Annotated in this window: 40 protein-coding genes, 2 rRNA genes and 4 pseudogenes (1 of these 46 running past the window's edge); 19 read left to right on the plus strand and 27 right to left on the minus strand. The window is 40.9% G+C overall.

All coding sequences use genetic code 11. From position 1 onward, the window contains the following. Positions 1–1,196 (minus strand): 23S ribosomal RNA (locus tag AAFX60_013825); it reaches 1,694 nt to the left of the window's first position. A 324-nt stretch (positions 1,197–1,520) separates the two neighbouring features. Continuing rightward, positions 1,521–3,071 (minus strand): 16S ribosomal RNA (locus AAFX60_013830). Together the 16S and 23S rRNA genes form the textbook arrangement of a ribosomal RNA operon. Positions 3,072–3,568: 497 nt before the next feature. On the opposite strand from AAFX60_013830, the gene AAFX60_013835 reads away from it, so the two are divergent. Next, positions 3,569–4,111 carry a gamma carbonic anhydrase family protein gene (locus AAFX60_013835; protein ID XDF78954.1) on the plus strand — a complete coding sequence of 181 codons (543 nt, stop codon included), beginning with the start codon at positions 3,569–3,571 and terminating at the stop codon, positions 4,109–4,111. Here the strand turns inward: AAFX60_013835 and AAFX60_013840 are convergent. From AAFX60_013840 to AAFX60_013850, 3 genes are all read right to left on the minus strand, one after another. Next, positions 4,104–4,367: a DUF1488 domain-containing protein gene (locus AAFX60_013840; protein XDF77634.1), complete on the minus strand. Its 264-nt coding sequence runs from the start codon at positions 4,365–4,367 to the stop codon at positions 4,104–4,106. The genes AAFX60_013835 and AAFX60_013840 overlap by 8 nt on opposite strands. Then, positions 4,367–5,188, minus strand: a complete 822-nt coding sequence (aroE, locus tag AAFX60_013845; protein ID XDF77635.1) for a shikimate dehydrogenase — start codon at positions 5,186–5,188, stop codon at positions 4,367–4,369. The genes AAFX60_013840 and aroE overlap by 1 nt, the downstream gene beginning before the upstream one ends. A 72-nt stretch (positions 5,189–5,260) precedes the next feature. Then, the gene (locus tag AAFX60_013850) at positions 5,261–5,818 is read right to left on the minus strand and encodes a Sua5/YciO/YrdC/YwlC family protein (GenBank protein XDF77636.1); all 558 of its coding nucleotides are present in this window, start codon (positions 5,816–5,818) and stop codon (positions 5,261–5,263) included. Between the two features lie 199 nt (positions 5,819–6,017). Between AAFX60_013850 and purE the strand changes: the two genes are divergently transcribed. Together purE and AAFX60_013860 are read left to right on the plus strand one after the other, a co-directional pair. Further along, positions 6,018–6,503: a 5-(carboxyamino)imidazole ribonucleotide mutase gene (gene purE, locus AAFX60_013855; GenBank protein ID XDF77637.1), complete on the plus strand. Its 486-nt coding sequence runs from the start codon at positions 6,018–6,020 to the stop codon at positions 6,501–6,503. Between the two features lie 2 nt (positions 6,504–6,505). Continuing rightward, positions 6,506–7,618 (plus strand): 5-(carboxyamino)imidazole ribonucleotide synthase, encoded by a 1,113-nt coding sequence (locus AAFX60_013860; GenBank protein ID XDF77638.1) that lies wholly within the window; start codon positions 6,506–6,508, stop codon positions 7,616–7,618. A 37-nt stretch (positions 7,619–7,655) separates the two neighbouring features. On the opposite strand, the gene AAFX60_013865 is transcribed toward AAFX60_013860, so the two are convergent. The 4 genes and pseudogenes from AAFX60_013865 to AAFX60_013880 all read right to left on the minus strand — a co-directional run bounded on the left by AAFX60_013865 (position 7,656) and on the right by AAFX60_013880 (position 10,899). Beyond that, positions 7,656–8,225 carry a topoisomerase DNA-binding C4 zinc finger domain-containing protein gene (locus tag AAFX60_013865; GenBank protein ID XDF77639.1) on the minus strand — a complete coding sequence of 190 codons (570 nt, stop codon included), beginning with the start codon at positions 8,223–8,225 and terminating at the stop codon, positions 7,656–7,658. Between the two features lie 10 nt (positions 8,226–8,235). Next, the gene (locus AAFX60_013870) at positions 8,236–8,709 is read right to left on the minus strand and encodes a DUF494 family protein (GenBank protein ID XDF77640.1); all 474 of its coding nucleotides are present in this window, start codon (positions 8,707–8,709) and stop codon (positions 8,236–8,238) included. 2 nt (positions 8,710–8,711) lie between these two features. Continuing rightward, a complete protein-coding gene (gene dprA / locus AAFX60_013875) occupies positions 8,712–9,815 on the minus strand; it encodes a DNA-processing protein DprA (protein ID XDF78955.1) in 1,104 nt (367 codons plus the stop codon). Between the two features lie 14 nt (positions 9,816–9,829). Then, a pseudogene (locus AAFX60_013880) lies at positions 9,830–10,899 on the minus strand (LysM peptidoglycan-binding domain-containing protein). Between the two features lie 117 nt (positions 10,900–11,016). Between AAFX60_013880 and def the strand changes: the two are divergent. From def to AAFX60_013905, 5 genes and pseudogenes are all read left to right on the plus strand, one after another. Beyond that, on the plus strand, positions 11,017–11,529 hold the full coding sequence (gene def / locus AAFX60_013885) for a peptide deformylase (GenBank protein XDF77641.1): 513 nt from the start codon (positions 11,017–11,019) through the stop codon (positions 11,527–11,529). Positions 11,530–11,546: 17 nt separating this feature from the next. After that, positions 11,547–12,493 (plus strand): annotated as a pseudogene (gene fmt, locus AAFX60_013890) (methionyl-tRNA formyltransferase). Between the two features lie 104 nt (positions 12,494–12,597). After that, entirely contained in the window at positions 12,598–13,878 is a 1,281-nt protein-coding gene (gene rsmB / locus AAFX60_013895; GenBank protein ID XDF78956.1) for a 16S rRNA (cytosine(967)-C(5))-methyltransferase RsmB, read from the plus strand. Between the two features lie 24 nt (positions 13,879–13,902). Further along, the gene (trkA, locus tag AAFX60_013900) at positions 13,903–15,279 is read left to right on the plus strand and encodes a Trk system potassium transporter TrkA (protein XDF77642.1); all 1,377 of its coding nucleotides are present in this window, start codon (positions 13,903–13,905) and stop codon (positions 15,277–15,279) included. Between the two features lie 2 nt (positions 15,280–15,281). Next, positions 15,282–16,727 (plus strand): TrkH family potassium uptake protein, encoded by a 1,446-nt coding sequence (locus tag AAFX60_013905; GenBank protein ID XDF77643.1) that lies wholly within the window; start codon positions 15,282–15,284, stop codon positions 16,725–16,727. A 62-nt stretch (positions 16,728–16,789) separates the two neighbouring features. Here AAFX60_013905 and AAFX60_013910 read toward each other — a convergent pair whose 3' ends face one another. Together AAFX60_013910 and AAFX60_013915 are read right to left on the minus strand one after the other, a co-directional pair. Further along, positions 16,790–17,437 (minus strand): hemolysin III family protein, encoded by a 648-nt coding sequence (locus AAFX60_013910; GenBank protein XDF77644.1) that lies wholly within the window; start codon positions 17,435–17,437, stop codon positions 16,790–16,792. Positions 17,438–17,536: 99 nt separating this feature from the next. Beyond that, positions 17,537–18,325 carry a sporulation protein gene (locus AAFX60_013915; GenBank protein XDF77645.1) on the minus strand — a complete coding sequence of 263 codons (789 nt, stop codon included), beginning with the start codon at positions 18,323–18,325 and terminating at the stop codon, positions 17,537–17,539. A gap of 240 nt (positions 18,326–18,565) precedes the next feature. Between AAFX60_013915 and AAFX60_013920 the strand changes: the two genes are divergently transcribed. The 5 genes from AAFX60_013920 (at position 18,566) to AAFX60_013940 (ending at position 22,460) form a co-directional block, all read left to right on the plus strand. Then, on the plus strand, positions 18,566–18,733 hold the full coding sequence (locus tag AAFX60_013920) for a hypothetical protein (protein XDF77646.1): 168 nt from the start codon (positions 18,566–18,568) through the stop codon (positions 18,731–18,733). Positions 18,734–18,883: 150 nt separating this feature from the next. Next, complete coding sequence (locus tag AAFX60_013925; protein XDF77647.1) at positions 18,884–19,147, plus strand: YihD family protein; 264 nt, start codon at positions 18,884–18,886, stop codon at positions 19,145–19,147. Positions 19,148–19,358: 211 nt separating this feature from the next. Beyond that, positions 19,359–20,777, plus strand: a complete 1,419-nt coding sequence (ccoG, locus tag AAFX60_013930; GenBank protein ID XDF77648.1) for a cytochrome c oxidase accessory protein CcoG — start codon at positions 19,359–19,361, stop codon at positions 20,775–20,777. A gap of 56 nt (positions 20,778–20,833) precedes the next feature. Continuing rightward, positions 20,834–21,817, plus strand: a complete 984-nt coding sequence (locus tag AAFX60_013935) for a serine/threonine protein kinase (GenBank protein ID XDF77649.1) — start codon at positions 20,834–20,836, stop codon at positions 21,815–21,817. Positions 21,818–21,860: 43 nt separating this feature from the next. After that, positions 21,861–22,460, plus strand: coding sequence for a thiol:disulfide interchange protein DsbA/DsbL (locus tag AAFX60_013940; protein ID XDF78957.1), 600 nt, complete (start codon positions 21,861–21,863; stop codon positions 22,458–22,460). A 44-nt stretch (positions 22,461–22,504) separates the two neighbouring features. On the opposite strand, the gene AAFX60_013945 is transcribed toward AAFX60_013940, so the two are convergent. Together AAFX60_013945 and AAFX60_013950 are read right to left on the minus strand one after the other, a co-directional pair. Beyond that, on the minus strand, positions 22,505–23,368 hold the full coding sequence (locus AAFX60_013945; protein ID XDF77650.1) for an acyltransferase: 864 nt from the start codon (positions 23,366–23,368) through the stop codon (positions 22,505–22,507). A 98-nt stretch (positions 23,369–23,466) separates the two neighbouring features. Then, entirely contained in the window at positions 23,467–24,993 is a 1,527-nt protein-coding gene (locus tag AAFX60_013950) for a YifB family Mg chelatase-like AAA ATPase (protein ID XDF77651.1), read from the minus strand. Between the two features lie 407 nt (positions 24,994–25,400). Between AAFX60_013950 and ilvG the strand changes: the two genes are divergently transcribed. From ilvG to AAFX60_013980, 6 genes are all read left to right on the plus strand, one after another. Beyond that, a complete protein-coding gene (gene ilvG, locus AAFX60_013955; protein XDF78958.1) occupies positions 25,401–27,047 on the plus strand; it encodes an acetolactate synthase 2 catalytic subunit in 1,647 nt (548 codons plus the stop codon). Beyond that, a complete protein-coding gene (gene ilvM, locus AAFX60_013960) occupies positions 27,047–27,292 on the plus strand; it encodes an acetolactate synthase 2 small subunit (protein XDF77652.1) in 246 nt (81 codons plus the stop codon). Before ilvG ends, ilvM begins: the two co-directional genes overlap by 1 nt. A 12-nt stretch (positions 27,293–27,304) precedes the next feature. Then, positions 27,305–28,252 (plus strand): branched-chain amino acid transaminase, encoded by a 948-nt coding sequence (locus AAFX60_013965; protein XDF77653.1) that lies wholly within the window; start codon positions 27,305–27,307, stop codon positions 28,250–28,252. A gap of 17 nt (positions 28,253–28,269) precedes the next feature. After that, on the plus strand, positions 28,270–30,111 hold the full coding sequence (ilvD, locus tag AAFX60_013970) for a dihydroxy-acid dehydratase (protein ID XDF77654.1): 1,842 nt from the start codon (positions 28,270–28,272) through the stop codon (positions 30,109–30,111). 4 nt (positions 30,112–30,115) lie between these two features. Further along, complete coding sequence (gene ilvA, locus AAFX60_013975; GenBank protein XDF77655.1) at positions 30,116–31,648, plus strand: threonine ammonia-lyase, biosynthetic; 1,533 nt, start codon at positions 30,116–30,118, stop codon at positions 31,646–31,648. 275 nt (positions 31,649–31,923) lie between these two features. Then, a complete protein-coding gene (locus tag AAFX60_013980; GenBank protein ID XDF77656.1) occupies positions 31,924–32,133 on the plus strand; it encodes a cold-shock protein in 210 nt (69 codons plus the stop codon). A gap of 140 nt (positions 32,134–32,273) precedes the next feature. Here AAFX60_013980 and glmU read toward each other — a convergent pair whose 3' ends face one another. From glmU to mnmG, 14 genes and pseudogenes are all read right to left on the minus strand, one after another. After that, positions 32,274–33,632 carry a bifunctional UDP-N-acetylglucosamine diphosphorylase/glucosamine-1-phosphate N-acetyltransferase GlmU gene (gene glmU / locus AAFX60_013985; protein XDF77657.1) on the minus strand — a complete coding sequence of 453 codons (1,359 nt, stop codon included), beginning with the start codon at positions 33,630–33,632 and terminating at the stop codon, positions 32,274–32,276. A 217-nt stretch (positions 33,633–33,849) separates the two neighbouring features. Further along, positions 33,850–34,272 carry a F0F1 ATP synthase subunit epsilon gene (locus AAFX60_013990; GenBank protein ID XDF77658.1) on the minus strand — a complete coding sequence of 141 codons (423 nt, stop codon included), beginning with the start codon at positions 34,270–34,272 and terminating at the stop codon, positions 33,850–33,852. An 18-nt stretch (positions 34,273–34,290) separates the two neighbouring features. Next, the gene (gene atpD / locus AAFX60_013995) at positions 34,291–35,694 is read right to left on the minus strand and encodes a F0F1 ATP synthase subunit beta (protein ID XDF77659.1); all 1,404 of its coding nucleotides are present in this window, start codon (positions 35,692–35,694) and stop codon (positions 34,291–34,293) included. A gap of 33 nt (positions 35,695–35,727) precedes the next feature. Then, a complete protein-coding gene (gene atpG, locus AAFX60_014000) occupies positions 35,728–36,594 on the minus strand; it encodes a F0F1 ATP synthase subunit gamma (protein XDF77660.1) in 867 nt (288 codons plus the stop codon). Positions 36,595–36,639: 45 nt separating this feature from the next. After that, positions 36,640–38,180 (minus strand): annotated as a pseudogene (atpA, locus tag AAFX60_014005) (F0F1 ATP synthase subunit alpha). Between the two features lie 13 nt (positions 38,181–38,193). Beyond that, positions 38,194–38,727, minus strand: coding sequence for a F0F1 ATP synthase subunit delta (gene atpH, locus AAFX60_014010; GenBank protein ID XDF77661.1), 534 nt, complete (start codon positions 38,725–38,727; stop codon positions 38,194–38,196). A gap of 17 nt (positions 38,728–38,744) precedes the next feature. Then, positions 38,745–39,215: a F0F1 ATP synthase subunit B gene (gene atpF, locus AAFX60_014015; protein ID XDF77662.1), complete on the minus strand. Its 471-nt coding sequence runs from the start codon at positions 39,213–39,215 to the stop codon at positions 38,745–38,747. Positions 39,216–39,270: 55 nt separating this feature from the next. Beyond that, a pseudogene (gene atpE, locus AAFX60_014020) lies at positions 39,271–39,527 on the minus strand (F0F1 ATP synthase subunit C). Between the two features lie 58 nt (positions 39,528–39,585). Next, entirely contained in the window at positions 39,586–40,398 is an 813-nt protein-coding gene (gene atpB, locus AAFX60_014025) for a F0F1 ATP synthase subunit A (protein XDF77663.1), read from the minus strand. A gap of 8 nt (positions 40,399–40,406) precedes the next feature. Beyond that, positions 40,407–40,796, minus strand: coding sequence for a F0F1 ATP synthase subunit I (locus tag AAFX60_014030; GenBank protein XDF77664.1), 390 nt, complete (start codon positions 40,794–40,796; stop codon positions 40,407–40,409). A gap of 188 nt (positions 40,797–40,984) precedes the next feature. Then, complete coding sequence (locus AAFX60_014035) at positions 40,985–41,869, minus strand: ParB/RepB/Spo0J family partition protein (GenBank protein ID XDF77665.1); 885 nt, start codon at positions 41,867–41,869, stop codon at positions 40,985–40,987. Further along, a complete protein-coding gene (locus AAFX60_014040) occupies positions 41,862–42,659 on the minus strand; it encodes a ParA family protein (GenBank protein ID XDF77666.1) in 798 nt (265 codons plus the stop codon). The genes AAFX60_014035 and AAFX60_014040 overlap by 8 nt, the downstream gene beginning before the upstream one ends. A gap of 15 nt (positions 42,660–42,674) precedes the next feature. Then, positions 42,675–43,307 (minus strand): 16S rRNA (guanine(527)-N(7))-methyltransferase RsmG, encoded by a 633-nt coding sequence (gene rsmG / locus AAFX60_014045; GenBank protein XDF77667.1) that lies wholly within the window; start codon positions 43,305–43,307, stop codon positions 42,675–42,677. 1 nt (position 43,308) lies between these two features. Further along, positions 43,309–45,198: a tRNA uridine-5-carboxymethylaminomethyl(34) synthesis enzyme MnmG gene (gene mnmG, locus AAFX60_014050; protein ID XDF77668.1), complete on the minus strand. Its 1,890-nt coding sequence runs from the start codon at positions 45,196–45,198 to the stop codon at positions 43,309–43,311. Positions 45,199–45,309: the final 111 nt, after the last annotated feature.

Here is a 45,309-nt window from a genome sequence, read left to right on the forward strand (position 1 = left end):
AACCGCTTACAGAACGCTCCCCTACCCAATACAGTAAACTGTATTGCCGCAGCTTCGGTGTATAGTTTAGCCCCGTTACATCTTCCGCGCAGGCCGACTCGACCAGTGAGCTATTACGCTTTCTTTAAATGATGGCTGCTTCTAAGCCAACATCCTGGCTGTCTGAGCCTTCCCACATCGTTTCCCACTTAACTATAACTTTGGGACCTTAGCTGGCGGTCTGGGTTGTTTCCCTCTCCACGACGGACGTTAGCACCCGCCGTGTGTCTCCCGGATAGTACTTACTGGTATTCGGAGTTTGCAAAGGGTTGGTAAGTCGGGATGACCCCCTAGCCTTAACAGTGCTCTACCCCCAGTAGTATTCGTCCGAGGCTCTACCTAAATAGATTTCGGGGAGAACCAGCTATCTCCAGGTTTGATTGGCCTTTCACCCCTAGCCACAAGTCATCCGCTAATTTTTCAACATTAGTCGGTTCGGTCCTCCAATTGATGTTACTCAATCTTCAACCTGCCCATGGCTAGATCACCTGGTTTCGGGTCTATATCCAGAGACTGAACGCCCAGTTAAGACTCGGTTTCCCTACGGCTCCCCTAAACGGTTAACCTTGCCACTGAATATAAGTCGCTGACCCATTATACAAAAGGTACGCAGTCACACCACGAAGGTGCTCCTACTGCTTGTACGTACACGGTTTCAGGTTCTATTTCACTCCCCTCACAGGGGTTCTTTTCGCCTTTCCCTCACGGTACTGGTTCACTATCGGTCAGTCAGTAGTATTTAGCCTTGGAGGATGGTCCCCCCATATTCAGACAGGATATCACGTGTCCCGCCTTACTCGTTTTCACTGATGATGAGATGTCGGTTACGGGGCTATCACCCTGTATCGCGGCACTTTCCAGAGCCTTCACCTGTCTCATTAAAAGCTTAAGGGCTAACCCAATTTCGCTCGCCGCTACTTTCGGGATCTCGGTTGATTTCTCTTCCTCGGGGTACTTAGATGTTTCAGTTCTCCCGGTTCGCCTCGCTACGCTATGTATTCACGTAGCGATACGTGCTTATGCACGTGGGTTTCCCCATTCAGAAATCCCAGACTCAAATGGTTTTTACTACCTAATCTGGGCTTATCGCAAGTTAATACGTCTTTCATCGCCTCTGACTGCCAAGGCATCCACCGTGTACGCTTAGTCACTTAACCATACAACCCCAAGAGGTTTCGTATGGCATAAACAACCAAGGTTGAACTCATCATTGCGAGTTCTGGTTTTTCGCCGGATTCAAAATACAAGAACACTTGAATGTGTTGTTCTTCGTTTTACAAAGTAAAACAAAGGATATTAAGAACTTTTAAATTTTGATTTGAATAACTCGTAAGTTATTTAAATCAGTCAGCTTTCCAAATTGTTAAAGAGCTTAAAGCAAAAGCTTTAATCAATAATAAAGATTATTAATTAAAACTCTTTATCTTTAATTTAAAACCTAATTAATCTGTGTGAACACTCATAAACCGTAATCTATCGTTTAAGGAGGTGATCCAGCCCAGGTTCCCCTAGGGCTACCTTGTTACGACTTCACCCCAGTCATGAACCACAAAGTGGTGAGCGTCCTCCCGAAGGTTAAACTACCCACTTCTTTTGCAGCCCACTCCCATGGTGTGACGGGCGGTGTGTACAAGGCCCGGGAACGTATTCACCGTAGCATTCTGATCTACGATTACTAGCGATTCCGACTTCATGGAGTCGAGTTGCAGACTCCAATCCGGACTACGACGCACTTTTTGGGATTCGCTCACTATCGCTAGCTTGCAGCCCTCTGTATGCGCCATTGTAGCACGTGTGTAGCCCTACTCGTAAGGGCCATGATGACTTGACGTCGTCCCCACCTTCCTCCGGTTTATCACCGGCAGTCTCCCTGGAGTTCCCACCATTACGTGCTGGCAAACAAGGATAAGGGTTGCGCTCGTTGCGGGACTTAACCCAACATTTCACAACACGAGCTGACGACAGCCATGCAGCACCTGTCTCAGAGCTCCCGAAGGCACTAAGCTATCTCTAGCGAATTCTCTGGATGTCAAGAGTAGGTAAGGTTCTTCGCGTTGCATCGAATTAAACCACATGCTCCACCGCTTGTGCGGGCCCCCGTCAATTCATTTGAGTTTTAATCTTGCGACCGTACTCCCCAGGCGGTCTACTTAACGCGTTAGCTCCGAAAGCCACGGCTCAAGGCCACAACCTCCAAGTAGACATCGTTTACGGCGTGGACTACCAGGGTATCTAATCCTGTTTGCTCCCCACGCTTTCGCATCTGAGTGTCAGTGTCTGTCCAGGGGGCCGCCTTCGCCACTGGTATTCCTTCAGATCTCTACGCATTTCACCGCTACACCTGAAATTCTACCCCCCTCTACAGCACTCTAGTTCACCAGTTTCAAATGCGGTTCCGAGGTTGAGCCCCGGGCTTTCACATCTGACTTAATGAACCACCTGCATGCGCTTTACGCCCAGTAATTCCGATTAACGCTCGCACCCTCCGTATTACCGCGGCTGCTGGCACGGAGTTAGCCGGTGCTTCTTCTGTAGGTAACGTCAAATCCATACGCTATTAACGTATGAACCTTCCTCCCTACTGAAAGTACTTTACAACCCGAAGGCCTTCTTCATACACGCGGCATGGCTGCATCAGGCTTTCGCCCATTGTGCAATATTCCCCACTGCTGCCTCCCGTAGGAGTCTGGACCGTGTCTCAGTTCCAGTGTGGCTGATCATCCTCTCAGACCAGCTAGAGATCGTCGCCTTGGTGAGCTCTTACCTCACCAACTAGCTAATCTCACCTGGGCTAATCTTAGCGCGAGAGGCCCGAAGGTCCCCTCTTTGGTCCGAAGACATTATGCGGTATTAGCTATCGTTTCCAATAGTTATCCCCCACACTAAGGCATATTCCCAGGCATTACTCACCCGTCCGCCGCTCGACGCCCTTAACGTTCCCCGAAGGTTCAGTTAAGTCGTTTCCGCTCGACTTGCATGTGTTAGGCCTGCCGCCAGCGTTCAATCTGAGCCATGATCAAACTCTTCAATTAAAGTTTTTTGGTTTGTTTCAGCAGAAACAAAACCGACTCAATGATTAATACTGATTGTTACATAAAAGTAATTTTGTGTAGTCACTCAGTTCATTGATTAGTTATTTGCTTTCGCAAATAATGATTATCAACTCACAAGTGCCCACACAGATTAATAGGTTTCTAATTTTTAAAGAGCTTTTCTTCTACTTTCAAAGCGTTTCCGCTTTTCTGTGAAGAGGACGGTCATTTTATCGATTTAAGTTTCAGTGTCAAGCACTTATTTGAAACTAAATTTTTAATTGCCGTTCTGACCTTGGTTGCTAACCCCTTATGGGATGGGCTCTCCGTGTCAGTGAGGTCGCATTATAGAGAGTTAGATCACATTAGCAAGCCCTTTTTTCAAAAAAAATCGTTTTTTTGTTTTTATGGTTAAAGTCCATACAAATCGGTGCTAAATTATCTTTTATAATGCATATTATTAACACTAAATTATCATTTTTGAGGTTTATTCTATGATTTCTTCATTACGACGCTATAAATCAAACTTTCCTTCAATCGGCTCTAATACTTATATAGATACCTCTTCTGTATTAATTGGAGAAATTACTATTGGCCAAGACTCTAGTGTTTGGCCTTTGGTTGTTGCTCGAGGTGATGTAAATAGTATTTCTATTGGCGATAGAACAAATATTCAAGATGGTTCAGTTTTGCATGTTACCCATAAAAACCCTGAGAACCCAAAAGGTGCACCTTTAGTTATTGGCAATGATGTCACGATTGGTCACAAAGTTATGCTGCATGGTTGCGTAATTGAAGACCGAGTTCTTGTTGGAATGGGAAGCATTATTCTAGACAACGCTTATATTGAAGCTGATGTAATGATTGGTGCTGGTTCTCTTGTTCCACCAAACAAGCGTCTTGAAAGTGGCTACCTTTATATAGGTAGCCCTGTAAAACAAGTTCGCCCTCTATCTATAGAGGAAATTGCATTACTTAAAAAATCTGCATTAAATTACGTTAATTTTAAGAATGACTATATAGAAGAAGAAATTAATTAATTTCAATCTCTCCTGAAGCATTGAATTCTTCATCTTCAATCAATGCTTCAGCTTTCTCTTCTATATCAAAGCGTAACTGGTTAAAAACCTCATTCGCTTTATCATGATGGCAAATAGATTCACCACTTTCTTCTTCAAGCCATGAGAATGAAACTGAACAATTAATTAAGCTTCCCATTTGTTGTGCTGAAAAACGCACACACTTCTTTTCTAGCTCTACGGTTAAATCGTCTGAAAAGAGAATCGACTGATTCATTACATACCTTCTAAGTTCTTTCGTAATTCACGCAAAATTTGTTTACTACCTGGACGTAACCCTCTCCATACAGTAAAGCTTTCTGCAGCCTGACCGACTAGCATTCCTAATCCATCATAAGCTTGGTAAGCATCATTTTCTAATGCCCATTGATTAAAGATGGTTTTACCAGAGCCATACATCATGTCATAGCTAATCGCACCACCTGAGAATATGACAGGATCTATTTGAGGAAGCTCCCCAGATAAACTTGCTGATGTTGAATTGATAATGACATCAAACCCTTTATTAATATCACTCATCTTTTTTGCTTCTATCCTTCCATAAGGAGAAAACAGTTCCGCAAGTTGTTTTGCTTTTTCATAAGTTCGATTAACAAGAGTAATAGAAGCGGGATTTTGTTTTAACAAAGGAAGAATAACGCCACGAGCTGCGCCACCAGCACCAATTAATAAAATATGTTTATCTTCTAAAGGTACTTGGTACTGCAATAAGTCTTGAACTAACCCTTCGCCATCGGTGTTATCACCTAAAATAATGCCATCATCCAATTTTTTAAGTGTATTTACCGCCCCTGCGAGTTTTGCTCTTTCTGTTAATTGATTAGCAAACTGAAACGCTTCCTCTTTAAAAGGGACCGTTACATTACAGCCTTTTCCTTGTTGAGAAAAAAACGTTGTTACTGACTCAACAAAACCGTTTATTGGTGCTTCAATTGCTGAATATTCTAAATCCTGCATTGTTTGACGAGCAAATAAGGTATGAATAAAAGGTGATTTGCTGTGTTTAATCGGATTACCAAAAACGGCATACTTGTCCATGTAAAAATATTCCCTGCAATGAAAGAACTAAAATGATGTGAGTAACCTTACCTTAAACCAATCATTGATGCATTATCCCTGACGCAGCGTATTACCTGTTTTCGCATCACGAATTTCTGTAGGCTGAGTCCGATTACCTACTTCACCTTGAAAAATAACTACCCCCGTATCCCCTAGTTGAGCTTCAACTTCAGTGACACTTCGACAAGGTTCCAATCCTGAAAGGTTAGCACTCGTTGAAGTAATTGGTTTACCGAATGCGTTACAAATAGCTTTCACTTGAGGATGAGCTGTTACTCTGACAGCAATACTATCAAATTGCCCAGTAACTAAAGGTAATGTGCTTGTTTTCACTGGAACAATCCAAGTCACAGGACCAGGCCATGATGCTTTAATGGTATTTACTTGCTCTTCTGTTAATTGTTCTAAATCGATATAAGGTAATAATTGCTCTATAGATGCAGCAATCAAAATTAGTCCTTTTTCTTTTGGTCTCTTTTTTACATCCAATAAATTTAGTAACGCTTGTTCGTTATCAGGATCGCAACCAACACCAAAAACGCCTTCTGTTGGATAAGCGATAACATTCCCTTGCTTCAAGGCATCTACGACTTGATTTAGATTCTTCACATTAATACCACTCTCTTCTATATATAGTATCTATTCTATTGATCTACTCAAATCACACAACCGCTTTCCTTTTTTGAATTGTCATCATTCATTAATAAGTTTAGCTTTTCCTTACGCAAACGTTTTCCTTAATAAAAAATAACCGTATAATGCGGATAACTTTTCTATATTGCCAATATCTTTATTTAAGGAGTTCACAATGAAAGTCGGTATTATCATGGGTTCAAAATCAGACTGGCCAACAATGAAACTAGCCGCTGAGATGCTTGACCGCTTTAATGTGCCTTATGAGACAAAAGTGGTTTCTGCTCATAGAACACCTCAGTTACTTGCTGATTATGCAACTCAAGCAAAAGATCGTGGCATCAAAGTAATTATCGCAGGTGCGGGTGGTGCAGCACACCTTCCTGGAATGGCAGCAGCATTCACAAGTGTTCCTGTTTTAGGTGTTCCAGTACAATCTCGTGCACTTAAAGGTATGGATTCATTACTTTCAATTGTACAGATGCCAAAAGGTATTGCTGTTGGTACTCTTGCGATAGGTGAAGCGGGAGCGGCTAATGCAGGTATCCTTGCAGCTCAAATCATTGGAACATCAAACGAAGAAGTAATGGCTGCGGTTGAAACTTTCCGTAAAGAACAAACTGAAATGGTGTTAGAGAACCCAGATCCATCAGAGGATTAATCATGAATGTTCTTATTTTAGGTTCAGGTCAATTAGCACGAATGATGTCTTTAGCTAGTGCTCCATTAAATATTGATGTGATCGCTTATGATGTTAATAGCCAACAAATTGTACATCCATTAACTCAACAACCGATTGATTTATCATTAGAACAAGCCATTAAACAAGTCGATGTTATTACGGCTGAGTTTGAACATATTCCTCATCATATTCTAGATATTTGTAGTGTAAGTGGAAAATTTCAACCAACACCTGATGCAATAAAAGCAGGTGGTGATCGCCGTCTTGAAAAAAAGTTATTAGATAACGCGCATGTTGCAAATGCCAAATACCATAATATCAATACTAAACAGGACTTTTTGAATGCCATCGATACCGTTGGGATCCCTATGGTATTGAAGAGTGCGTTAGGCGGTTATGATGGAAAAGGTCAATGGCGCTTAAAAGACGTATCACAAGTTGATTCTATTTGGGAAGAAATGGATGAGTTAATTAAAAGCTCTCCAAATCAAGCAATAGTTGCAGAACAATTTATTCCATTTAACCGTGAAGTTTCACTCATTGGAGCTCGTAATAAAAACGGTCAAATGGTGACTTACCCACTGACTGAAAATGTTCATGTCGATGGTGTTCTTGCTTTATCAACCGCTTTAGAAGGGACAAGTAATTTACAACAACAAGCCGATGAAATGTTTACCGCTATCGCTGATGAACTGAATTATATCGGAGTGCTTGCTATTGAGTTTTTCGATGTAGACGGAACGTTACTTGTAAATGAAATTGCCCCTCGTGTGCATAATTCAGGGCACTGGACTCAACAAGGGACCGATATTTGCCAATTTGAAATGCACATTCGAGCGGTATGCAACTTACCATTAACGGGTAATCAATTACTTCGCTCAACTGCGATGATTAATATTTTAGGTGAAGATAGCTTACCAGATGAAATATTAACAATGCCGAATTGCCATATTCATTGGTATGGAAAAGAGAAGCGAGCGGGTAGAAAAATGGGACATATTAACGTGTGTGCCGACTCCCCTGAAATGCTACAAAAAGAGCTTTCTAAACTTGCAAATATTTTAGATAAACAAGCCTTTAAAGCTCTTTCTTAAATCTCAAGGTATGAGTAACTTAATACTTGTGATTAAGTTACTCTGATTGGCTCTGAACTTCTGCACATTTTTTATCTGCACAGATTAAACGAGTTCCTGCCGCTGTTTCTTTTTTTAAAAGCAACTCAAAACCACATTTTTGACAACACCCTTGCTGTGGCTCTAAATTAACCGCAAAACGACAAGCAGGGTAAGCATCACATGCGTAAAATGATTTACCAAAGCGAGATTGTTTCTCTTGTAGATGTCCTTTATGACAACTAGGACAAACCGTTTCTGTCTGCGACGACTCTTTCTTTTGTTCTAAAGATTCAATATGAGTACATGATGGATATGCAGAACAACCGATAAACATTCCATATCGGCCTTGTCTCAACACCAATTCACTTTCACATTGAGGGCATGGGATCCCTAACTCTTTCACTACATGACCATCATTACTTTTTAATGGACGAATATAGTCACATTCAGGGTAATTTTGACAACCTAAAAATGGACCTCTTTTTCCATAACGGATACTTAGTTCACCGCTACATTGAGGGCATATTTCATGCTCTAACGCATGCTCATGCGCTTGAAATAATTCTTTATCAATCTTTCCAGACATTCTCTCAGCCTTAGTGAGTCAAGCCTACATCAGAGGTATACAATAACTCTTCCATCTGTGTATAAGCGCTTTCCTGTCCTGGAACATTAAACAATACCATTAGGACAACCCACTTTAGATCATCTAATGACAGTTCATCCGTTTCTAAAGCCATTACTTGCTCAATTACCATTTCACGAGTTTCGCTAGTAAGTACTTTAATTTGTTCTAAGAAAAGTAAAAAACCACGACATGCCGTATTTATCCCATCAATTTCTTGTTGAGTATAAATTCGCATTGACGTTGACGTTCCTGTTGCAACACGAGCGTGCTCGTCCGTATCTTGTAAACGAGCCAGATCTTCTAACCAATCTAACGCTTTATATACTGCTTCTTGGTGAAAGCCTGCTTTTAGCAATTCATCTTCTAATTTTTCTTGTTCTACATTCAGTTCAACATCACTATGGATATATGTTTCAAATAGATACATCAGAACATCCATCATGGCTAGCCCCTCCGCTTTTTAATGTAACCCCCTGGGACTGCAGCGATGAAACCTTGCAACTCTAATTCAAGTAATTGCATCATGATTTCATGTACAGGCATCTGACACCGCTCTGCGATTATATCGACAGGCGTCGCCTCACCGCCTACGGTAGCGAACACTTCAGGAAATGGCAATTGTTCAGTGATAACTTCTTGTTCGAAAAGTGATGGTTGATGAGATAGTGCACACTCAGTCAGAGCTCCTATTTCATTAAAAATATCATCAGGAGAAGATACCAGTGTTGCTCCAGATTTAATTAAACCATTCGAACCTTGAGCTGTTGGGTTTTGAATAGAACCAGGTAAAGCAAATACCTCTCGTCCCTGTTCATTTGCATATCTTGCTGTAATTAGAGACCCTGAACGCTCTGCCGCTTCAACAACAAGAACCCCTGTTGATAAACCACTAATGATTCGATTGCGTCGTGGAAAGTTATCCGCTCTTGGTGGAGCATCAGGCCTAAACTCAGAAACTAAGGCGCCATTTTCACTCACTCTCTGAGCTAAGGAGCGATGCTTGGCTGGGTAGATCTTTTCTAGACCAGAGCCAAGAACAGCAATGGTTTTCCCTTTTGCTTCTATTGCACCATGATGTGCATATCCATCGACACCGAGTGCAAGACCGCTGGTTACAACATAATTATGCTGAACAATAGAACGAGCAAACTCTTTAGCACAATCCAATCCTTCCAGACTGGCATTTCGGCTCCCGACAATCGCCACTTGTGGCTCAGATAAACAGAGAGCATCCCCTTTAACAAACAACACTGGAGGTGGAGCGCTAATCTCTGACAACAATTTGGGGTATCTAGGATCAGTTAATGGCAATATCGTATGTTCAGAACTCTTTTCTTGCCAAGTCAAACAGGTTTCAACCTGCTTATTTGTCGTCTGCTTTAGATAGGATATTTGAGATGAAGAGAGACCTAAAGCCTGTAATTGATCATCATTGTATTGCAGAATATTTTCAGCTGAATCGACACTGAGTAAACGGGACATTACCTTCCCGCCTACTCTAGGACAAAAGCATAAGGTTAGCCAAGCCGATAGATGTTCTTCGGAAATGGACATAACGTTATTTATTCCTCATCAGGAGAAACCGCTATAACACCTTTGTGTATTGGCATTTCACTTTTTGTAATGAGTGCTAAGCTAAATTTTTCATAAGGCCTAATAACAATTAATTCACCAATTTCCGTTTGAGGTAATTGAATGCCTTTTTCTTGGTGTCTTTATCGACTTCATAGTAGTACTCGCCTTTATTGCCATTAACAATGTTTCCTTCTTCTTTCAAAGAAAACATACTTCCTTGCAATAAGCCGTCATTACTGCCTTTATCTATCACTGCAACTTGATTAACCGCTAAGTATTCACCACCATCAATGGAACCAAGTATGGATACATCAATATATTTTGGTGCAGGTTGAGGGTAAAACGTTGTGGTTAATTCTGTTTTTATTTCATCTGAAGAAATAGGTAAAACCACATCATTAATCGCAATTTCTTGTTGCTGTTTAATGATTTTTAATCCACTCATATCTTCATTACTTTCGGCTAGCTCAGCGACACCAACAAGACGAAGGGCATAAGATGAGGCTTTGTCATCCTGACGAGAAAATTCATTAACGACTCGGTATATACCCCATTCTTTATGCGATAGCTCAGCATCAACGTACACTCTTTCACTCGAACTTAAAAATTTACGACCATCACTGGTTCCAAGTACTCGGTAAGACGTTTGGTAATTCACATCATCAATTAAACGATCTGACTGTAAATAAGGTACAACTAAGCTAGTGGGTAAGGTAGGAACCGGCTCTTTTACCACCTTACGCATTTTAGGCGACAATTTTTTAAGCGGTTTAACACTTAATACCGGATTACCATTGTGCCAACTTAACGTTAATTCATCTCCAGGATAAATTAAGTGAGGATTATTTATATCTGGGTTAATTTTCCATAATTTTGGCCAAAACCAAGGGCTATCTAAAAATAACGCCGAAATATCCCAGAGAGTATCCCCTTTTTTAACGGTGTATTGTTCCGGATAATCTTGTTTTAAAACCAATTTATCATCGCTTGATATCGATGGTGATGAGAATAAAATTGCGCTAATTAATGATGAAAAAATGAGTGTTTTTTTTAACATGGTCCGCTTTCCTTGTCAGACATACCAACCGATGCTGTCATTTGCTCAATAAAATGTCTAGAATTGGAACTATTAGGTTTATGCCGTTTTCGGCGCAGTTCAACATTTTGAGTATTTATGGCTTTATTAGAAGTATTAACGTTCCCGGATGACCGTCTACGTACCGTAGCAAAACCGGTAGAAGCAGTAACACCTGAAATCCAAAAATTTGTCGATGACATGATTGAAACCATGTACGACGAAGAAGGTATTGGCCTTGCTGCTACACAAGTCGATTTTCACCAACGTATCGTAGTGATTGATGTTTCTGAAACTCGTGACGAACCAATGGTTTTAATCAATCCTGTTATCACACAAAAAAGTGGTGATGATGGTATTGAAGAAGGCTGTTTGTCTGTTCCTGGTGCAAAAGGACTTGTTCCTCGCTCAGCAGAGGTATCAGTTAGCGCTCTTGATCGCGATGGTAATGAATTTAGCTTTGATGCTGATGATTTATTAGCTATCTGTGTTCAGCATGAACTTGATCACCTTGATGGCAAGTTATTCGTTGATTACTTATCGCCTCTAAAGCGTAAGCGTATCAAAGAAAAACTAGAGAAAATCAAAAAATTCAACGCTAAAAATCAGTAATTGATACCGAGGTTAATTTGAGCAAACCATTACGCATTATTTTTGCGGGCACACCCGATTTCGCTGCTCGCCATTTATCAGCACTTATCGACTCTCACCATGAAGTGATTGGCGTATACACTCAACCTGATCGCCCAGCAGGTCGTGGTAAAAAGCTAACAGCAAGCCCAGTAAAAGAGCTGGCGCTTGAGCACAATATTCCTGTGTTCCAGCCTGAAAACTTTAAGAGTGATGAAGCAAAGCAAGAGCTTGCTGACCAAAATGCTGATTTAATGGTTGTGGTTGCTTATGGCTTACTGCTACCACAAGCGGTGTTAGATACACCAAATTGGGTTGCATTAACGTTCATGGCTCGATTCTTCCTCGTTGGCGTGGTGCTGCACCTATTCAACGCTCTATTTGGGCAGGTGACGCCGAGACTGGCGTAACTATCATGCAAATGGATATTGGTTTAGATACTGGCGATATGCTGAAGATTGCAACTTTGCCTATCGAAGCAACCGATACAAGCGCCTCAATGTACGACAAATTAGCTGAACTAGGTCCAGTCGCTTTAGTTGATTGTTTATCTGATATTGCTGATGGCTCTGCTATTGCACAAAAACAAGATGATGAACTGGCTAATTACGCGAAAAAGCTAAGCAAAGAAGAAGCAAAGATTGATTGGACAATGGATGCAATTGCTATTGAACGCTGTGTTCGTGCTTTTAATCCATGGCCAATGAGTCACTTCTCTGTTGAAGATAAAGCCATTAAAGTATGGCAATCTCGTGTTGAAAGCTATACCGGAAATGCAACACCAGGCACCATTATCCAAGCGGATAAAACGGGCATTTATGTTGCGACAGGTTCAGATGCCATTGTCTTTGAACAACTGCAAGTACCTGGAAAAAAAGCAATGGGTGTTCAAGATATTTTGAATTCTCGCAAAGAATGGTTTGAAGTGGGTAATACCCTTAACTAATTCTTCAAAAATATAAAAAGGTGGCATAATTGCCACCTTCGTTTTTAAATGGCAAATATCGTATTTGCCTTTTTATTTTTGCCAACCATATTTTAGGTGATGACATGAACGTTCGTGCTGCGGCAGCCAAAGTTATTTATCAAGTTGTCGATCAGGGTCATTCTCTCTCTTCAGCGCTTCCAAAAGCTCAATCTGAGATCAAACCTCGTGACCAAGCTTTACTGCAAGAGATCTGCTATGGCGTACTGCGCTTTCTTCCTCGTTTAGAGTCTGTTGCTCAATCATTAATGGATAAACCATTAAAGGGAAAACAACGAGTATTCCATCATCTAATTCTTGTGGGTATTTACCAACTGAGTTTCATGCGTATTCCTGCACACGCAGCTGTAGCGGAAACCGTTGAAGGTACAAAGAATTTAAAAGGTCCAAAACTACGTGGACTGATCAATGCGGTACTACGCAATTATCAACGTAGCCAAGAAGAGTTGGATGCGAAATCAGTAAGTCATGACTCAGGAAAATATGGTCATCCGGGCTGGTTATTGAAAATGCTACAACAAGCTTACCCAGAACAATGGGAAAATATTGTTGAAGCCAATAACAGTAAAGCACCAATGTGGTTACGTGTTAATAGCCAACACCACACTCGTGATGAATATATAGCTCTACTTGAAAAAGAAGAGATCAGTGTTACGCCACATAGCCAAGCGACGGATGCTCTGTTATTAGATAAAGCGCGTGATGTATATACACTTCCTGGCTTTGAGCAAGGTTGGGTATCAGTACAAGATGCTGCTGCTCAATTATCAGCAGAGTACCTACAACCTCAAAATGGCGAATTAATTCTTGATTGCTGTGCTGCTCCAGGTGGTAAAACAGCGCACATTCTAGAACGCACACAAGATACCAGTGTGGTTGCTATTGATTGTGATGAAACACGTTTAAAACGAGTTTATGAAAACTTAGAGCGTTTAAACCTTAAAGCACAAGTTATTTGTGGTGATGCTCGCCATCCAGAAGAATGGTGGAAAGGCGAACAATTTGACCGCATTTTATTGGATGCACCTTGTTCTGCAACAGGGGTTATTCGTCGTCACCCAGACATCAAGTGGTTACGTCGCTCAGAAGACATTAAAGCACTGGCTGAACTGCAAAGTGAAATCTTTGACGCTATGTGGTTACAGTTAAAATCTGGCGGCACCATGGTTTATGCGACTTGTTCAATTACGCCTTTAGAAAACTGTGATCAGGTAAAAGCGTTTTTAGCACGAACAAGTGATGCAACATTAATTGATAATACAGATCCTGAAAAACCAGGACGTCAAATTCTTCCAGGTGAAGAGAATATGGACGGCTTCTACTACGCTGTTCTACAAAAAGCCTAATCGGAATACGAGCGAGCAAACGGTATGAAAATCATCATCTTAGGTGCAGGTCAAGTGGGCGGCACATTAGCTGAGAACTTGGTGGGCGAAAACAACGATATTACGGTTGTTGATAAGAGCTCTGAACGACTGCGTGAGTTGCAAGATAAATACGATTTACGTGTAGTTCAAGGGTTTGCTAGTCACCCAGATACATTAAGAGAAGCCGGTGCACAAGATGCCGATATGTTAGTTGCCGTCACTAATTCCGACGAAACGAACATGATTGCCTGTCAAATTGCATTTACTGTATTTAATACACCAAACCGTATTGCTCGTATTCGTTCTCCTGAATATTTAAGAGAAAAAGAACGCCTTTTCCAATCTGATGCGATTCCAGTTGATCATTTGATCGCTCCAGAAGAACTCGTTACTGGATACATCGAACGCTTAATCGAATACCCGGGTGCACTTCAAGTAGCTAGCTTTGCAGAGAAGAAAGTAAGTCTTGTTGCTGTTAAAGCCTATTACGGTGGTCCTCTCGTCGGTAATGCGTTATCCGCACTTCGTGATCACATGCCTCATATTGATACTCGTGTTGCGGCTATTTTCCGTCAAGGCCGACCAATTCGCCCTCAGGGAACAACCGTTATCGAAGCTGACGATGAAGTATTCTTTGTTGCTGCAAGTAACCATATCCGTGCAGTAATGAGTGAATTACAGCGTTTAGAGCGCCCATACAAACGAATTATGATTGTTGGTGGCGGTAATATCGGAGCAGGTCTTGCGAGACGCTTAGAACAAAACTACAGCGTTAAACTGATTGAACGTAATATGAAGCGAGCAGAAGAGTTATCTGAACTGCTTGAAGAAAGCATTGTATTTTGTGGTGATGCTGCAGACCAAGAGCTACTAAGTGAAGAACACATCGATCAAGTTGATGTGTTCATCGCTGTCACTAACGAAGACGAAGCCAATATCATGTCAGCCATGCTAGCAAAACGCATGGGTGCTAAAAAAGTCATGGTATTGATTCAACGTGGCGCTTATGTGGATTTAGTGCAGGGTGGCGTTATTGATGTGGCCATCTCACCACAACAAGCGACAATTTCAGCGCTATTAACGCATGTTCGTCGTGCTGATATCGTTAACGTATCCTCTCTTCGTCGTGGTGCAGCCGAAGCGATTGAAGCCATTGCACATGGTGATGAAACCACATCAAAAGTCGTTGGTAGAGAAGTTCAAAATATAAAACTACCACCAGGCACAACCATTGGTGCAATTGTTCGAGGTGAAGAAGTATTAATCGCACACGATAAGACCGTGATAGAGCAGGATGATCACGTTGTTATGTTCCTAGTGGATAAGAAATACGTTCAGGATGTAGAACGCTTATTCCAACCGAGTCCGTTCTTCTTATAATTATGGTTAACTACAAACCGATCCTATTTGTAATAGGGCTTGTTTTATCAAAACTCGCCCTATTTATGTATATCCCGACACTCGTAGCACTGTTTACAGGTACTGGTGGTTTTATCGAATTTGGACAAGCGGTTGCCATTACTCACATAGTGGCATTTGCTTGTTTAACTTTGGGCCGCAGCAAACAGTTTAAAATGAACGTGCGGGATATGTTTTTAATAACAACACTTGTGTGGACCATTGCAAGTGCTTTCGCTGCACTTCCTTTTGTGTTTATTAACCACATCAGCTTTACCGACGCTTACTTTGAAACCATGTCAGGTATCACAACGACTGGTTCAACGGTGCTCAGTGGGTTAGATGATATGGCACCAAGTATTTTATTATGGCGTTCAACGCTACAGTGGCTAGGTGGTGTAGGCTTTATTGTAATGGCGGTAGCTATCTTACCTATGCTCAATGTCGGTGGTATGCGACTGTTCCAAACGGAATCTTCTGATTGGTCAGATAAAAGCGCCCCGAGAACCAAATATGTCGCCAAATACATTGTGAATGTGTATTTAAGCTTAACCTTACTGTGTTTCTTAAGCTATTTAGTGACAGGGATGACACCATTTGAAGCCATAAACCACGCATTTACTACGCTATCCACAGGAGGATACTCCACCTCTGATAGTTCAATGAATCGTTTTTCAAATAGCACGCACTGGGTAGCATCATTCTTTATGTTTGCAGGTGGTTTGCCTTTCTTACTCTTTATTCAAGTACTTAAAAAGCGCGATCCCAAAGTTCTCTTTAAAGATGCTCAGGTTGTTGGGTTTCTAAAATTAGTATTAATCACCAGCTTATTAGTTGCGATTTGGTTAGTGATTCATAATGACTATGCCATTATGGATGCGTTACGAGTCTCTGTGTTTAATATTGTTTCTGTTGTGACTACAACGGGTTTTGGTTTGGATGACTTTACATCGTGGGGGGCATTCCCTGCCATCATCTTTGCTTTTGTTATGCTAACAGGTGCATGTTCAGGTTCGACAGCGGGTGGTATAAAAATCTTCCGCTTCCAGATTGCATCAACCATGTTGAATAAACAGATGATGAAACTGATCCACCCATCAGGGATCTTTGTTCAACGTTATAATGGCCGTCCAGTAACCGATGACATCGCACGTTCGGTTGTTGCTCTTGTCTTTACCTTCCTATTAACCATCATCATTATCTCTGCGTTATTAGGTAGCTTAGGACTTGATCCCGTAACGAGTATCACCAGTGCCGTTACTGCTGTTGCTAACGTAGGTCCAGGTATGGGGCATATTGTTGGCCCAACAGGTAACTTTGCAACACTACCAGATACGGCAAAATGGATACTCAGTATTGGAATGTTGATGGGGCGATTAGAAATTTTAACCGTATTGGTTTTATTCTTCCCAGCCTTTTGGAAGGGTTAACACAGTAACAATGAAAAATGGCCTAGTATTTCTACTAGGCCATTTTTATTTATAAACAGGTATTAAACCGGCTTTACGTAATAATAAATCGACAAGAATTGAGTAACACAGCCACCTAATACAAATAAGTGCCAAATAGCATGGTTATATGGGATCTTTTTGGCGACATAAAAAATAACACCTAAAGAATAAATCACACCACCAAGTCCCAGCAAAATCACACCGTTAATATCGATATGAATAACCAATTGATACACAGCAATCACTGATAACCATCCCATTATGAGATAGGTAATTAGCGATAATTTTTTAAATCGATATACAAATACAATTTTTCCAATAATACCAATAAGCGCAATAGCCCAAATCACACCCATCAACCAGTAGGCTAATGGTGTTCTCAAACTCACCAATAAATAGGGTGTATAGCTACCGGCAATCAAAAGAAAAATCGCACAATGATCCAAGGTTTTTAATAATCTTTTCGCTTTAGGTGCGGCAATAGAATGGTAAAGCGTCGACGCTAAAAAAAGTAAAATAATACTCGCACCATAAACAGACATACTGGTTATGGTTAGCCAATCCGCATTAGCTGCATTGGCTTTTAAAAGCAATAAGATTAAAGCAACAACACCAAAAACCATCCCTAAAGCATGGCTTAAACTGTTCGCTAATTCTTCTTTTTTTGAATATGAAGCGGAGGTAGGCATAATTATCTCATAGAGTGATTACTCGATAAGATCAGTATGACACATTTAAGCGTACGGTTGTAAGCTTAAATGTGTCATTTTTTTCATCAAACCTATCAATTAGGTGGTTTGATTTAAGAAATCAATCACTTGCTTCCCTGCTTCTTCTGGCGTTAAACGGGTTGAAAGACTTAATTTTCTTTTTAACTCACCTCGCCCAAGCATTGATGATAATAAGCCTAACGCACCACCTTTGTGTCTTCTGTCTATCTCAAACCATAATTGCAACTCATCCGCTGTTCTATGAGCAATCATTTCAAGCTCTCGCCAGCTACCATGATAAGGACCATCAAAAGGCACAAACTCAAACTCCTGCACAAAAGGTAAATCAAACCCTTTAACGTGCTCACACTCAACCTGACGGATCCGCAAGCCTTCAGTTTCTAAAGCGGTTAATACACCATCAAAAAGATCATCAGGACGAACAGTAATAGGGTCTTTATCTGTTGGATCTAAACCAAGAGAAATATCTAACCCTGTTTGAACCCACACTTTGGCATCACCAATCGTAATTGGCGTATTTAGTGGGAGATCCAATTCCAATTCAAATTTACGCTCTTGCTTTGGCTCTATCGTAAATGCATAAGGCAAACTCCAATCCGCCAACACATAAGTTTGCTTAATAATTTGGGTTTGTGAGCCATTTTCGCTTTTACGATGAACTTCTTTTTTGTACTGACAACATAATTTCAAATCAATATTATCAATATCTTGAGCCGTTGCACCGCCAGTAACTTCAATGGTTACTTGAGCTTTTTGCCCTGGTATCAAAACTTCATGGTGAATGATCGTATCCACATTTGCAGAACCAATGCCTAATGACGCTAACGTTTTTTTAAAAAAAGACATTTTTATCTCCTAACCAATCCATGTTTTATGCTCTTATTATTGCTCAGTTATCATAATTACGCTGAGATGCACCTCGACTAATTGACAGTTTATGTTACCCTTATAGGGTGTTTTTTAAACACATAATCCTGACTATTTATTTGGATTGGCGAAAGCTAAAAAGAGTTTCACCTTGATGTAACTCATAAATAGTTAGGTCATTAATTTGGCCAAGGAAGTGCCTGACTATAGAGATAGATAATGCGTCCTATGACTGTCAGGTTCTCACGCTCTGCTTCAACACATAGCGTGGATCGTCGTCGCAGCCACTTTGTAAAAGCAGCTGTTGCGAAAAAGAACGTACCTGAAATGACTTTAGTGGTTTCAGAAAAAACAGAAACTGAAAAAGAAGTTTCATGTGCGGCATAATTTAAAAGCGTAGCCTATTGGTTGCGCTTTTTCTTTTTTAAAAAGCACTTTTTTCTACATGAGAATCCGATCATTTACTTACTCTAACTGGTATTAACATCCCTTATAACTGATATATACTAACCCTAATAATTATAAGGAGAATGCTCAATGAAATGTCACCGCGTAAATGAATTAATCGAATTAATTCACCCTGAATGGAAAAAAGAACCAGAACTAAATCTTATGCAGTTTATTGTAAAACTTGCAGAAGAAACAAAATACGAAGGTAAATTAGAAGACCTTACTGATGATGTTCTAATCTATCATCTAAAAATGCGAAATAGCGAAAAAACAGAAATGATCCCAGGTCTTGCTAAAGACCAAGAAGATGATTTTAAAACCGCAATTCTAAAAGCTCGTGGGATTTTATAAGTAACTCACCATGCTATGATCTGGTTTGTCACCGAACCAGATCGGTTTCCTATCAAATAAAACACACTTTTTTAACTAAATTTGAACCTTCTTACGTATTCCTTTTAGTCATCAGGCTATAATTCATCCGCAATGTCATCTAGTTACCAAGTAAAAAATAATGCTCAACACTACTCACTTGGTATCATAATAATAATATTTAGGAAGAATAATGAGTCAGGAAAAAATAGACATCAAGGATGTGACTCCAAAGCAATTTAACCCTAAGACCCATAAATCCAGTAGTGATCGCTTTAATCCAAGCTCTGGAATTTATGTTCGCCAAAGCAAAGGAACCTTCCAGAAATTGCGCCGCTATGGAGCATGGTTTCTGCTTGCCTTATTTATTCTCACACCTTGGATTTCCTTTGGTGACCGCCAAGCTATTTTACTCGATATTGGAAATCAGCAGTTTAGCTTCTTTGGTACGACTCTTTTCCCTCAAGACCTGACTCTTCTTGCGCTTCTTTTTGTGATAGCAGCCTTCGGGTTGTTTTTTATCACCACTTTTTTAGGACGAGTATGGTGTGGTTATTTATGTCCACAAACCGTTTGGACTTTCATGTACATTTGGTTTGAAGAAAAATTAGAAGGCTCAGCCAACAAACGTCGTAAACAAGATCAAATGAAAAAAACACCAAACTTGTTACTTCGAAAAACACTCAAACACCTCGCATGGATTACTATTGCTATTGCCACTGGCATTACTTTTGTCGGCTATTTTGTTCCTGTAAAAGAACTCGTTGTTGATTTTTTTACTTTCAATAGTGATTTTTTACCTGCATTTTGGGTTCTTTTCTTTGCTGGCTGTACTTATGGAAACGCAGGTTGGATGCGTTCAATCGTTTGTTTGCATATGTGTCCTTACGCTCGTTTCCAATCAGCCATGTTTGATAAAGACACTTATATTGTTGGTTATGACCCAAAACGAGGAGAAGCTCGTGGTCCTCGATCACGTAAAAAAGATCCAAAAGAATTAGGATTAGGCGACTGTATTGACTGTAATTTATGCGTGCAGGTATGTCCGACAGGCATCGATATCCGTGATGGTCTGCAATACGAATGCATTAACTGTGGCGCTTGTATTGATGCGTGTAACGAAACCATGGATAAGATGAAATATGACAAAAACCTTATCAGCTATACCACTGAACATAAATTAGCTGGACATAAAACTCATGTTCTGCGTCCAAAGTTAATTGGTTATGGTGTCGTTATGTTGCTGATGATAGGGCTATTTATTACTCAAATAGCAACGGTAGAACCTATGGGGCTAGATGTTTTACGCGATAGAAACCAATTAGCCAGAGTCAGCAGTTCAGGTTTAATCGAAAATACTTACACCTTAAAAATAATTAATAAAACCCAACAAACTCAAGAATACGATCTCAATGTAACAGGCATTGATAATCTCACTTGGTATGGTTCACAACGTGTGAATGTAAAAGCAGGTGAGGTATTAAGCTTACCGATAAGCTTAGGAGCAAGTGAAGCCGAATTAAATAAAACCATCACAACAATTGAATTTGAAATAGCGAATTCTGATGGCCAAGTGATAAAAGCTGAAAGTCGATTCTTTAAAAAGCTATAATCACTTTATTACTGACACAAAAGGCTCGTAATGAGCCTTTTTTATTGAGAATGACTATGTCTGAACACGCTTTTAATTTCAGTACGCTTACCCCTGATTTACTCTGGAATGCTCTTGCTGATATCGGCATTAGAGCAGAGTCAGGTTTTCTTGCTTTAAACAGTTATGAAAACCGTGTCTATCAATTTACCGACGAAGAACGACGTCGTTATGTTGTGAAGTTTTATCGCCCACAACGTTGGTCTGAAGCGCAAATTCTTGAAGAACACTTATTTGCTCGACAACTTGTTCAACAAGATATTCCAATCGCTGCACCATTGGAAATTAACGGCAAAACCCTACACTCAGCCAATGGTTATTGGTTTGCACTTTTTGACAGCTTAGGAGGCCGCACATTTGAGGTCGATAATTTTGATCAATTAGAGTGGGTGGGACGCTTTTTAGGCCGCATTCATAAAGTAGGGGAATCCGAGTTATTTCAACATCGTCCAACAATAGGGCTAGATGAGTACTTGTATCAACCAAGAAAACTATTAGAAAACAGCTCGTTTATCCCGACACATTTAGAAAATAGCTTTTTCTCTGATATGGATATGTTGATTCAACAAATCGAACAACACTGGCAACCAAGTAAATCCATTCGACTGCACGGTGATTGTCACCCTAGCAATATTTTATGGCGTGATGGTCCATTATTTGTTGATTTAGATGACGCCAGAAATGGCCCAGCCGCACAAGATATCTGGATGCTGTTAAATGGTGATCGCCAAGATAAGCTTGTTCAGTTAGATATTTTGTTGGAATCTTATTCTGAGTTTTGCGATTTTGACCACAACCAATTGAAACTAATTGAACCTTTACGTGGTCTACGAATGGTGCACTACATGGCATGGCTTGCAAAACGTTGGCAAGATCCTGCTTTTCCTATTGCATTTCCATGGTTTGCCGACGCAAAATACTGGGAAAGTCAGGTACTCGGATTTAAAGAACAAATAGCCGCATTAAACGATGCACCTTTAGAACTGATGCCACAATGGTAAAATATAATACTAATCACAAATGGATTGGAGAGAGTTACACATGATGAAGAAAATGATGGCACTGTTTGGTGCTTTAGTACTGAGTTTTTCAGTAAATGCAGCAAACTTTACAGAAGGCGATTACTACAAAGTTCTTGACCTACCAGAATCAAAAACACCGACAGTGAATGAATTTTTCTCTTTTTACTGCCCACATTGTAATAGCTTTGAACCGCTTATTCAGGGTCTAAAGAAAACACTACCAGATAATGCAACGTTTAAGAAAACTCACGTTTCATTCATGGGTGGACCAATGGGCTTATCAATGAGTAAAGCCTATGCAACAATGGTTTCTCTAGGTATCGAAGATAAAATGATTCCTGTTTTCTTCAACCGTATCCATACAATGAACAAACCACCACGTAATGAAAAAGAAATTCGTCAGATCTTCCTAGATGAAGGCGTTAACGCTGATGAGTTCGACGGTACATACAATAGCTTTGCTATTAACTCTATGGTTAACCGTTTTGATAAATCATTCCAAGACAGTGGCTTAACGGGTGTTCCTGCATTAATCGTTAACAACAAATACCTTGTTGAAACGGGCAAAATCAAAAGTGCTGATGAGTACTACGAGTTAGTAAACTGGTTACTTAAAAAGTAATAAAATAAGCAAATAAAAAGGGAGCGAATTATCGCTCCCTTTTTTTATTCTTTAGCTTTTAAAACACCTTGAAGGTATTCATCTTTTTCTTTCCATAAGTCGTTTACCCACTTATGAAAGCCACGTTTAAAGGTTTTATCTCCAAAGTAATCGCCATTCACTTTTTCATCATTTGGATGCAAGTTAATACGAACAACAACTTTGGTTAATTTCCCTTGTAGCATATCGATAAATGGTGATTCTTGGTTATCAGGATACGCCAGTGTGACATCAACAATCCCATCAAATAATTCCCCCATAGCTGAAAGAGTAAAAGCGATACCACCAACTTTTGGCTTAAACAAATGTTGGTAAGGTGTTCTTGCTTCTTTTAGCTTTTCAGGCGTCGCTCGTGTTCCCTCAACAAAATTAACCACCGTTGTAGGAACAGATCGAAAGTTTTCACAAGACTTTTGAATCGCTTTAAAATCATCTTCACGACGTTCAGGATCTCGGTGCATAAATGGCATATCCGCCCCCCAACACGCAAGTCCTACAAAAGGAACGTAAAGTAATTCATGCTTCAAAAAGAACTTAGTCATAGGTATTTTATCTTTCATTACCGAAGACAAAATAACAATATCAGCCCAACTCACATGGTTTGATAGCAAAAGATACCAATTATCTTGAGATAAGCTTTCACCGCCTTCAATCTCCCACTCAATATTATTATTAATATTAAGCATCCACAGATTTAATGTAGCCCATCCCCATAATGTTTTATTCGCCATCGATACCGTAATTTTTTTTACGATAGCAAAAGGAAGAAGTAATTTAATTATTGCAAAGAAGCTGATAATTAAAGATGTTAATGCTGTATTTAGCATTACAAGTAATACACTGATAACCAGCCTAATATTAGCAATCATAGAACTCTTCATTTATAGATTAGAGTGAATATTATCCACATGATAGCAAGTCAGGTCTTTTTTTGTGAACAATCTTTCATTGCATCTCAATAAAAGGATCAGACTGCTTGAGCAGATAATTGTTTTAGTAACCGATCCATAGCTCGATAACCTACTGCCTCAGCTAAGTGGATTCGTTGAATATTTTCTTCAGTTGATAAATCAGCGATGGTGCGTGCCACTTTGATAATTCGATGATAAGCCCGAATAGATAACCCTAGCTGGTGTAGCGTATTTTCTAAAAATGCAGCATCTTCCTTGTCTAGTGGACAATGCTTTTCAATTTCTCGACTTCCTAATAATGCATTCACTTTACCATTACGCTCTAACATGCGAGCGCGAGCCTGTAAAACTCGATGTTTTACTGCTTGCGTACTTTCACCTCTATCTCCACCTTCTGTGAGCGTCCCTTTAGGTAATAGCGGTATTTCTAATGACATATCAAAGCGATCTAACAAAGGTCCAGATATTCGATTAAGGTAACGTAAAATCAACTGTGGATTGGTTCGCGTTTGGTTCCCCTCATAATAACCTGTAGGGCTAGGATTTAATGCTCCGACCAATTGAAAACGTGCAGGAAAACGTGTTTTACTCGCGGCGCGTGAGATGACTATCTCACCAGATTCTAGTGGTTCCCGCAGTGAATCAAGCACTTTTCTTTCAAACTCCGGCATCTCATCTAAAAATAAAATACCATTGTGAGCTAATGATATTTCCCCCGGTCGAGGGATAGAGCCACCACCCACCAATGCTGCCATAGAGCTAGAATGATGAGGTGAACGAAAAGGACGGGCTCGCCAATTAGACTCTGTAATATTTTGATGAGTCAACGAGGCTACCGCTGCCGTTTCTAACGCTTCATCATTGGTCATTTCTGGCAATAAATCACTCATACGGGAAGCGAGCATGGTTTTACCTGTACCTGGAGGGCCTAAGTACAATAAATTATGTCCTCCAGCAGCTGCTATCTCTAACGCTCGCTTACCTTGCTGTTGACCAATAATATCTTGTAAATCACGCTCTAAAGATAAGGATTGCTCTTCGAGTTGAGGAGTAGTTAATAAACTGAGTTGTTGTTGACCACACAAAAAACCACATACAGCTAGTAGGTGAGGCGCAGATTTATGAATATCCTTTCCAACCAACGCAGCCTGATCACCATTATCATCAGGAACAATTAAGCAGCGTTTAGCATTAAGTGAAGCTAAAGCGGCAGGTAAAACACCTTTTACTCGACGTAACTCACCAGAAAGAGCCAACTCACCAACAAATTCATGACCATCCAATTTATTTTCAGGTATTTGATCTGATGCTGCTAGGATCCCAAGAGCAATAGGAAGATCAAATCGTCCACCTTCTTTTGGAAGATCCGCAGGAGCTAAATTAACGGTGATCTTTTTAGATGGAAACTCAAAGTTGGCATTAATGATTGCACTTCTTACTCTGTCTTTTGCTTCTTTTACTGTTGTTTCTGGTAAGCCAACCAGACTAAATCCTGGCATCCCATTACTAATATGAACTTCAACCGTCACCGGTGGTGCTTCTACACCTACACAAGCTCGACTGTGTATTATTGCTAATCCCATTTATCTACCCAACTTATTTGATTAAAGACCAATCTGTATTGATTTTATGTTTTTGTTATATATAAGCGCTAAATGAACGAGAATTGTGAATTAAATGATAGTTTTTTCTTGTCATGAGAGCCATGTCTGTGTTACCACTAAGTTAATGTAACGAAATATCAAAAAGAAAACGTTTACGGATAGATAAAATGACCTTTTTTGCTCAACTGAATATTCTGATTATTAACATTCTAGTGGTGATTCTGGTCACCGCTCGGGGATGTGTGAGCAAAAAGTAGAGTTACAAGCACACTAAAAACCCCCAAGCCAACAAGCAAGGGGGTTTTTTTATAAGTTCAGGAAGAGAAATGGGGGCACATGATGTGCGAGAGAAAACAGACAACCACTCACGCAGGGAGCGAAAGAGTATGAATGGCTCACAGTTAGTAGTAAAAGCCTTAAGAGACGAAGGAATTGAAACCGTCTTTGGTTATCCTGGTGGGGCTATCATGCCTATTTATGATGCATTATATGATGGTGGCGTTGAGCACATATTATGTCGTCATGAACAAGGTGCAGCAATGGCTGCAATAGGAATGGCAAGAGCAAGCAAAGATGTTGCTGTATGCCTTGCAACATCAGGTCCAGGAGCAACAAACCTAATTACGGGTCTTGCTGATGCCATGTTAGATTCCATTCCTCTTGTTGCTATCACAGGTCAAGTGGCGAGTAATTTAATCGGTACTGATGCTTTCCAAGAAATGGATGTCATCGGTATGTCTCTCTCATGTACTAAACACAGTTATTTGGTTACTGATATCAATGAACTTGCACCTGTGATTGCTGAAGCATTTGAGGTAGCAAAATCAGGACGTCCCGGCCCTGTATTAATTGATATAGCCAAAGACGTACAACTCGCTGAAGCTCCTATTACTTCTCTTCCATATTTTGAAGCACCTAGTATCCCTGTTGTTGTTCCTGAAGCCATTGAAGCGGCTGAGGCATTACTAAGAGCCAGCAACAAACCGGTATTGTATGTGGGTGGCGGTGTTCAACTAGCACACGCAACCGACTCTGTTCGTGATTTTTTAACCAATAACCCGATGCCTTCAGTAAGTACATTAAAAGGTTTAGGTTCAATAGGAAGACACGATCCCCATTATCTTGGAATGGTAGGTATGCACGGCACTAAAGCTGCCAACCTAATTGTTCAAGAATCTGATTTACTTATTGTTGTTGGTGCTCGTTTCGATGATCGTGTGACAGGAAAATTAGAAAGCTTTGCTCCTCATGCGAAAGTAATCCATATCGATATTGATGCCGCAGAATTCAATAAGCTTCGCCACGCTCATTCAACACTACGCGGTGACATAAAGGTTATCCTTCCTCAATTGAAACTAGAGCAAGACCTTACCCCTTGGTTAGAGCATGTCTCTTCTCTTCGTTCTGAATTTAAATGGCGCTACGATCACCCAGGTGAATTAATTTATGCCCCTCTGCTACTAAAGCAACTTTCTGACATGATGCCAGACAGTTCTATCGTATCGACAGATGTAGGCCAACATCAAATGTGGGCAGCTCAACATATCCAACCTCGAGCTCCTGAAAATTACCTAACATCTGCAGGTCTTGGCACCATGGGATTTGGTTTACCAGCGGCGATGGGAGCAAAAGTGGCTCGTCCTGATGATCAATCTATTCTTATTTCAGGTGATGGTTCTTTCATGATGAATGTACAAGAACTCGGCACGATTAAGCGTAAACAAATCCCTGTAAAGATGGTTCTTATTAATAACCAACGTTTAGGTATGGTTCGCCAATGGCAATCCTTGTTTTTTGATGGTCGCCACAGTGAAACCATTCTTGATGATAATCCTGATTTTGTTGCTCTTGCTGCCGCCTTTGGCATTCCTGGAAAAACCATCACAACAAAAGAAGAAGTAGAACCCGCTTTAAAAGAAATGCTTGAAAGTGATACTGCTTATCTGCTGCATGTTCTTATTTCAGAAGAAGAAAACGTATGGCCTTTGGTTCCGCCAGGTGCTGCAAACCAAGATATGGTGGAGGGAGAATAATGCAACGTTATATTTTAGAAATTGAAGCTAACGATAGACCGGTTTTATTAGAACGTGTATTACGCGTTATTCGTCACCGTGGTTTTATCATCAAGCAAGTATTAGCAACACAAAATCAAGCCAGCAAAGTAGCTGCAATTGAAATCATCGTAGAAAGTGACCGACCAATTAGCCTTCTTACTAATCAAATAGAAAAGCTTTGGGATATTACCGCCGTTAACGTTTCTACATTACATCGCGCATAAGGATTAGTGACAATGTCAAAGACAGCAGATTTTATTTGGTTTAATGGTGAGATGGTTCCTTGGGCAGACGCAAATGTGCATGTTCTGACTCACGCAATGCATTATGGAACATCCGTTTTTGAAGGGGTGCGTTGTTATAACACGCCAAATGGTCCAATTATTTTCCGCCACCCAGAGCACGCAAAACGTTTAAAAAATTCCGCTAAAATTTATCGCTTCCCAATTCCATATACTGAAGAAGAAATTATGGAAGCAACACGTGAAACCTTACGTCAAAACAAACTCGATTCTGCTTATATTCGTCCTTTGGGCTTTGTAGGAAATGTAGGTTTAGGTGTTTGCCCACCAGAAAATACGGAAATGGAACTCATTATTGCTGCATTCCCATGGGGATCTTACCTAGGAGAAGAAGCATTAGAAAATGGGGTTGATGCCATGATTTCAAGTTGGAACCGTGCTGCACCAAATACCATTCCAACCGCAGCAAAAGCAGGTGGTAACTATTTATCTTCTTTATTAGTTGGTGGTGAAGCCCGTCGTCATGGTTACGATGAAGGTATTGCTTTAAGTGTTGATGGCTATCTTTCTGAAGGTGCTGGTGAAAACCTATTTGTTGTTCGTGATGGTATTCTTTCTACGCCACCTGCAACCAGTGCCATCTTACCGGGAATAACTCGAGATTCTATCATGACGCTTGCAAAAGATATGGGGTATGAAATTCGTGAAGAAAACATCGCACGCGAAGCGCTATATCTTGCAGACGAAGTATTTATGACAGGCACAGCGGCTGAAATCGTTCCAGTACGCTCTGTTGACAAGATTACCGTTGGTGAAGGTAAACGTGGTCCTATCACAAAAGAGATCCAAGCCGCTTACTTTGGTCTGTTCAATGGAACAACCGAAGATAAATGGGGTTGGTTAGATTACGTATACCCAGAAAATGCACCATCAGCTAAATAATTTATAAGGATATAACAATGCCAACTTATCGTTCAGCCACCACCACTCACGGACGTAACATGGCCGGAGCACGCGCTTTATGGCGTGCAACTGGCGTTAAAGAAGATGACTTTGGTAAACCCATCATTGCTGTTGTTAACTCATTTACTCAATTTGTTCCGGGTCACGTACATCTTAAAGATATGGGACAACTTGTTGCTGGCGAAATAGAAAAAGCCGGAGGTATCGCCAAAGAGTTTAATACTATCGCCGTTGATGATGGTATCGCTATGGGTCACGGTGGCATGCTTTATTCTCTGCCATCACGCGAGCTCATTGCAGACTCTGTTGAATACATGGTTAATGCTCACTGTGCTGATGCTATGGTATGTATTTCTAACTGCGACAAAATTACCCCAGGAATGATGATGGCTGCAATGCGTCTTAACATTCCAGTGATTTTTGTGTCAGGCGGCCCAATGGAAGCAGGAAAAACTAAGCTTTCAGATCAAATAATCAAACTGGATCTTGTTGATGCAATGATCCAAGGTGCCGATCCCACTGTTTCCGATGCTCAAAGTGAGCAGATCGAGCGTTCAGCTTGTCCAACTTGTGGATCGTGTTCAGGAATGTTCACGGCTAACTCAATGAACTGTTTAACCGAAGCGCTCGGTTTATCTCAACCAGGTAATGGCTCAATGCTCGCTACTCACGCCGATCGCGAGCAGCTGTTTATTAATGCAGGTAAACGTATTGTTGAATTAACAAAGCGTTATTATGAGCAAGATGATGAATCAGCACTTCCAAGAAATATTGCCGACCGTGCTGCATTTGAAAATGCCATGGCACTGGATATCGCAATGGGCGGTTCTAGTAATACCGTTCTTCACCTTTTAGCTTCCGCTCAAGAAGGCGAAATTGATTTCGATATGGGTGACATTGATGAGATGTCTCGTCGAGTACCTCACTTGTGTAAAGTCGCTCCATCAACGCCTAAATATCATATGGAAGATGTTCACCGAGCAGGTGGTGTAATGGCTATCCTTGGTGAGTTAGATAGAGCAGGGCTTCTGAACAATCAAACAAAAACGGTTCTTGGCTTAACCATGCAAGAGCAACTTGCACGATACGATATTATGCAAACTGAAGACGAAGAGATCCTTAAATTCTTCCGTGCAGGACCTGCAGGGATCCGAACAACAAAAGCATTCTCGCAAGATTGCCGTTGGGATCGCCTTGATGACGACCGAAAAGAAGGGTGTATTCGAACCAAAGAAAATGCCTTTAGCCAAGAAGGTGGTCTCGCCGTTCTATCTGGCAATATCGCGGTTGATGGTTGTATTGTAAAAACCGCCGGCGTTGATGAAGAAAATCTAAAGTTCCAAGGTCCAGCCATTGTTTTTGAAAGCCAAGACTCAGCGGTAGAAGGCATTTTAGGTGGAAAAGTTAAAGCGGGCGAGGTCGTTGTTATTCGCTACGAAGGTCCAAAGGGTGGTCCGGGTATGCAAGAAATGCTTTACCCAACCACTTACTTGAAATCAATGGGCTTAGGCAAAGCATGTGCGCTTCTAACTGATGGTCGATTCTCTGGTGGTACATCAGGCCTATCTATAGGTCACGCATCTCCAGAAGCTGCAAGTGGTGGCACAATAGGTTTAGTTAACGATGGTGATATCATTACCATCGATATCCCAAGCCGCTCAATTACGCTTGATGTACCAGAATCAGAACTGCAAGCTCGTCGAGCGAAACAAGATGAACTCGGTTGGAAACCTGTGAATCGTCAACGTGAAGTCTCTTTTGCACTAAAAGCCTATGCAAGTATGGCAACAAGTGCAGATAAAGGTGCTGTACGTGATAAATCTAAGTTAGAAGGGTAAGCCTATGAGCAACTCTTCATATCAAACTGGCGCAGAATATCTGCGTCAGATCTTACGAGCACCAATCTATGAAGTGGCAACAGTAACACCACTTCAAGATATGCCTCGTTTATCTGAGCGCATTAATAACCGAGTTCAGTTAAAGCGAGAAGACCGTCAACCGGTTCACTCCTTTAAACTTCGTGGTGCTTACAATATGGTTGCAAATCTAACCCAAGAGCAAAAAAATGCTGGGGTTATTGCTGCATCTGCAGGTAATCACGCTCAAGGTATGGCGCTTTCAGGAACCAAGCTGGGCATTCAAACGACAATTGTGATGCCCAAAACGACACCTGATATCAAAGTTGAAGCCGTAAAAGGTTTTGGTGGTAATGTGGTTCTACATGGCAGTAATTTCGATGAAGCCAAAGCAGAAGCAGAACGTTTATCACAACTCCATGGTTATACTTTTGTACCTCCGTTTGATCACCCACTGGTGATTGCAGGTCAAGGAACAATAGGAATGGAGATGCTGCAACAAAATGGTCATCTCGATTATATCTTTGTACCTATTGGTGGTGGTGGTTTAGCTGCAGGTATTGCAGTGCTAATAAAACAACTCATGCCTGAAATAAAAGTCATCGCTGTTGAGCCTGAAGACTCTTCTTGTTTAAAAGCAGCTTTAGATGCTGGTGAGCCTGTCATTCTTGATCAAGTGAGTATGTTTGCCGATGGTGTCGCTGTTAAACGCATTGGTGATGAAACTTTCCGTCTATGTCAAAAATACCTTGATGGCCATATCAGCGTATCAAGTGATGAAATTTGTGCAGCGGTAAAAGATATTTTTGAAGATACAAGAGCGATTGCAGAACCCTCTGGTGCATTGGCATTAGCTGGTCTGAAAAAATTTGCAGATCAACATCAATTAGAAAACAAACAACTAGGAACCGTACTTTCTGGTGCAAATACTAACTTCCATGGTTTACGTTATGTATCTGAACGCTGTGAGTTAGGTGAAAAACGAGAAGGGCTATTGGCTGTAACGATTCCTGAACGTCAGGGCGCTTTCTTTGAATTTTGTAATCTAATTGGTGGCAGAGCTGTTACTGAATTTAACTACCGCTACAACGACGATAAGCTAGCTAACATTTTTGTTGGTGTTCGCTTACAAGAAGGGCAAGAAGAGCTTGATAACATCATTAATGATCTACAAAAGGGAGAATACCCAGTTGTTGATTTATCAGATGATGAAATGGCTAAGCTGCATATACGTTATATGATTGGTGGTAAACCATCAAAAACAATGCAAGAACGTTTATACAGTTTTGAATTTCCAGAATACCCTGGAGCGCTCGTTCGCTTCTTAAGTACTCTAGGTACTCACTGGAATATCAGTCTCTTCAATTATCGTAACCACGGTGCAGATTATGGACGTGTGTTATGTGGTTTTGAGCTAACTGATTCTGATCTTGCTAGTTTTTCAAAACACCTTGAAGAGCTTGGTTATCAATGGAAAGATGAGACAGATAATCTAGCTTATCGATTCTTTTTATCCTAAGACCGTACGGCGTAATAAGGCTAATTAAAATTTAGCCTTATTTTCATTCAAATTTGAAATTATGCTATACAATCGGTTAAAAAATGCTATTATTTTGCTCGGCCTGTAAACAGACCTATTTATCTGTAATATTATGCTTTTGAAACCTTCGTTATACTGCTTTACCAGTTATGCTTGAAGCTTTTTATACATATGTTTTACCTCAAATAAATAATTCTTTATGGCTACAACTTCGCATTATGCGAATTATTTAATTTAAAAAATTAGGATTTATTATGTCTAAATCAACTGGTATCGTTAAGTGGTTCAACGAAGAGAAAGGTTTCGGTTTCATTACTCAAGATAACGGCGGCGCTGACGTATTCGTTCACTTCCGTGCTATCGCAACTGAAGGTTTCAAAACTCTGAAAGAAGGCCAAGCGGTAACTTTCACTGTTGAACAAGGTCAAAAAGGCCCACAAGCTGCAGACGTTACTCCAGCTTAATTCGAATTTTTCGAATAGAATTTTTAAAAATGCTGACTTCGGTCAGCATTTTTTTTATCTCGATTTTGTCTATAGACTAGACAGATATAAAAAAAGAAGCCTAATGGCTTCTTTTTTACTATCAATAGATTATCTATAAATTATTTTTTCGTTGGACGCTGCCAATTAGCAATGCGACGCTCTTTAGCTCGGCTGATGTAAAGTTCATTTTCATTCACATCTTTAGTCACTGTAGAACCAGCACCAACCGTTGCACCATTAGCAACAGTAACAGGAGCAATCAACTGACTATCAGAACCAACAAACACGTCATCGCCAATAATCGTCTTAAATTTATTAGCACCATCGTAATTACAAGTAATCACACCAGCACCTACATTTACACGCTTACCAATTTCCGCATCACCAAGGTACGTTAAGTGATTAGCTTTAGAACCTTCACCTAAACGAACGTTCTTCACTTCAACAAAGTTACCAACATGTGCATCATTACATAATTCAGCACCTGGACGTAAACGGGTGAATGGACCAACCGTACACTCTTCACCAACTGTAGCACCTTCAATTACGCTGTAAGGACGAATAACCGTATTATCATCAATCTCACAATCTTTAAGTACACAACCAGCACCGATAATCACGTTATCACCTAACGTTACATTACCTTCGATAATTACGTTCGCATCAATCTCGATATCCATACCACATTGTAATGTACCACGAAGATCAAAACGGCTTGGATCTCGAAGCATAACACCTTGCTCTAATAACTTTTGAGCTTGAGCTGCTTGATAAGCTCTTTCTAATCGAGCTAGCTGAGCACGGTCATTTACACCTTCAACTTCAATAGGGCTAACAGGGTGAACAGCTTCGACTGCACGACCTTCATCATGCGCTGCCGCAATAATATCAGTTAAGTAATATTCACCTTGAGCATTTTCATTTTTAAGTGCTGCTAACCAACGTTTTAAATCACCGCCTGTAGCAACCATTACACCTGTATTAATCTCTTTGATGAGCTTCTGCTCTTCTGTTGCATCTTTCTGCTCTACAATCGCGATTACAGGGCCATTACGACGAATAATACGTCCGTAACCCATAGGGTTATCTAGAACCACAGTTAGTAAAGCAATACCGCCAGTAGGCTGTGCATCTAATAAGTTTTCTACGGTTTCAGCACTAATTAGTGGAACATCACCATACAGAACCAGTACTTTTTCATCATCAGCAAATTCTGGTGCAGCTTGATTTACAGCGTGACCTGTACCTAGCTGTTCAGCCTGAAGTACCCATTGAACACGCTCTTCACCTAATTCAGCTTTCATTTGATCACCACCGTGACCATACACTAAATGGATATTTTGAGCGCCAAGACCTTCACATGTATCAATTACATGTTTAGCCATAGGTTTGCCTGCTAAAGTATGAAGTACTTTAGGTTTGTTTGAGTACATGCGAGTGCCTTTACCCGCTGCCAAAATTACTGCACTGAAGTTCATGAAAAGCCCATTCTATTATTATGCTGACTTAATTTGCCTAGCTTGTTAAAACCAAAATATGAAATCCATTACTTACTAACGTAATAGATAATGGAGTTGATACTGAGGATAAATTATATGCTAAAAAACCAATCTACGGGTGAGATAAAAATAAGAAATAAACAAAATTGAAAAGAAAAGGCGACCTATTGGCCGCCTTCTTTCTAATGGTGCTTGATTAACGCGAACGTTTTGTCAGCTCGATAACTCGAAGCTGTGCGATCGCTTTAGCCAAATCACTGGCCGCTTGAGCGAAGTTAATGTCGCCATGCTGATTTTGGATATTCTCCTCAGCCTTGCGCTTAGCTTCTTCTGCCTTAGCTGCGTCTAGGTCTTCACCACGGATTGCGGTATCTGCAAGAACAGTTGCCGAACCAGGTTGAACCTCAACAATACCACCAGAAACATAAATAATTTCTTCGTGGCCATGTTGTTTAACAATACGCACCATACCAGGCGTGATAGCGGTCAGCAGCGGTGTGTGTCCATGGAAAATACCAAGTTCACCTTCGCTACCGGTCACCTGAATCGTTTCAACCAGCCCTGAAAATAACTTTTTCTCAGCACTTACAACGTCTAGGTGAAAGGTCATTGCTGCCATATCGCCTCCTAATCAGCCTTATAGCTTCTTCGCCTTCTCAAGCGCGTCTTCAATCTTACCGCAGTACATGAAGGCTTGCTCAGGAACGTCATCGTAATCACCAGCAAGTAGACCTTTAAAGCCAACTAATGTGTCTTTAAGTGGTACGTAAATACCTGGGTCACCAGTGAATACTTCTGCTACGTGGTAAGGTTGAGTTAAGAACTTCTCAATCTTACGAGCACGAGATACAACTTGCTTATCTTCTTCAGATAGCTCGTCCATACCTAGGATAGCGATGATATCTTTTAGCTCTTTATAGCGTTGTAGTGTCGATTGAACACCACGAGCCACATCATAGTGCTCTTGACCAACAACTAGTGGATCAAGTTGACGAGATGTAGAATCTAACGGGTCAATCGCTGGGTATAGACCCATTGCTGCGATATTACGGTTAAGTACAACTGTCGCATCTAAGTGAGCAAACGTTGTTGCTGGAGATGGATCCGTCAAGTCATCCGCTGGTACGTATACTGCCTGTACAGACGTGATAGAACCTTGCTTAGTTGACGTGATACGTTCTTGAAGAACACCCATTTCTTCAGCTAGTGTAGGTTGGTAACCTACCGCTGATGGCATACGACCTAGAAGTGCTGATACTTCAGTACCTGCTAGTGTATAACGGTAAATGTTATCAACGAACAACAGAACGTCACGACCTTCGTCACGGAAACGTTCAGCCATTGTTAGACCAGTCAGTGCAACACGTAGACGGTTACCTGGTGGCTCGTTCATTTGACCGTAAACCATTGCTACTTTTGACTCTTCAGGTTTTTCGATGTTTACAACACCAGCTTCCTGCATTTCAAAGTAGAAGTCATTACCTTCACGAGTACGCTCACCTACACCTGCAAATACAGATAGGCCAGAGTGTTGTAGTGCGATGTTGTTGATAAGTTCCATCATGTTAACGGTCTTACCTACACCTGCACCACCAAATAGACCGATTTTACCACCCTTAGCGAATGGACATACTAAATCGATTACTTTAACACCTGTCTCTAGAAGTTCAGTCGAGTTTGACTGCTCTTCGTAGCTAGGTGCTTCACGGTGAATTGCGTAATGCTCTTCAGCATCAATATCACCACACTCATCAATCGCGTCACCAAGAACGTTCATGATACGACCTAGGGTCTTAGTACCTACTGGTACAGAAATTGGTGCACCAGTATTTTCTACTGTTAAGCCACGACGTAAACCATCTGAGCTACCCATTACGATACAGCGCACAACGCCGCCACCGATTTGTTGTTGTACTTCAAGAACAAGACGTTCTTGTGCATCAACAACATTCAGAGCATCGTATACACGAGGTACTTCGCCCTGTGGGAACTCTACATCGACTACCGCACCGATGATCTGTACGATCTTACCTGTAGTCATCGTTAATCCTCTAAACTGTTTAAATACCTATGCTTAAACCGCTGAAGCGCCTGAAACAATTTCAGAAAGCTCTTGTGTAATCGCCGCTTGACGGGCTTTGTTATACACAAGTTGCAGTTCATCAATAATGTCACCAGCGTTATCTGTCGCTGCTTTCATCGCAATCATTCGCGCTACGTGTTCGCAGGCTAAATTCTCAACCACACCTTGATATACTTGTGATTCAACATAACGAACCAATAAAGCATCTAGTAGTGGTTTTGGCTCAGGCTCATAAATGTAGTCCCAAGCATGAGTGCGTTGCATTGCTTCATCTTCAGATTTAGGCAAAGGAAGTAATTGCTCAATAGCTGGTTCTTGTACCATAGTGTTGATGAACTTATTGTTCACAACATATAGACGATCCAACTGGCCTTCATCGTATTTCTTTAGCATCACGCCAACAGTACCGATCAGTTCTTCTAGGCTAGGGTGATCCCCAAGGCCTGAGTTCTGAGCGACAACGTTACCGCCGTAGCTATTAAAAAATGCTGTTGCTTTTGAGCCAATAACGGCTAAATCAATTTCAACACCATCTTCTGACCATGTTTTCATTTCTGCCATGACTTTCTTAAACAGGTTAATGTTTAAGCCGCCACACAGGCCACGATCACTAGAAATAACGATGTAACCAACACGCTTAGCTTCACGTTCCTCAAGATACGGATGACGATACTCAAGGTTACCAAGCGCTAAATGACCGATTACTTTACGCATTGTGTCAGCATATGGACGAGACGCTTCCATCGACTCTTGCGAGCGACGCATTTTTGAAGCGGCTACCATTTCCATTGCTTTCGTGATCTTTTGAGTGCTTTTTACACTCCCGATCTTGTTACGAATCTCTTTCGCACCGGCCATCGTTACTCTCCGTTTTCGGGTGACCCATTACAGGCCACCAACGAATTACCAGGTCTGGGTTGCTTTGAAATCTTCAACCAGTTTCACGAACTGAGCTTCAATTTCATTATTCCAAGCACCCGATGTGTCGATCTCTTTTGCTAGATCGGCAAACTGACCACGAGCATACGACAGCAATGCTTCTTCAAAATCTGCAAGCTTAGCAAGCTCAACATCTTTCAAATAGCCTTTTTCAGCTGCGAAGATAACTAAAGCTTGGTCAAAAACAGACATTGGAGCGTACTGTTTCTGCTTCATAAGTTCAGTTACTTTCTCACCATGGTCTAGCTGCTTCTTAGTCGCGTCATCAAGATCAGATGAGAACTGAGCAAACGCTGCAAGTTCACGATACTGTGCAAGAGCAGTACGAATACCACCAGACAGTTTCTTAATGATCTTAGTTTGTGCAGAACCACCTACACGCGATACAGAGATACCAGGATCTACCGCAGGACGAACACCAGCAGTGAACAGTTCTGTTTGTAGGAAGATCTGACCATCAGTAATCGAGATTACGTTGGTTGGTACGAATGCAGATACGTCACCAGCTTGAGTTTCGATGATAGGTAGAGCAGTTAAAGAACCTGTTTTACCTGTCACTTCACCGTTAGTGAATCGCTCAACGTACGCTTCACTTACACGAGCAGCACGCTCTAGTAGGCGAGAGTGTAAGTAGAATACGTCACCTGGAATGCTTCACGGCCCGGTGGACGTTTCAGTAGTAGAGAGATTTGACGGTAAGCTACCGCTTGTTTAGATAGGTCATCATAAACAATCAGAGCATCTTCACCGCGGTCACGGAAGTATTCACCCATCGCACAACCTGAGTACGGTGCAAGGTATTGCAGCGCAGCAGATTCAGAAGCCGATGCAACAACAACAATAGTGTTTGCTAGTGCGCCGTGCTCTTCTAATTTGCGAACTACGTTAGCAATTGTTGATGCCTTTTGGCCAATCGCAACATAGATAGAGAAAATACCAGAATCTTTTTGGTTAATGATCGCATCGATCGCCATTGCTGTTTTACCAGTCTGACGGTCACCGATGATTAGCTCACGCTGACCACGGCCGATTGGGATCATTGAGTCAACTGACTTATAGCCAGTCTGTACTGGTTGGTCTACTGATTTACGATCGATTACACCAGGTGCAATCACTTCTACTGGAGAAGTCAGTTTCGCTTCAATTGGACCTTTACCATCGATTGGCTCACCAAGTGTGTTAACAACACGACCTAGCAATTCAGGACCAACAGGAACTTCAAGGATACGACCAGTACCTGTTACTTTCATGCCTTCCTGTAGGTCAGCATATGGGCCCATTACTACCGCACCAACTGAATCACGATTCAAGTTAAGTGCTAGCGCGTAACGGCCACCCGGTAATTCAATCATTTCGCCTTGCATTACATCAGCAAGGCCGTGGATATTGATGATACCGTCGCTTACCGACACGATAGTACCTTCATTGCGAGCTTCAGTTACAACGTTGAATTTTTCAATACGTTGTTTGATTAGATCGCTAATTTCCGTGGAATTAAGTTGCATGCTCCATTCCCCATCAAGACTGCAATGTTTCGCTCAGACGACCTAAACGGCCACGTGCTGAGTTATCAATGACTAGGTCTCCGGCTCGAATAATAACCCCTGCTAGAAGGGTCTCATCTACGCTACAATTCAGCTTCACTTTACGCTCTAGACGAGCTTCAAGTTTGGCACCAATGTCAGCTTTCTGCTGCTCTGTTAGTTCAATTGCTGATGTAACATCAGCATCAATCACTTTTTCAAACTCATGTTGTAAAAGGATAAATTGCTCTAACACTCCTGGTAGAACTTTCAAACGGCCATTTTCAGCCATTACGTTAATAAAGTTCTGTCCAAACTCGTTCAGTTGTTCGCCACAAATAGAAATAAAAATTTCAGCTAACTGCTCTGATGCAATAGCACCGTCTAGCAGTTGAGCGACATCTTCATTTTTTGCGACTTCTGAACAAAAAGTTAGCATTTGAGCCCATTGGCTCAATTCGCCTTTTTCGACCGCAAAGTCAAAAGCTGCTTTCGCGTAGGGGCGTGCGATGGTTGCCATTTCCGACATATCTTGGCCCCTTTTCTTTACAATTTCGCAGTGATGTTATCAAGAATATCTTTCTGCGCTTCTACATCAATAGAACGCTCTAAGATTTTCTCGGCACCGATCACAGCCAGAGTTGCAACTTGTTTACGCAGTTCATCGCGGGCACGGTTGCGTTCAGATTCAAGTTCAGCTTCACCTTGTGTAAGAATCTTCTGGCGTTCAACCAGAGCTTCTTCACGAGCTTCGTCTAAAATTTGACTTTTACGCTTGTTAGCCTGTTCGATGATCTCAGTTGCAGCGCGCTTTGCTTCTTTTAATTGATCAGAAGCATTAGCTTGTGCCAAATCAAGGTCTTTAGCTGCGCGTTCAGCGGCAGATAAACCGTCAGCAATTTTTTTCTGACGTTCCTCGATCGCTTCCATGATTGGTGGCCATACATATTTCATGCAGAACCAAACAAACAGTGTAAAAGCGATTGCTTGACCAAGCAGAGTTGCGTTCATATTCACAACAGCTACCCCTCGTTAAGAATCAGCTACAAAAATTCAATTAGCAATGGCTAGATTAGCCTGCTAGTTGACCAACAAATGGGTTAGCAAATGTGAATAGTAGCGCGATAACGATACCGATCATTGGAACCGCATCCAATAGACCAGCGATGATGAACATCTTAACTTGTAGCATTGGAGCCATTTCAGGTTGACGAGCTGCGCCTTCTAGGAATTTACCGCAAGAAGTGCGAAACCAATCGCTGTACCAAGTGAAGCAAGACCTACAATAATGCCCACGGCGATTGCAGAAAAGCTCAGTAAAGTTTCCATTTACTTTCTCCAGTTTTATGTTGTCGGCAAAGTGCCATTGATAAATAAATTGTCTAAATTAGTGATCAGAGTCTTCATGTGCCATCGACAGATATACGATAGTCAGCATCATGAATACGAAAGCCTGAATCAAAATAACCAAAATGTGGAAGATAGCCCAAGGTAGTGCACCTACCCATTGTAAATACCACGGTAGCATTGCCGCAATAAGAATAAACACCACCTCACCAGCAAACATGTTACCAAACAAACGCATACCTAATGAAAGAGGTTTCGCTAATAGCGAGATAACTTCCAATAGTAGGTTGAATGGAATCATTATTGGGTGATTAAACGGGTGAAGTGCTAATTCTTTAGCGAACCCACCAAGTCCTTTCACTTTGATGCTGTAATAGATCATCAATGCAAAAACACCTAACGCCATTGCCATAGTGATATTCACATCAGCAGAAGGAACCACTTTAAGATAAGGGATACCCAACCAATGCTCTGCAGGATATGGTAAGAAATCGATAGGAACTAAATCCATCAAGTTCATTAAAATAACCCAGCAGAAGATAGTTAGTGCCAGTGGGGCGATCAACGGATTGCGTCCATGGAAAGTTTCTTTTACGTTGTCAGCAACGAATTCCACTATCATTTCAACAAAACATTGTAGCTTTCCTGGTACTCCTGTTGTTGCTTTCTTTGCTACAGAACGAAAAACCCAAAGGAATAACATCCCTGTAAACACAGAAAAGAACAGGCTATCTATATGTACGTTCCAGAAACTTGCTTCATCAGCTACCAGACCTAACTTAGCTAAAGATAGATTTGTTAAGTGATGCTCAATGTAACCAGATTGTGTTAGCGCTTCGCCTGGCGCAGCCATAACTTTTCCTATTTTCTGTTGTTAATAAAGAGAACTGGTGCAAAGATATTAATACCTAGTACCAGCAAATAGGTTAGTTTGAGGGGAACAAGTTCCACCTCCATATACACGTAGGCAACAGAAAATAAGACTACTGTAATCAGAATTTTTAGCACTTCGCCAGTATAAAAAGATACTGCAACCTTTTTAGCAGCTCTTGCTCCACTGAACATAAATGCACACCCTGCAAATACCGCATTAGCAATGACAAAAATGCCGCCACCAATGAGTGCAGAGATCCCCCAGCTAGCACTAACGGCTAAGCTCATTCCTACTGCCATAAAAATAACCACGCTAAGCTGGATCATTATGAGTCGTTTGGCTAGCAAACGGCCTGGTCTGGCTAACGTAGTTACCATGTATTCTTCCTTTAAAGCACCTTTGCCTTGATTTAAATCAAGTTAAAACAAAGATTTTACAAAAATTATACGTTGAGCTGATATGAATGCAATCAAATAGCATTAAAAAGTTACATTTATGAGAACATAACGGTGACTTTTACGACGTAAAGTACGGTTTTTATATCAACACACGTTTTATATCACATTTAGCTTTCTAGCTTTGCGATAAGTTGTTCTAATTTGTGAGCCTCGTCAAAGGTAATCGTTACCTTTCCTTTGCCCGCTGCATTTCGGCTTATCACAACTTTAGAGCCAAGAGTTGATGATAATTTATCCGAAATTGTCATCATTTCAGTATCAACTTCTTTTGGTTCTTCCTCTTTTTGAGGAGCCAATAGCTCTTTTACTTTTTGTTCAGTTTGACGAACAGTCAGCTTCTTTTTGATTACGAGATGAGCTAATTCAACTTGCTGTTCATTTTCTAATGCTAACAACGCACGAGCATGACCCATCTCAAGTTCTTTCTGCTCAACTAAGCCTTTCACTTCATCAGTTAATGCATTTAGACGCAATAAATTCGTTACTGTTGTTCGAGATTTACCAATAACATCTGAAATTTGCTGATGAGTTAATTCAAATTCTTGCTGTAAACGCTCTAAAGCTTGAGCTTCTTCAATTGCATTCAAATCTTCACGTTGAATATTTTCAATTAAAGCCATCGCGATTGCGGCTTTATCTTCAACAGATTTAACCACACATGGAACGTGTTTTAGACCCGCTTTTTTAGCGGCACGGAAGCGTCGTTCGCCAGCAATGATTTCGTATTGTTGAGAAGCAACTTCACGTACAACGATCGGTTGGATGATACCTTGAGAACGAATAGAAGCAGAAAGCTCTTCAAGGGCTTCTTCTTCCATAACTTTACGAGGTTGATATTGACCAGCACTCAATTGATGAATACCTAACTCAACCAATTGAGCATCTTTAGAAATGGACTCGCTTTGTGCAGCAGCTGTCTGCTTTTCACGTGCAATTGAACTTGTTGCTAATAGGGCATCTAATCCTTTGCCTAAACCACGTTTATTACTCATGAATTTCTGTTTCCCTTTCTTTTTCCATTTCGTCACGGCGAATTATCTCTCCGGCAAGGGCTAAATAAGCCTTTGCACCATTTGAGTATTTATCATAATACATTGCAGGTTTACCATGACTAGGCGCTTCTGCTAGGCGAACATTTCGAGGGATCACAGTGCGATACACTTTTTCACCAAAATGTTTTTTCAATTGATCAGATACATCATTCGCTAAGCGATTACGAGGATCAAACATGGTTCTAAGCAACCCTTCGATCTTTAAATCAGCATTCACTACAGCGGCTAATTTACCTATGGTATCAATTAAAGCCGTTAGTCCTTCAAGTGCGTAATACTCACATTGCATAGGAACTAATACAGAATCAGATGCTGCCATGGCGTTAATTGTAAGGAGATTTAGAGCGGGAGGGCAATCGATAAAGATGAAATCATAGTTACCACGAATTGGGTAGATCATGTTGCGCAAGCGAACTTCTCGCGCAAACACTTCCATTAATTTGATTTCAGCAGCAGTAACGTCACCATTGGCAGCAATTAAATCATAGCCACCAGAGGTTTCCTCTATCACAACTTTGTCAAAAGGCACTTCGTCAACCAACAACTCGTAAGCGGTTGCATCCACATCATATTTATCAACACCACTGGCCATGGTTGCATTGCCTTGGGCATCAAGGTCAATTAATAAGACCTTTCGATGTGTTGCAGCCATTGATGCTGCAAGATTCACCGCTGTTGTTGTTTTACCTACGCCACCTTTCTGGTTCGCAATAGAGATAATTTTTCCCACACTAACCTCATTCCATTATTTTTTTCCGGCTAAGGTGACTAAATGTCTTTCACCCTCTAACTCCGGAACGATCAATGTCGCTACATTTTTAACAGAGCACCATTCAGGAAGATCATTCGCTTCTTCTTCTGAATAAATACCTTTTAATGCTAAAAATACACCATCTTCTTCTTTCGGTAGATGATGACACCAATTCACCATGTCTGTCATTGATGCAAATGCACGACTTAGGACTGCATCAAACTTTTCTTCAGGTTGAAACTCTTCAACACGGCTTTGAATTGGTGTTACGTTGGTGATTTTTAGCTCATGAATAACTTGTTTAATAAAGCGAATTCGCTTTCCTAAACTATCCAATAGTGTAAATGATTTCTCTGGATTCATGATAGCTAATGGGATACCTGGTAACCCAGGACCTGTACCAACATCAATAAAACGTTCACCAGATAATTTTGGACTAACTACAATGCTGTCCAAAATGTGCTTAATAACCATTTCACTTGGGTTTCTCACTGAGGTTAAGTTATACGCTTTATTCCACTTGTGGAGTAGTGCAACATAACCAAGGAGTTGTTCTTTTTGCAATTCAGAGACATTTAAGTCAGTTTGAGCAATTAAACGGTCGAATTGTTGAGATAAATCGGTCACGTTACTCACCTTTCTTTAATAAACCGTGTTTTTTCAAATGAACTAATAAAATTGAAATAGCAGCAGGCGTGATACCTGATATACGAGAAGCAATACCAATCGTTTCTGGTTTTGCATCACTCAGTTTAGCCACAACCTCATTTGAAAGACCTTTTACTTCTTTGTAATCAAGATCAAACGGTAATTTTGTATTTTCATGACGTAATGATTTTTCAATTTCATCACGTTGACGTTGAATGTAACCCGCATATTTTACTTGGATTTCAACTTGCTCAGATGCTTGTGAATCTTCAAGAGCAGGACCAAAACCATCAATTGAAACTAGAGATTGATAATTAACTTCCGGACGACGTAGAAGATCCTCACCACTTGCTTCACGAGCAATTGGCGTTTTTAGGATCGCATTAACTTGATCCACTTGTTCTGATTTTGGATTGATCCAAATATCTTTCAAGCGTTGACGTTCTTGCTCCATGTTCTCTACTTTTTCGTTAAAGCGAGCCCAACGAACATCATCAACAAGACCTAAAGTTCGACCTTGTTCAGTTAAACGTAAATCAGCATTATCTTCACGAAGTAATAAACGATATTCGGCACGAGAAGTGAACATACGGTACGGTTCTTTAGTACCTAATGTTGATAAATCATCAATCAATACACCCATGTACGCTTCATCACGACGTGGACTCCAGCCTTCTTTGCCTTGAGCAAACAAACTTGCGTTAAGACCAGCCATTAAACCTTGAGCAGCAGCTTCTTCGTATCCTGTTGTACCGTTAATTTGACCAGCAAAGAATAGACCTTCAATAAACTTCGTTTCATAAGTTGATTTTAAATCTCGAGGATCAAAGAAATCATATTCGATCGCATAACCTGGGCGCACAATGTGTGCATTTTCAAAACCTTTCATTGAACGTACGATTTGCAGTTGTACGTCAAATGGTAAGCTTGTTGAAATACCATTTGGATACAGTTCGTGTGTTGATAAACCTTCTGGTTCAATAAAGATTTGGTGACTGTCTTTATCAGCAAAACGCATTACTTTGTCTTCAATTGAAGGACAGTAACGAGGACCAATACCTTCGATAACACCTGCATACATAGGGCTTCTATCAAGGTTATTACGAATTACATCATGTGTTTTTTCATTAGTATGGGTAATAAAGCAATTTACTTGCTGTGGATGGTGCTCACGTTTACCTAAAAATGAAAAGACAGGGGTTGGATTATCACCCGGTTGTACTTCTAGTCCTGAAAAATCAACAGAACGAGCATCAATACGTGGAGGTGTACCGGTTTTTAAACGATCTATTCTAAATGGACGTTCACGTAGACGTTGAGCAAGAGTGATCGAAGAAGGATCTCCTGCGCGGCCTCCTGAGAAGTTTTCCATACCAATATGTATCTGACCCCCTAAAAAGGTTCCAGCGGTCAATACAACGGATTTAGCACGGAATTTAAGGCCCATTTGAGTTACAGCACCCATCACCTTATCGTTTTCTATAATAAGATCATCAACGGCTTGCTGAAATAACGTTAAGTTTGGTTGGTTTTCTAATACTGAACGAACATAAGCTTTGTATAACGCTCTATCTGCTTGTGCGCGAGTAGCTCGAACAGCTGGACCTTTTGAAGCATTCAATGTTCTGAATTGAATACCACTATGATCGATGGCTTGTGCCATTAAACCACCTAAGGCATCAACTTCCTTTACCAGATGTCCTTTGCCGATCCCACCAATTGCAGGGTTACACGACATTTGACCTAATGTATCAATGTTATGAGTGAGTAGAAGTGTATTTTGTCCTGTTCTTGCTGCAGCAAGTGCTGCTTCAGTACCAGCATGACCACCGCCAATAACAATGACATCAAAGTTGTCTTGGTAAAACATGATTCGACCTTAGGAGTAATGAAAAGAGTTAGAAGAATTTAACTTAAGAGATGTATTTTACCCTTTTTCTAGCTTGGAAAGAAATGAAAAAGTGATGAAGTTCAAAAAAGA

This window comes from Aliivibrio fischeri (assembly GCA_038993745.2).
Lineage (GTDB): Bacteria > Pseudomonadota > Gammaproteobacteria > Enterobacterales > Vibrionaceae > Aliivibrio > Aliivibrio fischeri_B.

Bases quoted from the DNA above. Each gene is read 5' to 3' on its own strand.
- ccoG (XDF77648.1), top strand. From the start codon at position 19,359: ATGAGTCAGGAAAAAATAGACATCAAGGATGTGACTCCAAAGCAATTT.
- atpH (XDF77661.1), bottom strand. From the start codon at position 38,727: ATGTCGGAAATGGCAACCATCGCACGCCCCTACGCGAAAGCAGCTTTT.
- AAFX60_013965 (XDF77653.1), top strand. From the start codon at position 27,305: ATGTCAAAGACAGCAGATTTTATTTGGTTTAATGGTGAGATGGTTCCT.
- AAFX60_014035 (XDF77665.1), bottom strand. From the start codon at position 41,869: ATGAGTAATAAACGTGGTTTAGGCAAAGGATTAGATGCCCTATTAGCA.
- AAFX60_014030 (XDF77664.1), bottom strand. From the start codon at position 40,796: ATGGTAACTACGTTAGCCAGACCAGGCCGTTTGCTAGCCAAACGACTC.
- AAFX60_013940 (XDF78957.1), top strand. From the start codon at position 21,861: ATGAAGAAAATGATGGCACTGTTTGGTGCTTTAGTACTGAGTTTTTCA.
- ilvG (XDF78958.1), top strand. From the start codon at position 25,401: ATGAATGGCTCACAGTTAGTAGTAAAAGCCTTAAGAGACGAAGGAATT.
- AAFX60_013935 (XDF77649.1), top strand. From the start codon at position 20,834: ATGTCTGAACACGCTTTTAATTTCAGTACGCTTACCCCTGATTTACTC.
- AAFX60_013910 (XDF77644.1), bottom strand. From the start codon at position 17,437: ATGCCTACCTCCGCTTCATATTCAAAAAAAGAAGAATTAGCGAACAGT.
- atpD (XDF77659.1), bottom strand. From the start codon at position 35,694: ATGACTACAGGTAAGATCGTACAGATCATCGGTGCGGTAGTCGATGTA.
- AAFX60_013905 (XDF77643.1), top strand. From the start codon at position 15,282: ATGGTTAACTACAAACCGATCCTATTTGTAATAGGGCTTGTTTTATCA.
- AAFX60_013860 (XDF77638.1), top strand. From the start codon at position 6,506: ATGAATGTTCTTATTTTAGGTTCAGGTCAATTAGCACGAATGATGTCT.
- aroE (XDF77635.1), bottom strand. From the start codon at position 5,188: ATGGACAAGTATGCCGTTTTTGGTAATCCGATTAAACACAGCAAATCA.
- purE (XDF77637.1), top strand. From the start codon at position 6,018: ATGAAAGTCGGTATTATCATGGGTTCAAAATCAGACTGGCCAACAATG.
- atpB (XDF77663.1), bottom strand. From the start codon at position 40,398: ATGGCTGCGCCAGGCGAAGCGCTAACACAATCTGGTTACATTGAGCAT.
- AAFX60_013920 (XDF77646.1), top strand. From the start codon at position 18,566: ATGCGTCCTATGACTGTCAGGTTCTCACGCTCTGCTTCAACACATAGC.
- ilvM (XDF77652.1), top strand. From the start codon at position 27,047: ATGCAACGTTATATTTTAGAAATTGAAGCTAACGATAGACCGGTTTTA.
- AAFX60_013980 (XDF77656.1), top strand. From the start codon at position 31,924: ATGTCTAAATCAACTGGTATCGTTAAGTGGTTCAACGAAGAGAAAGGT.
- ilvD (XDF77654.1), top strand. From the start codon at position 28,270: ATGCCAACTTATCGTTCAGCCACCACCACTCACGGACGTAACATGGCC.
- trkA (XDF77642.1), top strand. From the start codon at position 13,903: ATGAAAATCATCATCTTAGGTGCAGGTCAAGTGGGCGGCACATTAGCT.
- ilvA (XDF77655.1), top strand. From the start codon at position 30,116: ATGAGCAACTCTTCATATCAAACTGGCGCAGAATATCTGCGTCAGATC.
- rsmB (XDF78956.1), top strand. From the start codon at position 12,598: ATGAACGTTCGTGCTGCGGCAGCCAAAGTTATTTATCAAGTTGTCGAT.
- AAFX60_013925 (XDF77647.1), top strand. From the start codon at position 18,884: ATGAAATGTCACCGCGTAAATGAATTAATCGAATTAATTCACCCTGAA.
- AAFX60_013865 (XDF77639.1), bottom strand. From the start codon at position 8,225: ATGTCTGGAAAGATTGATAAAGAATTATTTCAAGCGCATGAGCATGCG.
- glmU (XDF77657.1), bottom strand. From the start codon at position 33,632: ATGAACTTCAGTGCAGTAATTTTGGCAGCGGGTAAAGGCACTCGCATG.
- def (XDF77641.1), top strand. From the start codon at position 11,017: ATGGCTTTATTAGAAGTATTAACGTTCCCGGATGACCGTCTACGTACC.
- AAFX60_013950 (XDF77651.1), bottom strand. From the start codon at position 24,993: ATGGGATTAGCAATAATACACAGTCGAGCTTGTGTAGGTGTAGAAGCA.
- mnmG (XDF77668.1), bottom strand. From the start codon at position 45,198: ATGTTTTACCAAGACAACTTTGATGTCATTGTTATTGGCGGTGGTCAT.
- AAFX60_013870 (XDF77640.1), bottom strand. From the start codon at position 8,709: ATGATGGATGTTCTGATGTATCTATTTGAAACATATATCCATAGTGAT.
- AAFX60_013915 (XDF77645.1), bottom strand. From the start codon at position 18,325: ATGTCTTTTTTTAAAAAAACGTTAGCGTCATTAGGCATTGGTTCTGCA.
- AAFX60_013990 (XDF77658.1), bottom strand. From the start codon at position 34,272: ATGGCAGCAATGACCTTTCACCTAGACGTTGTAAGTGCTGAGAAAAAG.
- AAFX60_013840 (XDF77634.1), bottom strand. From the start codon at position 4,367: ATGAATCAGTCGATTCTCTTTTCAGACGATTTAACCGTAGAGCTAGAA.
- atpG (XDF77660.1), bottom strand. From the start codon at position 36,594: ATGGCCGGTGCGAAAGAGATTCGTAACAAGATCGGGAGTGTAAAAAGC.
- AAFX60_013945 (XDF77650.1), bottom strand. From the start codon at position 23,368: ATGATTGCTAATATTAGGCTGGTTATCAGTGTATTACTTGTAATGCTA.